The sequence below is a fragment of the Nostoc sp. genome (assembly GCF_036917235.1).
Taxonomy (GTDB): domain Bacteria; phylum Cyanobacteriota; class Cyanobacteriia; order Cyanobacteriales; family Nostocaceae; genus Nostoc.
Genome location: NZ_JBALDU010000096.1, coordinates 1 through 57671 on the forward strand (window position 1 = coordinate 1; position 57671 = coordinate 57671).

The 57671-nt window shown below is 42.1% G+C and carries 58 protein-coding genes; 24 read left to right on the forward strand and 34 right to left on the reverse strand.

Annotated features, from left to right (window positions below):
* Nucleotides 1–291 precede the first annotated feature (291 nt).
* The 5 genes from V7K44_RS26980 (at nucleotide 292) to V7K44_RS27000 (ending at nucleotide 5170) form a co-directional block, all read left to right on the forward strand.
* Nucleotides 292–1128, forward strand: a complete 837-nt coding sequence (locus V7K44_RS26980) for an SDR family oxidoreductase (RefSeq protein WP_334936144.1) — start codon at nucleotides 292–294, stop codon at nucleotides 1126–1128.
* Nucleotides 1129–1131: 3 nt separating this feature from the next.
* The gene (locus V7K44_RS26985; protein ID WP_334936146.1) at nucleotides 1132–2400 is read left to right on the forward strand and encodes a lactate racemase domain-containing protein; all 1269 of its coding nucleotides are present in this window, start codon (nucleotides 1132–1134) and stop codon (nucleotides 2398–2400) included.
* A 195-nt stretch (nucleotides 2401–2595) separates the two neighbouring features.
* Nucleotides 2596–3231: a dTMP kinase gene (gene tmk / locus V7K44_RS26990; RefSeq protein WP_334936148.1), complete on the forward strand. Its 636-nt coding sequence runs from the start codon at nucleotides 2596–2598 to the stop codon at nucleotides 3229–3231.
* Between the two features lie 91 nt (nucleotides 3232–3322).
* Nucleotides 3323–3862: a hypothetical protein gene (locus V7K44_RS26995; RefSeq protein WP_334936150.1), complete on the forward strand. Its 540-nt coding sequence runs from the start codon at nucleotides 3323–3325 to the stop codon at nucleotides 3860–3862.
* A 444-nt stretch (nucleotides 3863–4306) separates the two neighbouring features.
* Nucleotides 4307–5170, forward strand: coding sequence for a class I SAM-dependent methyltransferase (locus tag V7K44_RS27000; RefSeq protein ID WP_334936152.1), 864 nt, complete (start codon nucleotides 4307–4309; stop codon nucleotides 5168–5170).
* Nucleotides 5171–5477: 307 nt separating this feature from the next.
* On the opposite strand, the gene V7K44_RS27005 is transcribed toward V7K44_RS27000, so the two are convergent.
* On the reverse strand, nucleotides 5478–7490 hold the full coding sequence (locus tag V7K44_RS27005; protein ID WP_334936153.1) for a protein phosphatase 2C domain-containing protein: 2013 nt from the start codon (nucleotides 7488–7490) through the stop codon (nucleotides 5478–5480).
* Between the two features lie 238 nt (nucleotides 7491–7728).
* Between V7K44_RS27005 and V7K44_RS27010 the strand changes: the two genes are divergently transcribed.
* The 4 genes from V7K44_RS27010 to V7K44_RS27025 all read left to right on the forward strand — a co-directional run bounded on the left by V7K44_RS27010 (nucleotide 7729) and on the right by V7K44_RS27025 (nucleotide 14065).
* Nucleotides 7729–8163, forward strand: a complete 435-nt coding sequence (locus tag V7K44_RS27010; RefSeq protein WP_334936155.1) for an NfeD family protein — start codon at nucleotides 7729–7731, stop codon at nucleotides 8161–8163.
* 182 nt (nucleotides 8164–8345) lie between these two features.
* Nucleotides 8346–9353, forward strand: a complete 1008-nt coding sequence (locus tag V7K44_RS27015; RefSeq protein WP_334936157.1) for an SPFH domain-containing protein — start codon at nucleotides 8346–8348, stop codon at nucleotides 9351–9353.
* Nucleotides 9354–9430: 77 nt separating this feature from the next.
* Nucleotides 9431–13888 carry an NACHT domain-containing protein gene (locus V7K44_RS27020; protein WP_334936159.1) on the forward strand — a complete coding sequence of 1486 codons (4458 nt, stop codon included), beginning with the start codon at nucleotides 9431–9433 and terminating at the stop codon, nucleotides 13886–13888.
* A gap of 54 nt (nucleotides 13889–13942) precedes the next feature.
* Nucleotides 13943–14065 (forward strand): hypothetical protein, encoded by a 123-nt coding sequence (locus V7K44_RS27025; protein ID WP_334936161.1) that lies wholly within the window; start codon nucleotides 13943–13945, stop codon nucleotides 14063–14065.
* On the opposite strand, the gene V7K44_RS27030 is transcribed toward V7K44_RS27025, so the two are convergent.
* Both V7K44_RS27030 and V7K44_RS27035 read right to left on the reverse strand, forming a co-directional pair.
* The gene (locus V7K44_RS27030) at nucleotides 14054–14476 is read right to left on the reverse strand and encodes a type II toxin-antitoxin system VapC family toxin (protein WP_334936163.1); all 423 of its coding nucleotides are present in this window, start codon (nucleotides 14474–14476) and stop codon (nucleotides 14054–14056) included. The two genes, V7K44_RS27025 and V7K44_RS27030, sit on opposite strands and share 12 nt — an antisense overlap.
* Nucleotides 14473–14709 (reverse strand): type II toxin-antitoxin system Phd/YefM family antitoxin, encoded by a 237-nt coding sequence (locus V7K44_RS27035; protein WP_334936165.1) that lies wholly within the window; start codon nucleotides 14707–14709, stop codon nucleotides 14473–14475. Before V7K44_RS27035 ends, V7K44_RS27030 begins: the two co-directional genes overlap by 4 nt.
* A 283-nt stretch (nucleotides 14710–14992) precedes the next feature.
* Here V7K44_RS27035 and V7K44_RS27040 point away from each other — a divergent pair, with 283 nt between their 5' ends.
* The gene (locus V7K44_RS27040) at nucleotides 14993–15562 is read left to right on the forward strand and encodes a Uma2 family endonuclease (protein WP_334936167.1); all 570 of its coding nucleotides are present in this window, start codon (nucleotides 14993–14995) and stop codon (nucleotides 15560–15562) included.
* 78 nt (nucleotides 15563–15640) lie between these two features.
* On the opposite strand, the gene V7K44_RS27045 is transcribed toward V7K44_RS27040, so the two are convergent.
* Nucleotides 15641–16042, reverse strand: coding sequence for a Fur family transcriptional regulator (locus V7K44_RS27045; RefSeq protein WP_334936169.1), 402 nt, complete (start codon nucleotides 16040–16042; stop codon nucleotides 15641–15643).
* A 145-nt stretch (nucleotides 16043–16187) separates the two neighbouring features.
* Between V7K44_RS27045 and purS the strand changes: the two genes are divergently transcribed.
* The 4 genes from purS (at nucleotide 16188) to V7K44_RS27065 (ending at nucleotide 18666) form a co-directional block, all read left to right on the forward strand.
* Nucleotides 16188–16466 carry a phosphoribosylformylglycinamidine synthase subunit PurS gene (gene purS, locus V7K44_RS27050; RefSeq protein ID WP_322667807.1) on the forward strand — a complete coding sequence of 93 codons (279 nt, stop codon included), beginning with the start codon at nucleotides 16188–16190 and terminating at the stop codon, nucleotides 16464–16466.
* 143 nt (nucleotides 16467–16609) lie between these two features.
* A complete protein-coding gene (gene purQ / locus V7K44_RS27055; RefSeq protein ID WP_334936172.1) occupies nucleotides 16610–17281 on the forward strand; it encodes a phosphoribosylformylglycinamidine synthase subunit PurQ in 672 nt (223 codons plus the stop codon).
* A gap of 188 nt (nucleotides 17282–17469) precedes the next feature.
* On the forward strand, nucleotides 17470–17994 hold the full coding sequence (locus V7K44_RS27060) for a DUF937 domain-containing protein (RefSeq protein ID WP_334936174.1): 525 nt from the start codon (nucleotides 17470–17472) through the stop codon (nucleotides 17992–17994).
* A 117-nt stretch (nucleotides 17995–18111) separates the two neighbouring features.
* Nucleotides 18112–18666: a pyridoxamine 5'-phosphate oxidase family protein gene (locus V7K44_RS27065; protein ID WP_334936176.1), complete on the forward strand. Its 555-nt coding sequence runs from the start codon at nucleotides 18112–18114 to the stop codon at nucleotides 18664–18666.
* Between the two features lie 261 nt (nucleotides 18667–18927).
* Here V7K44_RS27065 and cls read toward each other — a convergent pair whose 3' ends face one another.
* The 4 genes from cls to V7K44_RS27085 form a co-directional block, all read right to left on the reverse strand.
* Entirely contained in the window at nucleotides 18928–20370 is a 1443-nt protein-coding gene (cls, locus tag V7K44_RS27070; RefSeq protein WP_334936178.1) for a cardiolipin synthase, read from the reverse strand.
* 1 nt (nucleotide 20371) lies between these two features.
* Nucleotides 20372–21274 (reverse strand): endonuclease/exonuclease/phosphatase family protein, encoded by a 903-nt coding sequence (locus V7K44_RS27075; RefSeq protein ID WP_334936180.1) that lies wholly within the window; start codon nucleotides 21272–21274, stop codon nucleotides 20372–20374.
* A 371-nt stretch (nucleotides 21275–21645) separates the two neighbouring features.
* Entirely contained in the window at nucleotides 21646–22302 is a 657-nt protein-coding gene (locus V7K44_RS27080) for a glutathione S-transferase family protein (protein ID WP_334936182.1), read from the reverse strand.
* Between the two features lie 4 nt (nucleotides 22303–22306).
* Nucleotides 22307–22591: a hypothetical protein gene (locus V7K44_RS27085; RefSeq protein ID WP_334936184.1), complete on the reverse strand. Its 285-nt coding sequence runs from the start codon at nucleotides 22589–22591 to the stop codon at nucleotides 22307–22309.
* Nucleotides 22592–22768: 177 nt separating this feature from the next.
* Here V7K44_RS27085 and V7K44_RS27090 point away from each other — a divergent pair, with 177 nt between their 5' ends.
* Nucleotides 22769–23662, forward strand: coding sequence for a LysR family transcriptional regulator (locus tag V7K44_RS27090; RefSeq protein WP_334936186.1), 894 nt, complete (start codon nucleotides 22769–22771; stop codon nucleotides 23660–23662).
* A gap of 18 nt (nucleotides 23663–23680) precedes the next feature.
* Here V7K44_RS27090 and V7K44_RS27095 read toward each other — a convergent pair whose 3' ends face one another.
* Together V7K44_RS27095 and rbsK are read right to left on the reverse strand one after the other, a co-directional pair.
* Nucleotides 23681–24322, reverse strand: coding sequence for a transaldolase family protein (locus V7K44_RS27095; protein WP_334936188.1), 642 nt, complete (start codon nucleotides 24320–24322; stop codon nucleotides 23681–23683).
* 151 nt (nucleotides 24323–24473) lie between these two features.
* Nucleotides 24474–25397 carry a ribokinase gene (rbsK, locus tag V7K44_RS27100; protein ID WP_334936190.1) on the reverse strand — a complete coding sequence of 308 codons (924 nt, stop codon included), beginning with the start codon at nucleotides 25395–25397 and terminating at the stop codon, nucleotides 24474–24476.
* A 212-nt stretch (nucleotides 25398–25609) separates the two neighbouring features.
* Between rbsK and V7K44_RS27105 the strand changes: the two genes are divergently transcribed.
* Together V7K44_RS27105 and V7K44_RS27110 are read left to right on the forward strand one after the other, a co-directional pair.
* Nucleotides 25610–25873: a helix-turn-helix domain-containing protein gene (locus tag V7K44_RS27105; RefSeq protein WP_334936192.1), complete on the forward strand. Its 264-nt coding sequence runs from the start codon at nucleotides 25610–25612 to the stop codon at nucleotides 25871–25873.
* A complete protein-coding gene (locus V7K44_RS27110) occupies nucleotides 25870–26787 on the forward strand; it encodes a hypothetical protein (protein ID WP_334936194.1) in 918 nt (305 codons plus the stop codon). The genes V7K44_RS27105 and V7K44_RS27110 overlap by 4 nt, the downstream gene beginning before the upstream one ends.
* On the opposite strand, the gene V7K44_RS27115 is transcribed toward V7K44_RS27110, so the two are convergent.
* On the reverse strand, nucleotides 26753–27841 hold the full coding sequence (locus V7K44_RS27115; protein WP_334936195.1) for a DNA methyltransferase: 1089 nt from the start codon (nucleotides 27839–27841) through the stop codon (nucleotides 26753–26755). The two genes, V7K44_RS27110 and V7K44_RS27115, sit on opposite strands and share 35 nt — an antisense overlap.
* 114 nt (nucleotides 27842–27955) lie before the next feature.
* Nucleotides 27956–29125, reverse strand: coding sequence for a cysteine desulfurase family protein (locus tag V7K44_RS27120; protein ID WP_334936197.1), 1170 nt, complete (start codon nucleotides 29123–29125; stop codon nucleotides 27956–27958).
* A 218-nt stretch (nucleotides 29126–29343) separates the two neighbouring features.
* Here V7K44_RS27120 and V7K44_RS27125 point away from each other — a divergent pair, with 218 nt between their 5' ends.
* Nucleotides 29344–30978, forward strand: a complete 1635-nt coding sequence (locus V7K44_RS27125; RefSeq protein ID WP_334936199.1) for a DUF655 domain-containing protein — start codon at nucleotides 29344–29346, stop codon at nucleotides 30976–30978.
* A 486-nt stretch (nucleotides 30979–31464) separates the two neighbouring features.
* On the opposite strand, the gene V7K44_RS27130 is transcribed toward V7K44_RS27125, so the two are convergent.
* On the reverse strand, nucleotides 31465–32541 hold the full coding sequence (locus V7K44_RS27130; RefSeq protein ID WP_334936201.1) for a glycosyltransferase family 4 protein: 1077 nt from the start codon (nucleotides 32539–32541) through the stop codon (nucleotides 31465–31467).
* 890 nt (nucleotides 32542–33431) lie between these two features.
* On the opposite strand from V7K44_RS27130, the gene V7K44_RS27135 reads away from it, so the two are divergent.
* From V7K44_RS27135 to V7K44_RS27150, 4 genes are all read left to right on the forward strand, one after another.
* Nucleotides 33432–34241, forward strand: a complete 810-nt coding sequence (locus V7K44_RS27135) for an ABC transporter permease (RefSeq protein ID WP_334936203.1) — start codon at nucleotides 33432–33434, stop codon at nucleotides 34239–34241.
* A 429-nt stretch (nucleotides 34242–34670) separates the two neighbouring features.
* Nucleotides 34671–36509: a bifunctional serine/threonine-protein kinase/formylglycine-generating enzyme family protein gene (locus V7K44_RS27140; RefSeq protein ID WP_334936205.1), complete on the forward strand. Its 1839-nt coding sequence runs from the start codon at nucleotides 34671–34673 to the stop codon at nucleotides 36507–36509.
* A 26-nt stretch (nucleotides 36510–36535) separates the two neighbouring features.
* Nucleotides 36536–36997: a hypothetical protein gene (locus V7K44_RS27145; RefSeq protein WP_334936207.1), complete on the forward strand. Its 462-nt coding sequence runs from the start codon at nucleotides 36536–36538 to the stop codon at nucleotides 36995–36997.
* Between the two features lie 435 nt (nucleotides 36998–37432).
* Complete coding sequence (locus V7K44_RS27150; RefSeq protein WP_334936209.1) at nucleotides 37433–38107, forward strand: hypothetical protein; 675 nt, start codon at nucleotides 37433–37435, stop codon at nucleotides 38105–38107.
* A gap of 184 nt (nucleotides 38108–38291) precedes the next feature.
* Here V7K44_RS27150 and V7K44_RS27155 read toward each other — a convergent pair whose 3' ends face one another.
* The 19 genes from V7K44_RS27155 to V7K44_RS27245 form a co-directional block, all read right to left on the reverse strand.
* Nucleotides 38292–38924 (reverse strand): O-methyltransferase, encoded by a 633-nt coding sequence (locus V7K44_RS27155; RefSeq protein ID WP_334936211.1) that lies wholly within the window; start codon nucleotides 38922–38924, stop codon nucleotides 38292–38294.
* A complete protein-coding gene (gene hpxZ, locus V7K44_RS27160; protein ID WP_334936212.1) occupies nucleotides 38902–39288 on the reverse strand; it encodes an oxalurate catabolism protein HpxZ in 387 nt (128 codons plus the stop codon). The genes V7K44_RS27155 and hpxZ overlap by 23 nt, the downstream gene beginning before the upstream one ends.
* 68 nt (nucleotides 39289–39356) lie before the next feature.
* Nucleotides 39357–39659, reverse strand: a complete 303-nt coding sequence (locus V7K44_RS27165; RefSeq protein ID WP_334936214.1) for an MFS transporter — start codon at nucleotides 39657–39659, stop codon at nucleotides 39357–39359.
* Between the two features lie 27 nt (nucleotides 39660–39686).
* The gene (locus tag V7K44_RS27170) at nucleotides 39687–40463 is read right to left on the reverse strand and encodes a sulfite exporter TauE/SafE family protein (protein ID WP_334936216.1); all 777 of its coding nucleotides are present in this window, start codon (nucleotides 40461–40463) and stop codon (nucleotides 39687–39689) included.
* Entirely contained in the window at nucleotides 40463–41116 is a 654-nt protein-coding gene (locus tag V7K44_RS27175) for an HAD family hydrolase (RefSeq protein WP_334936218.1), read from the reverse strand. Before V7K44_RS27175 ends, V7K44_RS27170 begins: the two co-directional genes overlap by 1 nt.
* 265 nt (nucleotides 41117–41381) lie before the next feature.
* Nucleotides 41382–42344: a DMT family transporter gene (locus tag V7K44_RS27180; RefSeq protein ID WP_334936220.1), complete on the reverse strand. Its 963-nt coding sequence runs from the start codon at nucleotides 42342–42344 to the stop codon at nucleotides 41382–41384.
* A gap of 147 nt (nucleotides 42345–42491) precedes the next feature.
* Nucleotides 42492–43871: an LLM class flavin-dependent oxidoreductase gene (locus V7K44_RS27185; RefSeq protein WP_334936222.1), complete on the reverse strand. Its 1380-nt coding sequence runs from the start codon at nucleotides 43869–43871 to the stop codon at nucleotides 42492–42494.
* A 328-nt stretch (nucleotides 43872–44199) separates the two neighbouring features.
* On the reverse strand, nucleotides 44200–44502 hold the full coding sequence (locus V7K44_RS27190; RefSeq protein WP_334936224.1) for a hypothetical protein: 303 nt from the start codon (nucleotides 44500–44502) through the stop codon (nucleotides 44200–44202).
* Nucleotides 44503–44544: 42 nt separating this feature from the next.
* The gene (locus tag V7K44_RS27195; protein ID WP_334936226.1) at nucleotides 44545–44670 is read right to left on the reverse strand and encodes a hypothetical protein; all 126 of its coding nucleotides are present in this window, start codon (nucleotides 44668–44670) and stop codon (nucleotides 44545–44547) included.
* 102 nt (nucleotides 44671–44772) lie between these two features.
* A complete protein-coding gene (locus V7K44_RS27200; protein WP_334936228.1) occupies nucleotides 44773–45687 on the reverse strand; it encodes a TauD/TfdA dioxygenase family protein in 915 nt (304 codons plus the stop codon).
* A gap of 75 nt (nucleotides 45688–45762) precedes the next feature.
* On the reverse strand, nucleotides 45763–46563 hold the full coding sequence (locus tag V7K44_RS27205) for an SDR family oxidoreductase (protein ID WP_334936230.1): 801 nt from the start codon (nucleotides 46561–46563) through the stop codon (nucleotides 45763–45765).
* Between the two features lie 29 nt (nucleotides 46564–46592).
* Entirely contained in the window at nucleotides 46593–46940 is a 348-nt protein-coding gene (locus V7K44_RS27210) for a hypothetical protein (RefSeq protein WP_334936232.1), read from the reverse strand.
* 15 nt (nucleotides 46941–46955) lie between these two features.
* Nucleotides 46956–47903, reverse strand: a complete 948-nt coding sequence (locus V7K44_RS27215; protein WP_334936234.1) for a zinc-binding dehydrogenase — start codon at nucleotides 47901–47903, stop codon at nucleotides 46956–46958.
* Between the two features lie 359 nt (nucleotides 47904–48262).
* Nucleotides 48263–48409, reverse strand: a complete 147-nt coding sequence (locus tag V7K44_RS27220) for a hypothetical protein (protein ID WP_334936236.1) — start codon at nucleotides 48407–48409, stop codon at nucleotides 48263–48265.
* Between the two features lie 68 nt (nucleotides 48410–48477).
* The gene (acsF, locus tag V7K44_RS27225) at nucleotides 48478–49533 is read right to left on the reverse strand and encodes a magnesium-protoporphyrin IX monomethyl ester (oxidative) cyclase (protein WP_334936238.1); all 1056 of its coding nucleotides are present in this window, start codon (nucleotides 49531–49533) and stop codon (nucleotides 48478–48480) included.
* A 143-nt stretch (nucleotides 49534–49676) separates the two neighbouring features.
* Complete coding sequence (locus V7K44_RS27230; protein WP_334936240.1) at nucleotides 49677–49808, reverse strand: hypothetical protein; 132 nt, start codon at nucleotides 49806–49808, stop codon at nucleotides 49677–49679.
* A 35-nt stretch (nucleotides 49809–49843) separates the two neighbouring features.
* Nucleotides 49844–51595, reverse strand: coding sequence for an ABC transporter ATP-binding protein (locus V7K44_RS27235; RefSeq protein WP_334936242.1), 1752 nt, complete (start codon nucleotides 51593–51595; stop codon nucleotides 49844–49846).
* Nucleotides 51596–51841: 246 nt separating this feature from the next.
* A complete protein-coding gene (locus V7K44_RS27240) occupies nucleotides 51842–52492 on the reverse strand; it encodes a hypothetical protein (protein ID WP_334936245.1) in 651 nt (216 codons plus the stop codon).
* A gap of 10 nt (nucleotides 52493–52502) precedes the next feature.
* Nucleotides 52503–52670, reverse strand: a complete 168-nt coding sequence (locus V7K44_RS27245; protein ID WP_334936247.1) for a hypothetical protein — start codon at nucleotides 52668–52670, stop codon at nucleotides 52503–52505.
* 225 nt (nucleotides 52671–52895) lie between these two features.
* Between V7K44_RS27245 and galE the strand changes: the two genes are divergently transcribed.
* Nucleotides 52896–53894 carry a UDP-glucose 4-epimerase GalE gene (galE, locus tag V7K44_RS27250; RefSeq protein ID WP_334936249.1) on the forward strand — a complete coding sequence of 333 codons (999 nt, stop codon included), beginning with the start codon at nucleotides 52896–52898 and terminating at the stop codon, nucleotides 53892–53894.
* A gap of 143 nt (nucleotides 53895–54037) precedes the next feature.
* Here galE and V7K44_RS27255 read toward each other — a convergent pair whose 3' ends face one another.
* Together V7K44_RS27255 and V7K44_RS27260 are read right to left on the reverse strand one after the other, a co-directional pair.
* Complete coding sequence (locus V7K44_RS27255; RefSeq protein WP_334936251.1) at nucleotides 54038–54736, reverse strand: hypothetical protein; 699 nt, start codon at nucleotides 54734–54736, stop codon at nucleotides 54038–54040.
* On the reverse strand, nucleotides 54711–55982 hold the full coding sequence (locus tag V7K44_RS27260) for an urease accessory protein UreH domain-containing protein (protein WP_334936252.1): 1272 nt from the start codon (nucleotides 55980–55982) through the stop codon (nucleotides 54711–54713). Before V7K44_RS27260 ends, V7K44_RS27255 begins: the two co-directional genes overlap by 26 nt.
* A gap of 313 nt (nucleotides 55983–56295) precedes the next feature.
* On the opposite strand from V7K44_RS27260, the gene V7K44_RS27265 reads away from it, so the two are divergent.
* Nucleotides 56296–57618: an ABC transporter substrate-binding protein gene (locus V7K44_RS27265; protein WP_334936254.1), complete on the forward strand. Its 1323-nt coding sequence runs from the start codon at nucleotides 56296–56298 to the stop codon at nucleotides 57616–57618.
* Nucleotides 57619–57671: the final 53 nt, after the last annotated feature.

Here is a 57671-nt window from a genome sequence, read left to right on the forward strand (position 1 = left end):
TCGAAATGGTTATCCTTCCATCACAATTGCTCAAAGATTTCTCTCTAATGATATTGACAAACTTCTTGCCCTTGTGGAATGAATCAGCCCTGCCTTAAAAAGGGGGGACTAAGAGTTTTTTAAAGTCCCCCTTCTTAAGGGGGATTTAGGGGGATCTAAAAACTTAGCAGGCTAAACGAGTAGTTTGAAAACACGCCCTAGTCCTAGCTACAGAGGAAATCTGCAAACCCAGATAAAATATTGACTTTTTTAATTACAAATTACGAATTTAAATGAGCGGGGGAATGGTTGATGCCAGATTTGATTTTAAGTAAACTTTTTAGTTTGAAGGAGCGGGTAGCTGTAGTTACTGGTGGTTCTGGTGTGCTTGGTGGGGCTATGGCAAGGGGTTTGGCTCTGGCTGGAGCGCGAGTGGTCGTTTTGGGTCGCAATGAAGTTAGGGCGGGGGCGGTGGTGGCTGAGATTACTGCTAACGGTGGAGAAAGTATCGCTGTGGTGGCAGATGTTAGCGATCGCTCCCAATTAGAAATCGCTAGGGATGTTATTATACAGCGTTGGGGTGAAATAGATATCTTGGTTAATATGGCTGGTGGTAATATTCCGGCTGCAACAATTACTCCTGATGCGACTATTTTTGATATGCCACATACAGCCTTTGAGGAAGTGGTTAGCCTCAATTTAGTTGGTACTCTACTACCTTGTCAGGTTTTTGGTCAAGCAATGGTGGAAAGAAGTCAGCCCCACGGTTGCATTGTGAATATTTCTTCTATGTCTGCTATTCGCGCGATCAGTCGGGTGGTTGGCTACTCAGCGGCGAAAGCGGGGATAGATAACTTTACTCGCTGGCTAGCTGTAGAACTCGCCCAAAAATATGGTGATGGAATGCGAGTAAATGCGATCGCACCAGGGTTTTTTATTGGGGAACAAAATCGAGATTTACTCCTAAATGCAGATGGTAGTTTGACCAAACGAGGGCAAAAAATTATTGACCATACCCCCGCCGGACGTTTCGGAAAACCAGATGAATTACTCAGCACCTTGATCTGGTTATGTAGTTCTGGTTCTAGTTTCGTCAACGGGGTAGTTGTGCCCGTAGATGGTGGATTTAGTATCTACAGTGGAGTTTAATCTATGTATTCACTAGCTGTAAATAACGGGACACTTTCAGATGAGCAAGTTTTCGGGCTAGTTCAGCAAGCTTTCGCAGACCCTAAGTTTGATGGACAGCGCATCTTGGTGTTAATTCCAGATAGTACCCGCACTGCTCCCATCCCGCAAATGTTTCGATTGCTTCATCAGGAGTTGGGTCAAAGGGTTGCATCTCTAGATTTTTTGATCGCTCTGGGTACACATAATCCCATGAGTGAAGAACAAATCAATCACTTGGTGGGAGTGACACAGAAGGAGCGAGAAACAACTTTTAAAAAAGTTCGCATCTTTAACCATCTTTGGAATGAGCCAGATACCTTTATTTCTTGTGGAATAATTTCGGCAGAAGAGATAGCAGAAATTAGTAATGGAATGCTGCATCAGTCAGTTGATGTGCGTATTAATAAGCTTGTAACAGAATACGATTTGATCGTGATTTGCGGCCCAGTTTTTCCCCACGAAGTTGTCGGTTTTTCTGGTGGCAATAAATATTTTTTCCCTGGTATTGGTGGTCAAGAAGTAATTAATCTCTCCCACTGGTTAGGTGCTTTAATTACTTGTTACGAAATTATTGGTACGCTGGGAATCACACCAGTCCGGCGTTTGATTAACCGAGCCGCTAACCTGATTTCTACCCCGAAACTTTGTTTAGCGATGGTAGTCGCACCCAAAACAAATCAGCTAGCTGGACTTTATATAGATCAACCAGAGTCAGCTTGGGAAGATGCTGCAAAATTATCAGCTAAACTGCATATTAAATATGTAGATCGGTCTTTTAAACAAGTGCTTTCAGTCATGCCCCAAATGTATGATGACATTTGGACAGCAGCCAAAGGAATGTACAAGCTAGAGCCAGTAGTGGCCGACGGAGGCGAAGTAATTATATATGCGCCTCATATTACCGAGTTTAGCTATACACACGGCGAAATTCTGTCCCAAGTTGGCTATCATGTGCGGGATTACTTTCTCAAACAGTGGCATAAATTTCAAGACTATCCTGCTGGAGTGCTAGCCCATAGTACTCACTTAAAAGGGATGGGTACTTTTGATCCGATAAAAGGAGAACAAGCGCGGATTCGCGTCACTTTAGCTACTGGCATTTCTGCTGAACGGTGTGCTGCTCATAACTTGAACTATCGTGACCCGGCGACCATTCAACCGACAGAATGGGCGAATCGAGAGGACGAAGGTATATTGCTTGTGCCCAAGGCTGGCGAGATACTGTACCGTCTCAGTTACGGCAATTTGTGAGACAACTAAATCATAGACGCGATAAATCGCCGTCTCTACAAGTGTTTTGGTCTTATCTGAACTGTATTGAATCATAAATTGCGATATCTACGATGGGCTACGCCTACGCGATCGCAGCTTAAGATTTTACACTTCGCGCTATTCTTGATCTGATGAAACGTCAGCGAATCAGTTTATAGCAGCAAACAAAAAAGCATGGGTGGGAAATTAATTGTATTTGAAGGGGTGGAAGGCTGTGGCAAAACCAGCCAAATGCAGCTTTGTTCTGAGTGGTTGGAAAGTCTCGGTGTTTCTGTGGTGGTAACTCGCGAACCTGGGGGAACAGAGTTAGGTTTACATCTTCGCCGCTTGCTATTAGAAAAGGCAGAGGACAAGCCAGTTGCAGAATTGACAGAACTTTTATTGTATGCTGCTGACCGATCCCAACACGTTGAACAAGAGCTTAAACCAAATCTCGCAGCTGGAAAATATATTTTATGCGATCGCTACACTGACTCTACCATTGCCTACCAAGGATATGGTCGCGGTCTGAACATGAGTTTAATCAATCAGCTGAATAATATTGCCACTGGTGGTTTAGAAAGCGATCTAACTATTTGGCTAGATGTCGATGTCGAAGTGGGACTTTCCCGCAAACGGGGAGATGGAGTCGGACTAGACCGCATTGAACAGGAGACAATCGCTTTTCATCGCCGCGTTCAACAAGGATACGCACATTTAGCAGTATCCTATCCCTCACGAATTGTTCGGGTTGATGGCAGCTTGAGTAAAGAAGCTGTACAACAGATAATTCAAGGAATTTTATGCGCACACTTGCACTTGGCAAGGTAGGGCAAACATAAACCTAAAAGTTTTTTATGAGAGTTTGGGCAAACTAGATATGGAAAAAGGTCTAGTTAATACAAGGCAGTAGTAAGAAATAATGGATTATAAGCGTCTGGATTATATCAAAAATGTCACAGACCAAGGTAATGAAACAGAGTGGGCGTATCCTGAATATCCTATTAAAGCTTACTTTCGGTTGAACTTTAAAAGACGTGAAAGTACAAGAGTAGTAGAATCTCACGCCCATAAATTACCAAAAGGATCTCTTATCATCCTTTCTCAAGTACCGCATGAGTGCAAAAACGATATCACAGGAGAGCAAAAAAAAATACCTGATGGGTGCAATAAGAGATACCTGACACACGTAGTTGAACTGGTTAATGAGGGAAGTGAGGATGAACCTCAATGGGTAAATGATACGTGGGGGATTTTTCGATGGGTTAAGGTTCATTGGATTGCTGATTTGAGGAATTGGGACAGTATTCCTGTTGATCAGCAGGTAATGCGAGCCAGATGGGGTTGCCATAACACTTGCGCTAAATCGTTGTCTGGTAACAAGTTAATGAAGGAGTGGTGTAATATCGATAATTTAAGAGAACACTTAATAGAAAAATTGAATTTGAAAGCCATAAAATAATTTGGAACCCTCAGAACCCAGTAGAACTGGGAATTTAAAAGCCATGCCACAGCGATTGTGAATGCGCTGTGTGGGCGAGACCCCAAACTTCACAACTCCACTATCCCTGCTTCTTGAGCTACGGTGTATACACAAGTCAAATTACCCCCCTTAATCCCCCCGATATATTGGGGGGAAACAGGAATCTAGTTCCCTCCCCAATACATACGGGGAGGGTTAATCATAGTCCCCTCTCGAAGAGCGGGGAGGGGGTTGGGGGTGGGGTTCTTGTACCTAACTCAACTGAGAACCGCTATATCAGACTTAAGTGGTTTTAAATTTTCTGGATTACCTTTAGGGTTAGGCATTGTTGAGAGATGTAAGACTTTTCTATATCCTATATACCCAAAGGGTTTGCTGTCGCTATTAACCCTTATGCTGAAGGGGACAATGAAAACAACAGCTATGAAATTTGCACAAAATCTCATCCCCCGCCAAGGCTTACTGAAAGCCCTGACTCTAGCTTTCCTCGTCTTGGCATCCGTAATGCCCCCCAATGTTCTAGCCAACGAGAGCGAAAAAGCGACATTCAACGGCACAACTACACTTCAAACTATACTCACCAGCAGTCATCGCTCAGAGCAGAATCGTCTTCGAGACAAGTACCGCCACCCAGCCCAGACCCTGGAATTCTTCGGTCTGCGCCCAAATATGACGGTGGTTGAATTGTGGCCAGGTACCGGCTGGTATACTGAGATATTAGCCCCATTTCTAGCGCCCAAGGGACAACTGATAGTTACTAACTTTGCTCCTAGCACAAGTAAACCTGCTTTGGCTTTGCAAGAGAAACTGGCAGCTAATTCAGAGGTTTTTGGTAAGGTCAAAGTAGCCCAAATCAATCCCCCAAATGAACTTACCCTAGCCCCAAAAAACTCTGTGGATATGGTTGTTACTTTCCGCAATATTCATAACTGGGTGAAAGCTGGCTATGCCGAGCAGGTTTACGCGGCGGCTTACAAAGCATTGAAGCCAGGGGGCATCTTAGGAGTGGAAGAACACCGCGCCCTTAGAGGGACTTCTTTACAAGAGAGTATTAAAACAGGCTATATGTCTGAAGATGGGGTAATTGCTGCTGTCGAGAAAGCTGGCTTCAAATTAGTGGGCAAATCAGAGATTAATGCTAACCCCAAAGATACCAAAGACTATCCGGGCGGAGTTTGGACACTACCTCCAACTTTGAGCCAAGGTGAAAAAGACAGGCAACGCTTCCTAACTATAGGGGAAAGCGATCGCATGACCCTCAAGTTCATCAAACCCAAAGCCTTGTAAGAGGGAGACGATTGAATGTGAAGACAACTTGCCTTCTGATAATCGCACAAATGGCAGCTTTCAAGCGATCGCTATTTTCTTCTCCGTCACTCTGAATGTACAAGTAGTTCTTGTCAAGATTGCAACATTTCTGCCAAACATTGCAATATTCCTCATTAACATTGCAATCTTTCTCCCAAATATTGCAATATTCCTCATCAACATTGCAATGTTTTTCCCAAATATTGCAATATTTCTCATCAACATTACAATATTCCTTATTAATACTGCCATCTTTCTCATCAACATTAAAATATTTCGGTATAATCTATTTCCCAGTCGGACACGCTGACTGCACTTTTTGGGGAAGTTGCCGACACATCTGTTGGAATCCTTGAGGATTAATTTGCCACCAAGCAAATAATCCCAGACTTGTACCCCCTACAAGCAACGCCAACACCCCTCCCAGTATTACCAAAGGTTTACCCAGCTTCGGTTTTGTAATTAAAGTTGGTGGAATTTCTGGGTTGAGAGGTGGTTCCTCTGAAAGATCCAAATCTAGATCCAAATCTAAATCTAAATCTAGCAAAGCTTGCGAACTTTCTGTAAAAGAAGTTGGTTCTTCTAGTTCCTCTAATTCTTCTAGTTCTTCTAGTTCCTCTAGTTCCTCTTCCTGTATTTCTGCTTCTATAATCTCTTCTGGCAACGCCGGAGTCACAGGTACTAAGTATTCTGGAGAGACACGACAATAAGTCATCACAACCGATGTATTATCACGCCCATTTTTTTCGTTTGCCAAGTTAATCCAGTTACGGACAGCATCTTCAACTGTCATTTGCCCCGTTAACACGGGTATTGCATAATCCTGCCAAGAATGTTCCACCCAGTTATTATCACTTAAACCATCAGAACACAGCAGCAAAATGCCATCTTCTTCCAGAATAAATCGCTGAAGCTTGAGACGCAAAGATTCTGAATCTCTTGTCCCCAATGCTTGAGTTAAGGCACTTGCATCTGGTCTAAAAAGTGCCTTTCGATACAAGCTTTTAGCAAGGCGTACTTCTCGCGTTGCCACATCATCATCTACTGTCAGTAGCTGGCAATAATTGCGAGTAATCCAATAGGCACGGCTATCGCCAACATTAGCCAAATAAAGCTCATGGGTATTATTTGATTGCCACCCAGTACTTGTCTGGATTCGTTGTGGAACTTGCAACGCCATGACAATAGTTGTAGCCATGCGTTCTTTGCCCTGGCGTTTTTGTTCGTTATTGCGGGCACAAATTACATTATTTACCACCCGTAAGCTTGCTTCTAATTGTTCCTGCAACAACTCAGGTGGAAAAAGTGCAGTTTGTTCTGTTACCTCAGTTAGTAAAGCGCGAATTTGCAACTTTACAGACTGCACTGCCAACTGACTCGCAACCTCACCGCCTTCATGCCCGCCAATGCCATCGCAAACAATCGACAAGTGGCGCAATAAAGGTTCATCTAAATCACTCAAACTATTGGGATAGCAAGCATCTTCATTTTGCGCCATCATTGGGCCAATATCTGTAGAACCTGCCACCTTTAAGACTAATGGCAATTCTGCCGCAGCCGCTAGTAGTAAATTATTGAGTTGAATATTAATTTCCTCTAACTCAATCTCAGTTTCACACATCTGCTGGACAATGTTCTGTAACGCTTTAGCTACTGATGCCTTTGCAGAAACTACCCAAAACTGCCAACACTCTCCCAGATTTTGTAAACTCAGCTTTTCATCAGCTGATGTTTGGTAGAGTTCCAACAGTTGCACACACCAACCTTCGACTCTCAAATTGTCTACTACTAGTAAACTGCGGCTAAGTCCTAATTCTGCTAGAGGTGTCCAAAGTTGGAGAATTTGCCACAGCCAATAAACTTGTCGTACTGCCGTTGCTTCCTCCCAAGCCTCAACAATAGTTGGATAGATATTTCCTGTTCTGTCTATCGGTGCATTTTCCAATAAGAGGATATCAGTTGTATCTTGCTCAAGATTACTAGCAAATCCATAAGCCTGGGGCAGATGCAACCGTTCTTGATATAACTGTAAATAAGGAATTACTTCCGTTGGCAATTCTTCAGGTACATCTGGCGGCAGTCCCGGTTGAGTATCCAGCCAAATCTGTTGTTTAATTACCTCATACCTATCTGCTACCTTTGTGCCTGGTGGGATGCAAGCAGACAATGAGCCAGTCGCCCAAAGATAGCGATGAACCAAAGGAGTTTGGCAACTAGCACAAACGTTATCTCCCATCGGATTAATGGGGCTATTACAGCGTGGATTTATACAAAAAATTATCAGTTGAGTAGAAATCATAAAACAGGAGTCAGGAGTCAGAATTCTTCTTTATACATAAACTTCGATTAACTTTAGCTGGCAATGAATTGAAGGCTAGAATAAACTGGACTTGTGTACTGCTAGCTACACCTTGTTACTGAAATTAATCAAAATTATTGGTAGAAATACCCAGTTTTGTTTTCTGTAAATAACTTATGTCTGGCTGTATCTAATCGTAGAAATGCATTTACGTCAATGTAGAGACTAGGATGGCGCTATGCCAAGTTTTACCTTAATCTGGCTTTTGGCAGGAGCAGTTTTGTGTTTAACAGAACTGTTTTTACCATCGGCGTTTGTCGCCTTCATGATGGGAATTAGCGCTTTTGTGGTGGCGCTGCTGTCTGGAGTGGGTATGGGAAGTGTATGGTTGCAAATTGTGGTTTGGCTCTTGCTTTCCACAATACTAATCGTGCTTTCTCGTCGGTTTTTGCAACCAAGACAACGCAAATCAAAAATTCGGGATGCAGTCATAGCTGAAACCTTAACAGAAATTCTGCCTGGAAAAACAGGGCGGGTGCGGTATGAGGGAAATTCTTGGCAAGCAAGATGTGACGATGACAAATTTACCATACCACCGCATCAAAGAGTTTATGTGGTTAGGAGGGAAGGTACTACTTTGATTGTTGTACCGGAAAATCTGTTGAATTCTTAGGAAGGAGGCAGGGGGCAGGGGGCAGGGGGCAGGGGGCAGGGGGCAGGGGGCAGGGGGCAGGGGGCAGGGGGCAGGGGGCAGGGGGCAGGGGGCAGTAGTTCCTCGTCTTCTTTTGCTACCTTATCCCTTACTCTCTTCTTCTTTTGAGTGACATTTAATACTTAAAAATTAGGAGATTCACAATGGAACAGTTTTTTTTACTAGTATTTTTAGCTCTTGGTGGTTCTGCTGTGGCAGGTTCTGTGAAAGTCATCAATCAGGGTAATCAAGCTTTGGTGGAAAGATTGGGTAGCTATAACAAAAAACTAGAACCAGGACTAAACTTTGTCGTTCCTTTCTTAGATAGAGTTGTCTACCGAGAAACTATCCGCGAAAAAGTCTTAGATATTCCTCCCCAACAGTGCATCACTCGTGACAACGTTGGCATTGAGGTAGATGCGGTGTTTTACTGGCGCATCGTGGATATGGAAAAAGCCTGGTACAAGGTAGAAAATCTCCAGTCGGCAATGGTAAATATGGTGTTGACTCAAATTCGCGCCGAAATGGGACAACTGGAGTTAGATCAAACCTTTACTGCTCGTTCTCACATCAGTGAGCTTTTATTACAGGATTTGGATGTTGCTACCGATCCTTGGGGTGTAAAAGTGACACGGGTAGAACTGAGAGATATTATTCCGTCTCAGGCAGTGCGAGAATCGATGGAATTGCAAATGTCGGCAGAACGACGCAAACGGGCAGCAATTTTAACTTCTGAGGGTGAACGCGAAGCTTCTGTCAATAGCGCCAGAGGTAAAGCTGAGGCGCAAATCTTGGATGCAGAAGCTCGTCAAAAATCGACAATTCTGCAAGCAGAAGCTGAACAAAAGTCGCTTGTTCTGAAGGCTCAAGCAGAACGTCAGCAACAAGTTTTGAAAGCCCAAGCGATCGCAGAATCAGCAGAAATTATAGCCCAAAAGCTCCAGACAAATCCCAATGCCAATAAAGCAGTGGAAGTACTGTTTGCCTTGGGTTATTTGGATATGGGCGCAACAATTGGTAGAAGCGATAGCAGCAAGGTACTATTTATAGATCCGCGTACTATTCCTGCTGCTTTCGAGGGTATGCGTTCCGTTATCTCAAATGGTCAAATTGACTCTAACGAGTTGTTTTCCAAGCAAATCCCAGGATTAGAAAATAATCGCCCTAGTTAGGAGTAAGAACTGGAGAGTGGAGACAAGGGAACAAGTTTCTTCCTTGTCTCTTTCTAAAAACTAATGACAAATGACTAATGATAATTAACCCAGAACAGGTTATCAACGCTATTATTGCGATCGCGAATCCTTTAATTAAGGAAAAAATTCAGCGCAATGAGACTGTAATTAAATTACTTCAGCAGTTTAATCTTTCTCCAGAGCATCCACCAGCAGATTTTAGTGGCGTTTATGCTTATGCACTGGTAGAGTACGGCGTTGGAAAACCCAAGCCTTGTTTAGAACTTTTTCGCCAAGAAGCAATAAAACAGGCTTTTCGCAAAGCATTTGACCATAATAACCCCTCAATTTTACTTTCTGAGGTTGATGCTTGGCTTAATGCATACTCGTTGGGTGATGACATTAGAAGTTTGGGAATTGACATTAGACGAGAAATTGCCGCATTTTATATTGTTTTTGCCGAAGTTGCTAAACGCACTCGCAACCCAGCAGACACACTAATGAGTCAACAAATTGGCTCTTTACAAAAACGCATTGCTAATATCCAAGAATTACTCGATAGGTTGCCGACGCTAGAAGGTATTCGTACAGAAATAGCGCGGTTGGCTGCATCAAGTTCTCCCACACTACCGGAAGCTGAAACATCTACCGAAAATCAATGTCGAGCCATAGCCCTAGCTCAACAAATGCGCGGCTGGTTTGAAACCTTGGGCTACCGCTTTGAAAAGTATGAAATTTGGGGCGATTCATATTTTGAGTGGATTATTAATGTTCCGACACGGCGTAACCGATATGACCGCATCCTAATCCGGGGAATTGAAGGGGAAGTTGGACTCAAGGATGTAGCTCTTTTGCGTTCTTCTGTGGAACAGCAGAGAACTGATGAAGGTTGGTTAGTAACAGCAAGACGGATTGCCCGCGCGGCGCGCAATGAAGTGGAAAAGGAGGAAAATCGCCACTTAGGTTGTTATACTTTTGACGAACTCATTGACCAAGATGCTGATTTTAGCGATTATCTCGATTGGTTAGAAGCGGAAATTATCCGGCGGCAAATCGATACAAAATATGTTCCTCTAGCTTGCACAAAAGAGGAAATTGACCCCGATACTAAACAGCGTATCGGCATCAGTCACTATAGCGATCGCGATGGTTGGATTGATGGTTATATTGATATGTGGTTGGACGATCCAGCCAAAGAGCATATTTCTATACTAGGAGAATTTGGTACGGGGAAAACTTGGTTTGCCTTCCATTATGCTTGGGTGGCATTGCAACGTTATCGAGATGCCCAAAAACGCGGTGTTGAACGTCCCCGCTTGCCTTTGGTAATTACGCTGCGGGATTTTGCCAAAGCGATAAATGTCGAGAACGTTTTAGCGGGGTTCTTTTTTACACAACATAATATTCGTTTAACTAGCGAAGTCTTTGACCAACTTAACCAGATGGGCAAATTGCTGCTAATTTTCGATGGTTTTGACGAAATGGCAGCAAAAGTTGACCGTCAGCAGATGATTAATAACTTTTGGGAACTGGCAAAAGTAGTGGTTCCGGGTGCCAAGGTTATTTTGACTTGTCGCACTGAACATTTTCCTGATGCAAAGGAAGGACGCGCTTTACTCAATGCCGAGTTGCAAGCTTCTACTAAGCAACTAACAGGGGAAACACCGCAGTTTGAAGTGCTGGAACTTGAGAAATTTAACGACGAGCAAATTCGGCTGGTGTTGTCGCATCAAACGGAAGCTGCAACAGTTGAACAAGTAATGGGAAATCCGCAATTATTGGATTTAGCCCGTCGTCCGGTGATGACAGAGTTAATTTTGGAAGCTTTGCCAGATATTGAGGCGGGTAAACCTGTGGATATGTCACGGGTTTACTTATACGCGGTGCGGCGGAAAATGGAACGGGATATTAAGAGCGATCGCACTTTTACTTCTTTGGCAGAAAAGTTATACTTTTTGTGCGAACTTTCTTGGGAAATGCTGTCTACAGACGAAATGAGCCTCAATTATCGGCTGTTCCCTGACAGAATTCGACGGTTATTTGGTTCGGTGGTGCAGGAAGAAAAAGATTTAGACCACTGGCATTACGACATGATGGGGCAAACAATGCTCATCCGCAATGCTGATGGCGACTATACTCCAGCACATCGCTCGCTGTTAGAGTTTTTTGTAGCGTATAAATTTGCAGCAGAATTGGGAGCATTATCTAGCGATTTTACTGAGTTAGCGCGAGTGCGCTTCCAGATAAATCATGATGCTGTACCTATTGATTATAATTGGTCTGCTTATTTCAGTCGTCAAGTAGACGCAGCTGGAGAGATTTTACCTGCTGCGGCACTGAAGGGATTTGTCAGTGAATCGTTGGAGAAATTGAGGGTGACTTTTGGTAAAGCACCTTTAACAAAAGCGGTGATGGATTTGCTGGTAGGGATGATTGATGTTGAGGCGAAGGAATCAGTAATTAAGATTATTGAGGAGACGCAGGGGAAAAGTGAAGATGAGGTTGGTTATGTTGGGGGAAACGCAGCAACAGTTGTGGTAAAGATTGACAAGTTTGCTTTGAATGGAAGAAATTTAAGCGGTGCTGTGCTTAAAGGTGCTGATTTTAGTGAGGCTAGCTTGCATCATGTTAATCTTGCACAAGCAAATTTGGTTGACAGTATTTTTACTAAAGTATTTGGTGCAATTTTCTCAGTTGCGTATAGTTTTGATAGTCAATTTGTAGCTACTGGTGATGGTGAAGGTATTGTTCGTATATGGAAAGTTGCTACTGGCGAAGAAATTTTGACTTGTAATGGACATACTAACGCAATACTTTCGGTTGACTTTAGTCACGATAGTAATAAAGTTGCTAGCAGTAGTCACGATAAAACTATAAGGTTATGGGATACACGCACTGGTAAATGCTTAACAATTTTACAAGGACACAATAATTCTGTAAATTCAGTTGCTTTCTGTTCTCAAGGTAAGATTCTTGCTAGTGGTAGTAATGACCAAACAGTAAGATTATGGGATATTAAAACTGGTAAATGCTTACAGATTTTGCTGGGGCATACTAATTTAGTACACTCAATTGTATTTAGTCCAGATGGTGAGATGCTTGCTAGTAGTAGTGCTGATTACACGATAAAATTATGGAATATTCAAACTAGCCAATGTTTAAAAACTTTAGAAGGACATAGAAACTCTGTAAAATCAGTTATTTTTAGTCCAGATGGTAAGATGCTTGCAAGTGGTAGTTATGATGAAACTATAAAATTATGGAATGTGAATACAGGCGAATGTAATTTAACCTTGCAAGGGCATGATATCTCATCATTAGTAGTTGCTTTTAGCCCTGATAGTAAAATAGTTGCTAGTAGCGGCGACGAAAATATCATATTTTGGGATGTAAAAACAGGTAAATGTCTAAAAACATTAAAGGGACACTTCAATTCAGTACGTTCAATTGCTTTTAGTCCAGATGGAGATACTCTTGTTAGCGGTAGCTATGACAAGACACTAAGATTTTGGAGTGTTACTACAGGTGAATGCCAAAAAGTTTTACAGGGACACAGCACTTGGATAAACTCTGTCGCTTTTAACTTAAATGGTGAGATGATTGTTAGTGCAGATGATGAGACAACAGTAAAATTATGGAATGTTGCCACTGGTAAATCTGTAAAAATTCTACAAGGTCACACCAATTGGGTGCAATCAGTTGCTCTTGATAAAGATGGTGAAATACTTGCTAGCGGTAGTGCTGATACAACAGTCAGATTATGGAATTTCCGCACAGGAGAATGCTTAAACATTTTGCGGGGACACAGTGATTGGGTGCAATCAATCGTTTTCTGCCCAAAAGCTCAGATAGTTGCTAGTGGTAGTGGTGACGGAAGTGTAAGATTATGGGATGTTAAACTGGGAGAATGCTGGAAAGTTTTTGAAGACAATCACTCAATACGCTCAGTTGCTTTCGGCCCCGATGGTGAAACATTAGCTATTAGCAATTATGGCGGAGAGATAAAGCTATGGAATATCTATACGAGTGAACTTCTTAAAACATTAGAAATTGGAAGGGGCCCTTGGACACGTTCAATAGCTTTTAGTGCAGATGGTAAACTTTTAGCTAGTGGTACTCTTAATGAAAGCGTTGGGTTATGGTGTCCATCCACGGGTAAATTATGGAAAACTTTACAAGGTCACACCAAATCAGTATCCGCAGTTGCTTTTAGTCCAGATGGTAAAACTCTAGCAAGTGGTGCAGACGACAAAACTGTAATACTTTGGGATATAAACAGTGGTAAATGCCTGAAAATTTTAGAATGTCATTCTCTTTGGATTCGTTCAGTTGCTTTTAGTCTGGATAGTAAAATGCTTGCTAGTTGTAGTTGTGATGGCACAATAATGCTTTGGAACACTAGCACAGGTAATTGTATACGAATCCTTAGACCAAAAAGACCTTACGAAGATATGAACATTACAGGCGTTACAGGTTTAACCGAATCTAAAAAAGCAACTCTCAAAGCATTAGGCGCTATGGAAGATGGAGCTTAATAATTTTAGCCTATTACACTTCTGGTAATTGTGGAATTAATAGAATTGTGAGAAATGGGGAATAAGTTTTTGGCGATACCTGACAGCAAATTCACACGATGTCTACGACGGGCTGTTCGGTATCGCGCTTGTGTAGGAAATGTGGCAGATGACGACTTAGTTGATTTACCGCAGTAACAAAACCTCAACTCCTAAAACTTCAGCACTTGTTCCTAAAGCTTCATCAGCCGTTACCAATCGGATATTATTTTGAAATGCGATCGCCAAATGTAGAGCATCCAGTGTAAGCAATGGTGTATCAAATCGACTAATCCACTCACGCGCTAAATTATAGTGAACCGCTTCCACCTTAATTTGAGTATAAAATCCACTATCTAAATCTGCTTGGAACCTCGCTACAATAGCTGTTGCATCCTGCTGAGATATTTCTCGCATTGTGACTCGACGCGATAGCGCAGAAACCAGTTCAACCTCAACCAATTGACTCAAACCAACTTCAGTTTCATTGATAAGTAACTGTTCAACTGCATCGCTTAAAGCTTCTGTCCAATATAAAGGAGCAATAATGCTTGTATCTAAATAAATCAACGACGTTTCTCTGTACGCGCATTTATGACGGTTGCACTCAAAGACTCACCCTCAATCGCCAGGGAATCTCGAAATTGTTTCATATTTGCTAACCGTTGTTCCTTTTGTAGCAGAGGAACTAAACGAGCTACAGCTTTATCTTGCTCCAGCAAAATTACTTCTTCTCCCCTAGCTACCTGTTCCAAGAAAGATTTTAAATTGATAGCTGCTTCTTCAATGCTAATTCGCAACACTTCATTACTCCTGTCGTTAAGCTTAAATATTAAATAAAATTTCCTGTTTACATTATTGTAATTGGATTTAGCCACTTTATATCTTATTCAGTAATATCTAAAAAATAGATATGGTGAAAGATAGTGAACACATTTTAGGTTCACCTCATATTTCATCTAAACTATTTGATAAAATTACAATTACTAGTAAGAAGAATCTGATGTCTACTACAGGCTACGCCTACGCAACGCTTGTCCCATACTTCTCATGATGAAATAATCAAATTTTGATAAGTTGTAAATTATGACATTATCTATTCAGCCAACCACAGGACTAAGTTTAGAAAAGTTCTTACAACTAGCAGAGACAAAACCAGCAAGCGAGTATTTCAACGGGCAAATATACCAAAAACCTATGCCACAAGGAAAACATAGCACTTTACAAATTGAATTAGCTTCTGCCATAAATCAAGTTGCAAAACCACAAAAATTAGCTTATGCCTTTACTGAACTACGCTGCACGTTTAGCGGATTTTCGATAGTACCAGATATTGCTGTGTTTGAATGGCCAAGAATTCCCCTTGATGCAAAAGGTAGTATTACCAATAAATTTGAGATTCCCCCAGATTGGATAATCGAAATTCTCTCACCAGAGCAATCAGCCAACCGAGTTATCCGCAAAATTACATTTTCTATTCAAAATGGAGCAAAGCTAGGTTGGTTGCTCGATTCTGCTGATGAGTCAATCATGATTTTTGAACCTAATAAATTACCAGAATTAAAAGAAAATCAAGATGTTTTGCCTGTTCTGAGTGTTTTGGAAAATTGGCAATTAACAGTTACAGACGTGTTTAGTTGGTTGAGTTTTGTTTGAATAAAGCATTGATTACAGAAAAATTCAGAATTCAAAAGTAAAACACGCTTTATTCCTGTCATAGAATTGGTATAACTATTAACCAATGTCAGTACCTTGATTTACCTGACATTGACTGCACAACCCAAAAAACTCTAGGGTGTGATAAAAAACTTTAAACTTATGGCTTGATTCTAATTGGTTTTCTAAGTCATGAACCGGGCATTGATTAATCGGAATTGAGACACCACATTGCAAGCAAGTAAGGTGGTGTTTATCTTGTTGTGCTAGGCTATAAAGGGCTTCACCGTTAGCCAAATTCCGCACTTGTACCATGCCTTCGAGTTTTAAGGCTTCTAGAGAACGGTAAACTGTTGCTAAACCCATACTCTGATTTGTATTACGTAGTTCTACGTAAATATCTTGGGCAGAAATGCCTTTTTTGATGGTTTTCAGCAGGTTGAAAATACGCTCTTGACTGCGGGTGCGTATGGCTCTCATAGACAATTATTTAAGTATGGCACTGTAGTTTGAAGCTGTTAAATGAGCTAATCGATCGATTAACTTTAACGGCTTCGTAATCTTATTTTCACTCAGTTGGAACAGAAAGTTATAGTATAGCGATCGCAGCATTCAGCAAAAGCCCGTGCAAACCAAGTATCTAGCCAAAATTTTCGTGACCCTTCGTCCTTCAGTCTTAGACCCCGCTGGTGTGGCTGTACAATCCGGTCTTAAGCAACTGGGATACGATAACGTTGACCAAGTGCGGATTGGCAAGTACATTGAACTCACCATCACCTCAACTGATGAGAAGAAAGCGCGTAAAGACCTTGATACCATTTGTGACCAAATGCTATCAAATCCCGTAATTGAAAATTACCGCTTTGAATTAATTGAGGTCGAAACTCAAACTGGGGTATTTTAGGGATTGGGCACAAGAGGCAGAGGGGCAGGGAGAAGGGTGCAGAGGAGAGGAATTTTTCCCCCGCTCCCTGCCCCCGCTCCCTGTCCCCCGCTCCCTGCTCCCCTGCTCCCTGCCTCCCTGCCTCCCCACTCCCCTAACTAATCATGAAATTCGGTGTTGTTGTTTTTCCCGGTTCTAATTGCGATCGCGATGTTGCTTATGTAACCAGAGATTTACTGGGGCAACCAACGCGCATGGTTTGGCATCAAGAAACAGATATTGCTGATTTGGATGTCGTTATTATACCTGGTGGCTTTAGTTACGGTGATTATCTGCGCTGTGGTGCGATCGCGCGTTTTTCACCCGTGATGCAACAGGTTGTAGAACACGCCCAAAAGGGTAAGTTTGTCCTCGGTATTTGCAACGGCTTTCAGGTATTAACTGAAGCTGGACTTTTGCCAGGGGTGTTAACCAGAAATCGGGATTTACATTTTATTTGCGATCGCGTCCCCTTGAAAGTTGAGCGTGCTAATCTATGGACGCAAGCTTATACAACTGGTGAAGTTATCACTTTGCCCATTGCCCACGGAGAGGGAAGATTCTACGCTGATGCAGCCACTCTCGCAGAAATTGAAGATAACGGGCAAGTCATATTTCGCTATGAAGGGGAGAATCCCAACGGTTCACTGAACAACATTGCCGGGATTTGCGATCGCCGGGGTAATGTATTGGGGATGATGCCGCATCCAGAAAGGGCATCAGACGCAACGCTAGGGGGTAGTGATGGCTTGAGGTTGTTTCAAGGCTTGCTAGAGAAGATAGCGGCATTAGCGTAGAGCAAATATTGGGCGATCGGTTGAGCGTTTTGCGATCGCTCAATCGATTTCTCATTTTTAAGCTAGTAGTTGTTAAAATTTAGAGCTAGCGTGTTCTAATCTTTTAGTAGACTTACAAAAGTCTGTGTACACAAAAAACTTTAAGCCAGTTTTGGCAAGTTTTTGAGAACAAAGAGAGAAACAAACTTATGGGACTTTTCGATCAAATTCTTGGTGCAGTCGCTAATCCCAATCAACAGGGCAGCTTAGGTCAAATAGGAAATATTGTTAATACTGTACAGCAGTTGAGCGATCGCACAGGCGCAGATCCTTCTACCATCCAATCAGTTTTGTCAATTGTGGGTGGTCAAGTGCGTTCTGCTTTACAAGACAAACAAGCCACAGATGGTAATGAAGCCACACAAAATTTAGTCAATCAATATGCTGGTACTTCTGCCAACCCTCAAGCCGTCAATTCCTTATTTTCTCCTCAGATACAACAGCAAGTAGCTGAAGTTGCTGCCCAGCGCACTGGGTTGGATGCTGGTATCGTTCAACAATTGCTACCTTTGGCAGTACCTTTGGTGCTAAAGTTTTTGCAATCAGGTGCCAATGCTCAAAATCCCCAAGCTGGTGGAAATCCTGTACTAAATTCCTTCTTGGATGCTGATGGTGATGGTGATGTCGATATCGCTGATGCCATCCAAATGGCTAGTAGATACATGAGACAATAACACTTTTCTCCACTCCCCTTCGAGAAGTCAGAGATTCAGTAATTATACCTTGCTAGATTTTTAGCTAAGACATAGGCTGAGAATATAAGAAATTTGCAAATATAAATCAGACAGTCTATGTCTAAATTTTTTGACTATATTACTGAAGAACTGCAAGACTTTATTGCAGCCCAACACCTTTTCTTTGTTGGCTCTGCACCTTTGAGTGCTACGGGTCATGTTAATCTGTCTCCTAAAGGTCAGGACTGCTTTCGTATCCTGTCTCCCAACCGAGTAGGTTATGTAGACCTCACAGGTAGTGGTAATGAAACATCAGCGCACTTGCAAGAAAATGGGCGGATAACCTTCATGTTTTGTGCTTTTGAAGAACCCCCGTATATCTTGCGTCTTTACGGTCAAGGAAGCACAATTTTACCGAGTTCTCCAGACTGGGAATCCCTCTATTCTCTGTTTTTGCCGATACCTGGAACTCGTCAAATTATCGTCGCTGACATTGAAAAAATCCAGACCTCCTGTGGTTTTGGCGTACCACTCTATGAATATCAAGGTCAGCGCCAGACTCTAGTAAACTGGGCTAGTAAAAAAGGTGAAGAGGGAGTTCGAGAATATCAACAGCGGAAAAATCTCGTCAGCATTGACGGTTTAGCAACACCACTGAGTAAATTACCTTAACTTTGCCCGATGGATTATCATATTCATCTATTCACCCAAAAAGATGAGCATTTGCTAAAGAAAATGCTTTACGAATAATCAAACTATGTTATGAAAGATACAATTAATTAAATTGGCTCATATTAATTCGCGTAGCGTCTCCTAGAGAAAGAAGTCCCCTCCTCGCTTGCTCTTAGGGTGTTGGGGGTGGGGAACTTGAGTACCTCACTCAACCGAGAACCGCCATAAGTAATCAACTGGATAATATTAGATAATTAATGATTAAAGTAAAGGGGTCAGCAATCGAGAGACTCTTACAGCTAACTTGAACCAAAAAGGTTTTTTATCGTACTCATTAAGATTAACAGCAACACAGACAGCTAAATCATCTTCTAACATCTTTTTCACACCTTGGACAAACCCAGGCTCGGTAACAAAACCCATAACTTCAAAATTTAGAGAAAAAGAGCGATTATCTAAATTAACAGTTCCTACCCCTGCTAGATTCTCATCAATTACTATAATTTTCTGGTGCATAAACCCATTTTTATAACGATACAACTTGATCCCAATTCTTTCCATTTCAGTGTAGTAAGAAAAGGAACATAAATAAACAAACAAGTGATCCGGTCGGTTTGGTAAGAGAATTCGCACATCTACACCTCGCATTGCTGCCAATTTTAAGGCTGACAATGTTGCTTCATCCGGCACAAAGTATGGACTAGCAATCCAAAGATGAGTTTGAGCTTGATTAATTAGTTCGATGAAAAAAAGCTTACAAGCTGGTAGTTGATCTGCGGGGCCTGTAGGAAGTATGAATACAGTTTGATTCGTTTCCTGATTAATTTTTACCTGCCAGTTAACTTCGATAAGTTTTCGAGTAGCCCAATACCAATCTCGCACAAAGGAGTTTTGTAGGCATTGTACAGTTGGGCCTTCGAGCATCATGTGGGTGTCACGCCAGGGACTCAAGCGAGGGTTTTTTCCTAAATATTCGTCACCAATATTCAGTCCACCTACAAATGCTATTTCTCCATCCACCACCAGAATTTTCCGATGATTGCGAAAATTAAATTGGAACCGATTACCCTGACCTTTGGTGGTGTTAAATGCACTCACTGCAATTCCATGCTGTTCTAGAGACTCGATATAAGAGCGAGATAGTTTCTTTGAACCAATTTCATCGTAGAGAAAGTAAATGCTTATTCCTTGCTTGGCTTTAGCAATCAAAGCTTCTTTAAACTCATTACCTGATTGGTCATCGTTAACAGTATAGAATTGGAATAAAATATAATTTTTCGCCGATGCAATCTTTTTCAGCATTGCTTCATAGGTTTGCTGACCATTAATCAGTAATTCGGCGGCATTGCCTGATGTGAAAGAAATTTCTGTAAAAGCCTCAGCTAATGGTTGCAACTCGGCTAGATTATCTGGTGGCGCAACCTGAAATTTAATAACTTCACTATAAGTTTCATGAACAAGCTTGTAGTGTTGTGCATAGACTGAGCGCAGTGTTTCAGCATATCCATGAAATTTAGTTCTTCCTAAAATCCAATACAACGGAATAGCTAGCCAGGGAAAGGTAATTAAAGAAATGCTCCAGGCAATTGCCCCTTGGGAAGAACGCACATTCATCACTGCATGGGCTGCATGTGCAACTCCCACCACATGAACAACAACTGTAGCTGTGCTAAAAATAGCTAGAACACCAGCATCTACAAGCATTTTAATTTTTTTGAGTATTGGTATAAGTAAATTCTGCCAGCAATGGCTTGTGATCGGATGAACAAATTTGATCTAGCACTTTAGCACTAGCTTTTTTCACACTGATATCTCGATAAAAGATATGATCTAAAGGGGGCGATAACAGGAAGCGTTTAATTTTCTCCTTCTCATCAGGTGCGAAAATTACAGGTGTTAATCCCAATTGAGTTGTTACTTGATTGAGAATAACTGCTCTTTTTCGACTCCAAGTATTGAAATCTCCTGAAAATATTAGCGGCCCGCGATGTATAGATAACGCTTGCTCTAATTCATTTAGTTGGATTTTAAATTTATTTATATCTACAAAATTTATCAGATGAGTATTGATTGTCATGAGAGTTATATTTTGCTCAGATAGCAGATACTCAGTAATTAAAGAAATTTTAGGAGTTTTAACAATCGGTTCATAATGTTTAGTGGTTATCACTTTTTTGGTAATTGGACTGATTGTCGATGCTGTAAATATTCCTGAATAAGTTTGATGATGAATATCTACGAAGTTAGGAGCAAAACTCCAATTCATTTTCAGCCATTTTGCCCATTCTTCTGCCTCTAACTTTAAAGAAAACTCTTGTAAAAATATAAGGTTTGGTTGATAAGTTGCAATGATTTTGGAAAAATCTTCTACCCAAGCATTATTATAGTTTTGTTTAGCAATATTCCAACTGATAACTTTAATTGATTGACTATTAATTTCTGTTTGAATTGAATGATTTTTGTCAATTGTGAGTTCTTGTAAACGAAAAAATCTATAACCCGGAACCAATTTCGTAACTAGAGTGTTTACGTGTTCTTGAATATTAGGCATTACTAATATTAAAATGGATTTAGAGACCATTATAAAGTAAATCTTTAGGTAGCTCAACTGTTCCTCTTTAGATTTATTTTATAAATGGTCTCTTATAATTGATTATAGTTTAAACAGAGATACAAAGGTTGCGATCGCTCTTTAAAAAGAATAAGCATTTCTGCCTCTTGGGCGGCAACCTTTTACCTGAATGGGTAGGACAAATTACTTTTAAGTCTCAAAAATAAGCTGACTATCTTTGAAAACATCCTTTCTTAATTTTACTAAAGATAAAAGGTCGCCCTAAATACTCTCCTAACCTAGTTTTGCAAGCAGGTAGTCCTAATTTGGCGCAAGCGTAGCATGAGTGCTTGACCAACCGGGTGCTTTTATTTGCATCTCGAATTAAAATATTTCTATCCTTTGTCTTCTCGCTATTTGCTATTTCACTAAAACTCATATTGGGGAATAACTTCTGTCTCATTTTTTGCTGCATTTATCCACTCTTGCATTGCTGTAAGTGCTAAAACTGACTCAACATAATCTCTAGAAACAGTATCTAACTGCACATCATAAGCTACAAACCGCAAAACAACCGGAGCAAAAAACGCATCAGCAATTGTGAAATTACCAAACAACAAATTGCCATCAGCCCCAAACTTTTGACGTGATTCTTGCCAGATATTAGTAATGCGGTCAATGTCTTGTTGTACGCCGGGTTTTAAACCTTTACCAGGATATTTAGTACGGCAGTTCATTGGCATATTCTGACGCAAGTTTTGAAAACCTGAGTGCATTTCCGCACTGACAGAACGGGCTAACGCCCTTGCAGCCTTATCCTCTGGCCACCATTGCAGATTCGGAAAAGTTTCTGCTATATATTCACAAATAGCGAGAGAATCCCACACTGTTTGCGTATCGTGCAATAACACAGGTACTTTTCCTGATGACGAGTATTGCCGAATTTTCGATGAACAATCTGGGTCGTTATAGAGAGGAATCCGAATTTCATTGAATTCTAAACCGAATTGCTTCATCGCTAACCAAGGACGAAGCGACCAAGATGAATAATTTTTATTGCCGATTACCAAAGTAAGTTGTGTCATATTTTTAATACCTATAAAGCTGTTCAATCCACATACAGACATCAGTTTCCGAACCAGAAGAAAAAGATTTTCCGCTTGCTGGGTCGTAAGCTTGCCAATAGATATTACCGTAGCGGTCAACCTTTTGCCAAACTTGTAATTCATTCGGATCTGCTAGGAGTTTTTTGACAAAATTTTCCAAAATCAGATGCAGAGATTTCCAGAAGTTGGAGTTGATTTTTTTCTGGAATGACGGACTACAATTTATTTCTATATCTTCTTTTTGTAAATACTTAATGTTATTGTTCATAAAATTATTCCTGAAAGTTGCTCAGTAAATAAAACAGTAACAACATCTCAGTTAGGAATCAAATCATGGCTTGCATAGGTTCTATAAATAGGATTTATAGATATGAAAAATCACTAATACAACCTTTTTGCCACAATAAAGTCAGGATGTGTATACCCTTGTTCTCATCAATTGCCTATGAAACTCTCCCAACTCCGAGCCATAGTTGCAGTCGCAGATCGTGGTAACTTTAGTGAAGCAGCCTTAGAATTGCAGCTTTCGCAGCCTGCAATTAGTCATGCGATCGCCACCCTAGAAGAAGAATTGGGTGTGCCATTATTTGCGAGAGGTCGTCACGGTGCTGTGCTGACACCTGCTGGAGAGCGCATTTTACATCATGCGCGTCAAGCAATGGAGCATCTAAAGATGATGCAACACGAAGCAAATCTGCATAAAGGTTTACATGGTGGTCATGTGCGAATTGCGGCTTTTCGGAGTGTCGCCACGCATCTGTTACCAAAAGCGATCGCACAATTTCACAATCAATTCCCAGAAATTGCTGTCACAATCATAGAGTGTGCTGCTTTTACGGATGTAGAGCAGTGTTTGCATGATGGACGTGCCGATATTGGTATTACCTGTCTCCCAACTGGTGAAGAATTTGAAACCTGGGAAATTTTTCGGGATGAGTATGTAGCTTTACTACCACCAGATACCAAAATTAGCAGTCCGCAAATAACTTGGGAAGATATCGCAGCCTATCCACCGGTTTTGCTTCCTTGTACACCTTGCGGACGCATTCTTCACAACCACCTGAAGACTTTAGCAATTCCAATCAATACTGCTACCGACATTCAAGAAGATTCCACAGTCGTTAGTATGGTGAATCAAGGATTGAGAGCAGCTATTATGCCTCGTCTAGCAGCTGTACCCATTCCCCCAAAGGTGCAGGTATACAGTTTACCTGCACCGCTCGAAAGAGTCATTGCAACTGCAACTTTATCTAATGCCCTGCAAGTACCTGCGGTATTCACCTTTTTGGAGATGTTGAGTAAATTTGATTTTTATAGTTTAGCTAAATTCACTTATTGAACACATCCGAATTACGAATTAGTAATTAGTTAAACCAATGCCTCCTTTAGCGAATTCTTCAACAGTTTTTTGTGAGAATTCATGAGTTGCGATCGCCTGCAACATTGCCAATGGTAAAGTTAAATGATCCGCTCCGGCTTGCAACGATGCGGCTGCTTCTTCAGGAGATTTGATACTAGCTGCCAAGATTTCCGTATCACTGCCTTTGAGTACGCTAGCCATATCCCGCACTAAGGCAATACCGTCACCTAACAATCGAGTAGCTCGATTTACATAAGCTATGGCAATTTTAGCTCCTGCTTCTCGTGCTACTGCTGCCTGTGCTGCACTATAAATCGCTGTCACCGAACAGGTAATCTCTGGCGATAGACTCGCCACCACTTCAAACCCTAACGGTGTTGCGGGAATCTTCAAAATTGTTTGTGAACCAATAATCTCGAAAGCTTTTCTACCTTCAGCTAGCATCCCAGGTTTATTGGATGCCATAAGTTGATAGTATAACGGGCCATTTGTCAAGGCAACTAATTTTTTGAGCGTGGTTTCTGGTGGAGTATCGCTTTGAGATAACAGCGTAGGATTTGTTGTAATACCTTTTACCCATCCCCAAAGCTTAACAACTTCAGCTTCCGATGCGATCGCTGAGTCTAGATATAGTGCCATACTTAATTCCTCACTTTTACTGTCTGCATTTCTCCTGCTACACACCCTGGATTGTCCAGAAGTTCCGCACTGATATTTCTGCTAACCCTATCAGATAAGCATTTTACCTGCTTATCTATGCCTTTTTTAAATACCTACCTTGAAAGCCACTTTACATTCCCCTTTCCCTAAGAAATGCATCAAATGTCAACCTATCGGGTAGCGAAGTTTGTGCGCCTGGTTTTGTCGCTGTCAAAGCACCTGCTGCTGCACCCCAAACAACTGCTTGATGTAAGGAAAGTCCTTCAAAAAGTGCCGCCGCTAAACCACCATTAAAAGCATCGCCTGCGGCTACTGTGTCAACTGCATGAACTGAAAACGCGGGTACAAAAAACTGTTCTTCAGCAGTGGCACAAAAAACACCCTTAGCACCCAATTTGACGATCGCACATTTCACACCCCGTTGCAATAAAACCGCAGCTGCTTTAGCTGCTTGTTCTTCTCCATTCACAGGAAAACCAACCAACTGCGCTGCTTCAACTTCATTCGGTGTAATAATATCAACCAATGGATACAATTCATCTGGTAAATTAGATTGTGCGGGTGCGGGGTCACAAATGACTTTTATGTTTGCAGCTTTTGCAGCTTTAGCAGCAGTAACCACGGCAGTAATCGGAATTTCTAGTTGTAAAAGTAGTGCTGTAGCTTCTGGTAATAAGTGGGATAATCGCTCTACATCTTCTTGATTGACGCGCCCATTTGCAGCAGGAATGACGACGATTTGATTTTCACCAGTATGACTCACGGTGATAATTGCGACTCCAGAACTAACAGTTTCATCCACAAAAATGTTATCAGTTTGCACACCAGATGCTTGCAAATTGTTAACAAGTTCCGTACCAAAATCGTCTGCGCCTACACGCCCCACTATCTGGGTAGGAATGCCCAATTTTGCCAATGCTACGGCTTGATTGGCTCCTTTACCTCCCGAAACTTTAAAAAAATCTTCTCCTAGCAACGTTTCTCCTGCAATTGGCAACCGGGGTGTTGTTGCTACCAAATCTATATTTATGCTGCCGAAGACGATAATACTCATGATGCTGATTTTTATTGATAATATTACAGAATGCGATCGCATTCTGCATAAATATTCGCACTTACTTAGGAACTTGAACAAGAACTGCGATGTCTACGACAGGCTGTTAGGTGACGCACTAGGCTAGGACATCTAAAAATATCCTATTTTGGGATTATCCGAAATTGGGTTTATTGTGTTCAACGTATACATAGTGCTAAAGCCAAGGCACAATGAAATTTGTTTTCAGCCAAGACTATGAAATATTCCGTCGCTGTATGATTGCGGCTCGTAAGGAAGCAAAACTAACTCAACAGACGCTTGCTAAATCGTTGAAAAAGCCACAATCTTTTGTAGCCAAATACGAAAATGGTGAACGGCGGTTAGATGTAATTGAGTTTCTATTAGTCACTCGCGTAATCGGTGTAAATCCTTGTGATATTCTCAGAAAAGTTGAACAAGGAATATCTGAAGCATCTTGTGAGGAAGAGGTATGAAGACACAGGATGTAATCAGGCTGGCATCTCAGTATCTAGATAATTTATCGGGCCATATTTTTGACGTTTTAGATATATCTAAGCCTGTAACTGTAGATGCAGCACTAAACTTGGCTAAAGTTATTTCAAAGCTTTCACCCTTACTCGGAAATTTAATCGAATTTAACACAGTTGAATTTTTGAATAAACAAAATGAATTTTCTGACTTTGGAAACTGGCAGAGGCAAGATCCAGGTTTTCCAGATACTATTTTTGTAGGAAAAGTTCAACCGACACCAGGATTAGAAATTAAAGCATGGTTTCCATTAGCAACAGAGATAACAGCACGCTTTAAAGACAGTCAAAATCACTTTAAGTACGATCAGACCTATGTTGCTATGCTGGCATGGTTGCCTGAGAAAATTATCTATGGCAAGCCTCGTATTCTTGATGTATGTGTTGTCTCTGGTTTGTCGGTAGCTTTAGCTAGAGATACTCATTATCATAATCCGCCAGATTATATTGTTTTGGAGCCAGAAGATACAAGTCAAAGAACAGCAAATTTACAGCAGACAAACACTAGCGGTTATAAATTTCAAGGATCTGTTGAAGAGTTATTAGAAGCTAAAAAAATAGTTGACTCATGGGGTGTTGAAGGAAAAATCTATAAACCAACTAGAGAATATCAGCACCTTCTACGTGAACTATTGATTCGGTATAAATACAGGCTGGATACTAATTTTGCAAAGATGGACAGAATTGTGCATCCAGGTATTGAAAAATTTAAGCAACGCGTCTATAATATTGAAGTTTCTAGTATTACAGTTGGTCAATGGAATAGGCTGCTATCAAGCCGTCGAGAAGACAGTATCAAGAAATCTCTACAAGATTATCTAGAGATTAGAGAAGCGAGCATTGACGAACTTCTTGATTAAATCTCTGCACTCCATAATAAAAATAATCTGGATCAATTTCGCAAGAGTAAGCTTTTCGTCTCAGTTTACGTGCTGCTAGAGATGCACTGAATAGTCCTCCAAAAGGTTCCCAGATAACATCGTTATCATCACTTGAAGCTTCAATAATAACACCCATCAAATCAAGAGGCTTTTGATTAAGATGTAGTGCTTTTCCAGAAGGAATTTTAACTCTTTCATTGCCCCGTAGAGCTTGCCGATCCCAAACATTTGTAAAACCATGAGGGCATCTGAATTTTGAGCGCATCTTACTCCATTGTTGTCCCGTTAAAGATTGGTTTTCATCTAAAGAAAAGTAAGGTCTTCCTTCTGGATTACCATGCTCATTTGCATAGTTCACTAACCTCTCAAACATCTCTGGAGGAGGGAAATACCATAAGTGTCCTTGATCGAAATACTTCCTAGTTGCAGCATTAGCTACACCACAAGCCTCGTTTGCCTGTCGTCGTCGTAATCCAGAACGTTTCCACTCTTTTAGCAACCATTCTTTCAACGTAAGTTCGTTGATTTTAACTTCTCTTACATATTGAACACACACTTCTGTAACTACAGGGAATCTACGAATCTTTTCTGTATTAACATTACCTGCTATATGACCTTTTCCTTTGTTCCAGATATTACAATTAACATAACGCCAACCGTGCTTTTCTAAAACTGGATGCACAACAGCCCAGCCAATTTCTGAATTCCAAAACCAGAGTGTTGTGCAAGATATGGCTGCTTTTGACCATGCTTCAATATGAGGTTCATACCAATTAGATAAATCAATATGATCTGAAGTGTCACCTTCAAAACCAAGAACACCGTAAGCTCCATCTGAAACGATGACTGTAGGCTGCTCCCAATTGTTGTAATGTTCGAGGCTATCACCCAGATATAGAGCAATGCTTTCATCATTCCACGCAGAAAAATTTAAGTTAGTGTTGAGGTTGACTACTTTTCCACGACCAACTGTGCTGGGAGCCTTGCGTTTTAAAGTCTTGAGAGAACTCGGTTCTGGGTTAGATAGACTCATTTATTAGTTTACTTGGGTCTGAAACTTGAGTACCTCTGATTTTATCCTGTTTTGGGATATTTACATCATAATATGGCCAGTATTCCCATAGGTATGCGATTTGTTACAGTTGTTTTAACGCTTCACTAGAGATAAATCCGGTGTTAGCCTTTGCAAAACTTGCTTCAATACTATCACCGTCCAATCTATATCAGCTTCAGTCGTCTCACGCCCCAATGTGATGCGAATTCCCCCCAAAGCCGCTTTTTCGGAATAACCCATTGCTAACAATATCGGGCTAGGACTAAGTTTTCCACTGTGACAAGCAGCACCAGCACTGATGCCAATCCCAGCAAGGTTTAGCTGTCGTACCAAGGTTTTACCGCTAAGTTTTTCGTCGTCAGCGTATTCTAAGCACATACTCACATGGTGAGGTAAACGATCGCAGCCATCCCCTGTAGCAATTAAACCAGGAATCTCAGCTAATTGGGCAAAAGCGCGATCGCGTAATTCAATTAATCGTGGTGTTTCTGTAGCTAATTCTTCGGCTGCTAATTCTGCTGCTACACCAAATCCGGCAATTATCGGTACTGCTTGCGTACCAGAACGCAGTCCCATTTCTTGTCCACCACCACCTAGTAAAGGCATCAATTCCACACCAGGACGCACATACAATGCCCCTACACCTTGCGGGCCATATATTTTATGACTGGAAAGACTAAGTAAGTCTACAGGTAATTGTTGCACATCTATCGGTAAACGTCCCGCAACTTGCACCGCATCTGTATGGAACAAAGCACCATGCGATTGCACAATTTTACCCAGTTCTGCGATCGGTTGCACTGTCCCAACTTCACTTTGACCGTAAATTATAGAAACTAAGGCTGTGTTATGTCGTAATGCCGCCTTTAAATCTAAGGGGTTGACTCTGCCTTTAACATCTACAGACAAGCGCGTAACTTCCCAACCCCACATTTCTAGCAACCGCACTGTTTCAGAAATTGCGGAATGCTCAACACTGGAGATAATTATATGTTGAGGTACAGCATACAACCGAGCCACACCCATAATCGCTAGATTATCTGCCTCAGTGCCACCAGAGGTAAAAACGATCGATTCAGGGGTAGCGGCGTTAATTAAACCAGCAACTTGGACTCTGGCTTGTTCTACAACCGTTGCCGCCCGTTGTCCCCACTCATGTAAACTGGAAGGATTGCCCCACTGCTGAGTGAGGACTGTTTGCATAACTGCGATCGCTTCTTTTCGAGTCGGAGTAGTGGCGCTGTAATCTAGATAAATTTGCATAAAACCGATAATAGTGAGAACACACGTTAGTGATAAGACTGCGGATTTGTCAGCATATACAGTTTTAGTGGACAAATCCTGAAAAAAATATCTGTAATTTTACATCTAATAGTGGATTTTTCCCTTTACTTGGAAACTTATTTCTCTACTTAATTCAGAACACAAAATTTTGGGAATGATAAATATATCCACTTCCAATCCACTTTTAACAGATTACAGTGCAACTTATCTCTAGACAAAGATATTTTTTATATATCTTTTTACTGATATTCTCTCTGGCTGGTTGTCAACGAGTCCAGTCCTACAATCAGCGTCCAGCACCCTTACCACAAGATCCGTTAATTCAAGTTTACTTTAATCATTCTGAGTCTTCAGAATACCAAGAAGCTTACCGTCAGCAAACTCGTCTGGGGGATGATTTAGAAAAACAGATTGTGGATGCTATTACGAATGCTAAATCTACAGTAGATGTAGCGGTGCAAGAATTACGTTTACCCAAAGTTGCCCAAGCACTGGTTGATAGACAAAAAGCTGGGGTAAAAGTCAGGATAATTTTAGAAAATCTCTATAGCCGACCTTGGAGTAGCCTAACATCTGCTGAAGTAGGTAAGTTAGATAAAAGAGAACAAGAACGCTACAACGAATTTCGCCAATTTATTGATATTAACCACGATAATCAACTCAGTCCAACCGAAATCAATCAAAGAGATGCTTTGATGATTTTGCAGAATGCCAAAATTCCCTGGCTAGACGATCGAGCGGATGGTTCAGCGGGTAGCAGCTTGATGCATCATAAATTTGTGATTGTGGACAATCGCCTCGTAATTATCACTTCGGCTAATTTTACATTAAGTGATACTTCGGGTGATTTTACAAATCTTAGTAGTTTAGGCAATGCCAATAACTTATTGCAGATTGACAGCCCAGAATTAGCCTCTTTATTTACAGAAGAATTTAACATTATGTGGGGTGACGGGCCGGGAGGTCAGCCGGATAGTCGATTTGGTTTGCAAAAGCCGATACGTTTACCTAAACAAATAACTTTAGGTAATACCAAAATTACTGTACACTTTTCGCCTACTTCTCCAACTCAACCTTGGAATAATAGTAGTAATGGTTTAATTGGTAAAACTTTAGGTTCAGCAACCAAGTCTATTGACATGGCGTTATTTGTCTTTTCCGAACAGCCTCTTGCCAATATTTTAGAAAAACGCCATCAACAAAGTGTCCAAATTCGCGCTTTAATTGAACCACAATTTGCCTACCGTCCTTATAGCGAAGCTTTAGATATGATGGGGGTTGCTCTTAGTAACAAATGTAAATATGAAGTTGACAATCATCCTTGGCAAAATCCAATTACTACTGTAGGTGTACCTGTATTACCCAAAGGCGATTTATTGCATCACAAATTTGGTGTTATTGATAGTCAAACAGTAATTACAGGTTCTCATAATTGGTCAGATGCGGCCAATAATGGTAACGATGAGACGCTTGTAGTGATGGAAAACCCGATAGTTGCTGCCCATTATGTGCGAGAATTCGCTCGTCTTTATACCAAAGTTAAACCCGGTTTACCACCAGCAATTCAAGAAAAAATTAAATTAGAACAAACACGTTGTCCTCATATAAAAACTTCTTCATCAACTGAGTTACAAGCAATTCCAAAAGTCAATATCAACACTGCAAGTTTAGAAGAATTAGCAACTCTCCCTGGCGTGGGTAAGAAGTTAGCACAACGGATAATTATTAGCCGTCAACAGCAAAAATTTACATCTTTACAAGACTTAGAACGAGTGCCAGGAGTGAGTGCTAGAACTTTAGAAAAATGGAGCGTAGGCGATAGCCCGTCGTAGACATCGCGTGAGTTGTTAAATATCACAGTTTTGTATTGGTGTCAACCTAACGCCAAACCCGCTGTTTTGCCCTCACTCCCAGCCCCTCTGCCATCCGTGCTACGGTGTATACACAAGTCTGAAATAGCTGATTAACCAAGGTTTTACCCCACCCTAACCCTCCCCTTATAAAGGGGAGGGAACCAAATTTATGATTTTCCCCCAATATATCGGGGGGATTAAGGGGGGTAATTTGAGTTGTGTATACACTGTAGCCCATCCGTGAGAGGGGAGCTAGACATTCAATTCCCCTTCTCCTTTGAGAGAAGGGGTTAGGGGATGAGGGCGTGAGGGATTTGCAAAACGCTTGTCCGATATAGTTTTCGGCTTCAGTTGACACCAATGACAGTTGTGCTACCCGACGATCGCGTGTATTCTACTTAGTTAAAAAGATGTAAAATTACATAAATTCGATATTTAAAAGCGATATTTAAATGCGATCGCTAGCTAGCTAGCTAAATCAACTAAACTGCGGAAATGCCCATTCTGAGAAAATCTTTCTGCTATTATTTGTTGATAAACTGCTTCATAGCCATCAGTCATGCGCTTAACGCTGAAAAGATTTTCGACATACTGACGACAAGCATAACGGTCTAATTCAATGACGCGATCGATGGCACTAATACACTCTTGAATATTATTGCAGAGGAAACCCGTCTTGCCGTGGGAAATTACCTCTTCAGTAGACCCCAATTTCATTGCAATCACTGGCGTACCCGAAGCCATTGACTCAATCATTACCAATCCAAAGGGTTCCCGCCAAGTGATAGGGAATAGAGTTGCGACTGAACCACCCATCAGGGCATTTTTTTGAGCATGGTTGGCTTCACCCAGATACTCAATTTGCTCCCCATCAATGTGCGGTTTGATTTCCTTCTCAAAGTATTCTACATCAACGGTATCTATCTTACCTGCAATTTTTAAATGCCAACCGGCAAGTTTGGCAATTTCTATAGCTAAGTGCGCTCCCTTCTCTGGAGACATCCGACCTAAAAACGCTAAGTAAGGAGGATCTTCTGGTTGGGAGTGAAACTCATAACTGCTAACATCAATTCCGTTGTAAACCGTTGCTATAGAGTTTAAACCTAACCTTGGTTCTCGTTGTGCATTGGAAATATTGACGTAAGGTTGTTTTTTACCAAAACTAAACATCTTTTCGTTGTCAGGGGTAAAAGTACCGTGCAACGTGTGAACCGTAGGAGTTTTTACTAGATTTCCATAAGGCAGTGCCCCATACCCGATATGGGAGTGAATAATATCAAACTCTTCTGCGCGTTCATACACCGCAGCTAGATTTAGCATTTCGTAAATGCCGTAATCTTTGATATTAGGATCGAGTCTGAGAGCGCGGGGATGAACTGAAGTTAGTTTTGCTAGACTAATAGAATCTCCCGATGCAAATAAAGTTACTTCATGTCCACGTCGGACTAATTCATCGGTCAGTAACCCCACTACTAACTCTACGCCACCATAAGCTGGAGGCGGAACTCTCTCCCACAATGGAGCTAATTGAGCAATTTTCATCACAAACCTCCTAAAAAATAAAACTTGAATTAGAAGTTTTTTATTTCTGTTGTTTTAGTGCTTGTAACTTGTAAATTTATCCACTTTGGCATCAGAAAGTAACTTCACATACTAAAGTTATTAACAATTTACTTTAAAGCTTACGCTGTACCTTCTATATTTTTTGTCTATCTTAGTACGGAAATTACCCACTCCTAAAGAGGTAACTGTATTCTGATTTATTAATTGGTATGTGATTTATGGCAGTTTTCAATAGAAGTTTTTTATAAATAGGAACTTTCTATAATCGTCAAAAAATGTCATCAAAAGATAGTTTTGACTGAAAAATCTCTATTTTTGACCGTCAATTATCCAACTTTAAAATGTTAATTAAAGAATAAAATCTGTAGACACTTTTTGGGCGGCTTTCCGTACTATAAAGGAGCATCTCTAGCCGATTAAAAGGTAAATTTACGTAAAGTAGGTACTTTGAAATCAGAAGTAGCAGTTTTTCTGATAACTTATATCCAAGTTCTTAAAAGTAAAATTAACATGACTTTTAACGTTGTATGGAAAAGCCTACAAAAAACCTAACCCCTAACCGTTCTGATCGTTGTGTTATGTTAAAATTTGCCTAATTTTATTGCTTGATTTTGGGGGTTATTTTTCGTCTTTTTTCGACTCCCTGAACGCTTACATAAATTTAGGGGCTTGTATCCCTTTTTGAATTTTGAATTTTGAATTCTAGCGATCGCGCCGCGTCTCGTAGAGAAGCGAGAGTCAGATTGAGATGACTCATAAAATCTCTGCGTTCTCTGTGCCTCTGCGGTTCGATAAATAAATTTTAAACCATTATTGACTTAGTGCATAAAATATGCTATTTTGTGTTGCTATCAATAATATATATAAACGTGAATATCTCTCCATCTCTCAAAAAACCGCGTGTCTCATGGCAGGCGGTTTTCTCACTGTTGATATTTGTGTTCATGTACCTGCCCATACTGGTACTTGGCTTTTATAGCTTCAATCAGTCGCCCTACAGCGCAACTTGGCAAGGATTCACTCTCGATTGGTATCGCAAGTTGTTCAGTGACGATCGCATATTATCGGCTTTGCAAAACAGTATGATAGTTGCAGGTTGTGCCGTGGCAATTTCCGCAGTGCTGGGAACCTTGATGGCGGTTGGGTTGGCGCGTTACGAATTTCCTGGTAAGAAATTGTATCGCGGTATTGCTTACCTACCATTGATTATTCCCGATATTGCGATCGCAGTGGCTACCCTAGTATGTCTAGCAGCCTTTGCAATACCTTTGAGTTTGTGGACGATAGTTGCAGCCCATGTGGTGTTTTGTCTGGCATACGTTGGGCTTGTAGTTGCTTCCCGACTGACTAATTTAGATCCTCACTTAGAAGAAGCAGCACTAGATTTAGGTGCGACACCAACCCAAGCTTTCATCAAAGTATTGTTACCTCAATTAATGCCTGGGATTGTCGCTGGTTGCCTCTTGGCTTTTGTCCTCAGCTTAGATGACTTTCTCATTGCCAGTTTTACTGCTGGTAGCGGTTCGAACACCCTGCCAATGGAAATTTTTAGCCGCATTAGAAGCGGAGTTAAACCTGATATTAATGCTCTCAGTGTAATGCTGATTTCAGTATCTGCGATCGTTGCCCTTGTAGCGGAATTAATTCGCGCTTCTGGAGAGAATAAAACTTTTAAATAATAGTCGCAATTCGCAATAAAAGTTATGGGTAAGTGATTTCGTTCTTCGTGAACTTTTTTAGATAGTAAACAACAGTTATATTAAAATTTAGGGTGCATTACGGCAAGCCCAACGCCCAAACATTATGGCAATGTGCCATACTTTCTGCTAACACAACGTCATACTATAGATAAGTAATACCAATTGTAAAAAAGAATGCGACAAATACACTATTTGTAGAGACGCGATGAATCGCGTCTTAACCCAAGTATGTGTTGCAATCATTAATTTAATTGGTATAAATAAATATAATTTATTCATTCTTATGCCCTCGTGTGAAAGATAGTTTTAAGCACATGAATAAACTTCCGTGTTCGCTTCTCTACATAACTGTTTTCAATTAGATAATATTGGGGCTAACTTTGGAGAAGATGCTATTTCCCCCTCATTATGCAAATCTGCCAAAATCCCAATTGCTCAAATCCATTCAACTCTGATAGCAATAGATTTTGCGTGAGTTGCGGACAAAGCAACTTTGGCAAACTTCTCAGAAACCGTTATCGCGTATTAAGACTCTTAGGTGAAGGTGGATTTAGTAGAACCTATGCTACAGAAGATGTAGACAGACTAAACGCCCCTTGCGTCATCAAGCAATTTTTCCCCCAGTTTCAGGGAACAGGACAACGCACTAAAGCCGCCGAATTTTTCAAAGAAGAGGCTTTTCGGTTGTATGAACTGGGAGAAAATCATACGCAAATTCCCAGATTACTAGCTTATTTTGAACAAGGTACTAGCTTGTATCTTGTACAAGAATTTATTCAAGGAAAAACTCTCTTACAAGAAGTTCAGCAACAAATTTATGGCGAACAACAAATTTGGGAACTTTTAGCTGATTTATTGCCAGTTCTGCAATTCATTCATACCCATAACGTCATTCATCGAGATATTAAACCAGAAAATATCATCCGCCGTGCAAGTGATGAAAAACCCGTATTAATTGACTTTGGTGGTGCGAAACAGGTAACACAAACCAGTATAGGAAGACAAGCTACAGTAATTTATACCCTTGGCTATGCCCCAACAGAACAAATGGCTGGATTTGCTTGTCACGGCAGTGATTTGTATGCTTTGGGTGTCACTTGTGTGCGTCTTTTAACTCAATGTTTGCCTTTGCAGGATGCTTCTGGACAGATTAATGACCCTATTTATGATGCCATGAGCGCTAAATGGTTGTGGCGCGAACGTTTACAAAAAAAAGGTATTACTATCAGCGACGAATTAGGAAAAATTTTAGATAAATTACTCAAACATCTACCGAGTGAAAGGTATCAAACAGCAGTAGAAGTCATCAATGATTTGAAGTTTGCCACATCGAACATTGAACCTGTTGCCTTAAAAATTGTTTCGATGCCTCAACCTATATTACAGCCGCTACCACAAAAAGTAATCGTCCCATTACCCCCATTAGAAACCTTTGAATTTGACGTAGTGACAGTAGACACAGGTGGTAGAGAAGTAAACCGCATGAACTGTAATGCAAATTTATTTGCTGAAAAATTAGGTAAGTCTGTCACATTAGAAATGGTATCGATTCCTGGTGGGACTTACATGATGGGTTCACCCGAATTTGAAGGCGATGCTGACGAACGTCCTCGACATCAAGTTACCGTCGAACCATTTTTTATGGGGAAATTTCCTGTAACTCAAGCACAGTGGAGAGTAGTAGCAGCTTTACCCAAAGTCAAACAAGCTTTAAATCCCCATCCATCGAAATTCAAAGGTTTAGATAGACCAGTAGAAAATGTATCTTGGTATGAGGCTGTAGAATTCTGTCTCAGGCTATCAGAAAAAACTGGACGCGACTATCGTTTACCAAGTGAAGCGGAATGGGAATATGCGTGTCGGGCTGGAACTACAACCTCATTCCACTTTGGCGAAACCATTACCTCTGAGTTAGTCAGCTGCACTATGGAACCAAAAAGCAAATTCCGTAAAGAAACAACAAACGTCGGTAGTTTTGAAGTTGCCAACGCCTTTGGATTGTACGATATGCACGGGTTAGTTTGGGAATGGTGTGCTGATTCGTGGCATAACAATTACAATGACGCACCCTTAGATGGAACAGCTTGGGAAGTTGGCGGTGACATAAATCGTCGGGTGCTACGCGGTGGTTCTTGGAGTTTCAGTGCAGAACTGTGTCGCAGCGCTAGCCGTAGCTGGAATGAGTCAGACGGTGGACTGAGGGTTTGTGGCTTTAGAGTAGTATTTTCTGTAGAGGAGATTATTTAGTAATTTAATACTAGGCTCTATAAATTATGAACAACAAAATTGAGAAAGGTGACATAGTAGTTATAAATACAAATGGAAAATATTATCAGCAAGTGGGTGAAGTTAGTGAGGTAGATTACAATATTTTCTTTGTTAAAATAGTCTTAGTAAAGTTAGGTGGTCAAGAAGAATCCTTTGAAGAGAAAGATTTACAATTACAAACTAAAAAGCCGAGTCTGCAAGAAGTTATTACATCAATAGACAAAATTTTAGAACAAGTAGATCGGATTTACCAGTTGCCGACACAAGAGCAAGTGGAGTTACCCAACCGTTTGAAATATCTGAAATTAGACATTCCTAAACTAGATAAGCAATTGATTCAAAAAAACTTCGACAGTATAGATAAAATACTTGCAGCAACAAGAGAAGTAGACTCTTCAGCCAGTTTTTGGCAGGAAATAGATCCTAATTTGGAGAAAATAAGCTGGTGGATTAGAACAAGTCTGTAAACTAAGAAGTAAATCGGCGAGAATAAATCAGCTTTCTCTAGTTCTCAGCTAGAGTCTGCGAATACCTAATTAGACTTCTTGGATGAATCAAAAGCTCTCACCCTAAATCCCTCTCCCAATCTTGGGAGAGGGATTTTGAAATTGGCTCCTAAATAATTGGCATTGGACATAATTAAACGTAACTATATTTTTTTCTCTTCTATCCTTAATGCCTTATACCTTATACTTTATGCTTTATTCTGATGATTGATTTTTATTCGTACCTATTTACTTCACTTTGTTTTTGCAACTGTCTGGCTTAAATTTTGTTATTAACTGTACGTTTACATAAACTTAACTTTTCTGAAGATTTTTTTAGAGTAAATTATGGCTTTATATATTAACAAAAGACATTTTATTATATAAAATACATTACGAAGATCATCAGAAATATATATGCGTTTTTTTCAGTTTGCAGGGATTCTTAGTTGTACTACAGCAGCTTTCATCTCAATAGCACCCATACAGGTAGAAGCTGCAACTTTTAAAGTGATATCTGGAGTCACCAGCATCGATCGCGATCACGAAGAGATTCTTAGTAGTATTGGGCTAAACTTGACAGGTACTAATCAGACAGTTGCACCAATTCCCAGCAATTATTTAGTTGGCTTCAACATCGACTCAGCCACCAACTTCACGTTCAGTGACCAGGGCGGTTTTACTCCACTCTCTGGTACAATCGAGGATACTGGTACTGTTACATTCAACAATCAAATTACTGTTGGTGACTTTTCAATCGGTTTTGCTCCAGGACGTACTGTTACAGGTGCCAGCGGACTTGTTTTAAGAGATACATTTTCTTTAAATACAATTTTGTTTGATTTGAGCGCTCCGGGACTTGTGGCATTTGATGGCCAAAATTTAACCATCCCTGATGTGAAATTGTTGATTTCTCCAGAGTTTGCTGATATATTAGGCGACTCTAAATTGACCGGTTTGTTTGCTGGAACTGCACGAATTGATGCTCAAGTTGCTGCCGTACCTGAACCTGATAGTGTACTAGCAACTTTAGTAGCAGGTGCAGCTCTTTTAGCAGCTAGGTTTTATACTCAAAAAATTAAATGCACCTGATATTTTGAAGCATAGCCAACCAAAAGTTCGCTCCACAACCAACCCTTAATCTTTTTCAAATCTCGTTCCTAGTCTCCGCTGGAACGAGACAACCCAATTATCAAAAATGCCTCGTTTGACTGTCCAGTTTATCTTTGCCTAGTATGTAGTAAGCTCTATTTGTCTGCTTTTTCCAGTAATCATTTCATTGAATGCGTGTTGCTAAAATCACTGAACTTTTTGCTGCCACGCGGATTTCTGTGGCAGCAATCCGAGGATCTTTGAGCCAAAATTCCCTGATTGGATCTGTTCGTCCGTGCCATTCTGGTGGCCAGTATTCTTCGGGTGTGAGATCGTCTAGTAAGATGAAGCCTCCAGGTTTGAGAGCAGTTATCAATGTCTGAGGTTCTGTGAGTTTTGCCTTTCCGCCATCGGCAAATAACAAATCAAATGGAGCGTAGGTGAGCAAGTCGCGCCAGTCGCCTTGAAGTGCGCGGACATTAGACTTATCTGCAAATAGCTGTTGCACAAGTTTGGCACGATCGCGATCGCTCTCGATCGTAATCAATGTACTATCTGGATGTAATGCACTCACAATCCACGCTGCACCAACCCCACACCCGCTACCAATCTCGCCAATTTGACCCTGTGTGATGTGGCTGGTAAGGACGTGCAACAGACGACCAACTTCTGGGAGTGAGGATTGGGCAAACTCAAGTTGTGTAGCTAAGGATTCGGCCTGCTGCACTAATGATGGACTAGAAGTGATGGGATCGGTTGTCATGTCTACTCCTTGAGCAAAACTTCTCGCACCATCACACTGGCAATAATGAAACATGGGCTGAAACCACCTTCCAGCCTTCGGTAAACCTATACCAAGTCTGGCTTTGTCGCCCGAAGCGCTCTACACCATTGATGATTCGGCGAAATTCTAAAGTCACGGTTGCGGCATCTTTCCCAAAGGTTACAACCTTGAGATTTAAGATTTCTCGCTCTATTTTCGGGTTTGGTCGATTCTGGCGAAAGTTACGAACTTCATCGCCGCCATAGAGGTTTTCTGTGATGCCAAAGCGCACTACTTCGGGCGCATCCCAAAACAAGCTATCCATCACATCCAAATTGTTATTACAAAGAGCTTCTTCATACTTGAGGTACAAATCAGTTACTTCAGTTACAACAGTAGGGTCATTTATATTAGTCATTATTGTTACCAATTTTTGGTGTTATGGCTGATTATGCACTCTTTCAAATAGCCAGAGCTATTTTTCTTTTAAGCTCCTTCAGTGCGTAGATTCAGACGAATCAGATTGCGGAAGGTGGAGATTTGATGACGATTCCAGCGATCGGCAATGATTCCACCCAGAGGAATCAACACAAGTGTGGGAATTTGGCTGGCAAAGCCCACTAAACCTAGTAACCAAGCGGAATCGGTGAGGCGATATACTAACCAACTAGTAGCCACTTGAGTCATTGACGTACCAATCAAAGAAATTGCCTGACCTGTGTAGTACAGGCGAAAATTTCTAGAACTAAAAGCACGGAGCATGACTTGTGATTTATTTGATGCTTCCATACATCACCTCTGAGTACTTCCCAGTTCTTAACCATGAATAAAAAAATAGGCAGTCATAGTAAAGGCAACAATCATGACAAATTTCCGAATTAAGTGCGGTTCAAGTTTACGAGCATAATGGGCGCTTAAGTAACCACCAAGAGAGCCACCGACTGCCATCAAAATAGCTTGATGCCAAGCAATTACACCTGCAAAAATAAATGGAACGATCGCAATACCATTGATACAACTCCCTAAAAATGTCTTGAAAGCATTCATTTTGTGAATACTTTTGATACCTAAAAACGTTAGAGCTGCCAGCATTAAAATCCCTATACCTGCGCCGAAGAAACCGCCATATATTGCGATCGCTAGTTGAGCCAGTACCAAATTAAACAACGGTACAGATTCCGGTGATGTATTCTGGTTTCGACGCTGCAACCATTTTTTGAACGGTTCGCCAAAGGTAAACACAACTGTTGCTAGCAGCAATAGATAGGGAATCAGCTTTTTAAAAATATCTGGCGATGTATACAACAAAGCTATGGAGCCAATCATGCCACCAACTAAACTGACGCCACATAAAAGTAAAAAATCTCGCCGCTCGATGCCCAAATCTTGACGATATGCTCCAGCACTGGCTAGAGCCGCCACCCAAATTGCAGTATTATTGGTGGCATTAGCTGCGATCGGGGGTACACCTGTAAAGATGAGAGTTGGAAACGTGATAAAGCTTCCACCACCAGCTACAGCATTTAAGCCACCTGCAATAAAAGCAGTACTAAAGAGAAGTAAGCTATGGAAAAGTGTTAAAGATGGTAGCATTATTTACGAATTATTAATTTGGGAATATCACTTGGAGAATGGGCAATCAAGTCAGCACCATGAGCTTTCAATTCCTCCTCAGTTCCATAGCCATAGGTGACACCAATTGAGGCGATTTGATGGCGCTTGGCTCCAATGATGTCATGTGAGCGATCGCCTACCATCACCACAGTAGATGGTAAAAGTTTTTCTGTTAATAAAATATGGTGAATTAAGTCACCTTTTATACTTCGAGTTCCATCAAGTTCACTACCATAAACACCGTCGAAAAGCAATGATAAGCCAAAATATTCAATAATTTGCGTAGCATAAATATATGGTTTAGAAGTCGCAACAAAAGTTTTATAACCATTAAAACGAATTGCTTTTAAAACTTCTGAAATTTGGGGATAAAGGGAGTTTTCAAATAATCCAATTGTGCCAAAGCGACGACGATACAGTGAAATCGCCTGTTCAATTATTGTGCCATCTAAAGTATTGAGTAACTGCGAAAAGCTATCTTTGAGTGGTGGGCCAATACACCAATGTAATTCATCAGCATTCGGTGGTTTGTAACCGAGTTCAGAGAGCGCATACTGAATGCAACCAGTGATGCCAGGTTTAGGATCTGTTAAAGTCCCGTCTAAATCAAAAAGGATAGCGGAGAAAGGCATATTTGATATTAATTCGTAATTCGCAATTTAGAAAGTCAATTTTTATCTATGTTGATAGGTCTGTATTTGTAGTTTTATTTGGGATAATTGGTATTACATAAAACGGTTATCGTTTGTATGCAATGCATTTTGACCTCTCTCCTACAAGGAGAGAGGCTTTGAATCTTGCTCCCCTTCCCTTGTAGGGAAGGGGCTGGGGGTTAGGTCTGTATTCGACTCAACCCAAAAGCGCTATAAAGTATTCTAAAATTACCCAATTCCCAATTCAACCCCTAATTTTGAGCGATTTCATAAAGCCTTCTGCACTAAGTAACGCGATCCCCAATGTGACAACACCAATCCCCACACTCTGAATCAGATTTAAAGTTTCGTTAATGGTTATCCATACAACTAACGCCGTCAATGCTGGACTGCTAGAGCCGATTATGGAGGCGGTAGATGCGCCAACCATCCGAATTCCCACATTGTTTAAAGTGTGTCCGAGAAAGCTGACAAGACCGGAAAATATGCTACCAATCCATAAGGGTGTCCAGTCAAGTTGAGCGCTTTTACCTGGCCAGAACACTAAGCTAATACCAGAAAGCAGTAGAGTGCAGGCAAAACTGATCCAGGTAAAGGGAATTGGATGGAATTTTTCTAAACATTTTTGAGCAATGATGCAATAAAAAGCGTAAACGATCCCAGCGCCAAAACTAGCGAAAATGCCGATCGCAATAGTATGACTGCTGTAGGTGGCAGAAGATTGGGGAATAGTGAGAGCGCTTCCTACCAGAATAATAGCCATTACTAGCCAACGGAACAATGTGGGGCGATCGCCAAAAAACCTCCAAGATAGCAGCGCTGTAAATACGGGATAGGTGAAGAAAAGGGTCAAAGCAATGCCTGTGGGAATCAAGCCAATAGCAATGTAGAGTGAGGCAATATACACAAACATCAGCACCCCACAGCCAAGAGCTTGGATTAGAACATCCCTGCGCTTGCGAGTTAACAAGTCTTGGAGTTCTGTCCAAGCAGATGGATATAGCTTAAATGATAGAGATGCCATGAGTGGAACCACCAGCAGCATTCGCATGAACATCAGCAAGAAGGAATTCTGCAAATCCGGTTTAACGTATCCACCGAGTAAAAATAAACCTAGTACGAGATGTTCTGAAAACAAAACTCGGACTGTAACGTTGTGAAACGTCAAAACAAAGGAGGATAGAAGAACCGTCAGGATGCCCAACACGATAAAAAGTTTCCTTAGAGACGACTTGATTGTATTGTTAAAACCATTGGAATAACAAACCAGATGAAGTTTGAGAAAATCAAAGCCGTCGCTTCAAAAGACGCGATAAATCGCCGTCTCTACAAGGAATTTATCTATCAATTATTACTATGCCAAGGAACCGGCGCTCACAGGTTCAGGAGCAGTTTTTGTGGTGAACTGGTTCACCGGACGGGGCAAACCAAGATTTTCGCGCAAAGTACTACCTTCATACTCAGTACGAAATATTCCTCGGCGTTGCAGTTCGGGAATTACCAAGTCTACGAATTCCTCTAAACCCCCCGGTAGCCAGGGCGGCATAATGTTAAATCCATCAGCCCCACCATTAACAAACCAATCTTCTAACTGATCGGCAATATGTTCTGGTGTTCCGAGAATCGTTCGATGTCCCCGCGCTCCTGCAATCCACAAATACAGTTGCCGGATTGTTAAATTCTCTCTGCGGGCAAGATCGGTGATGAGCTGCAAGCGGCTTTTGCCACCGTTGGTATCTGGCAGATCCGGCAGGGGCCCATCTAGGGGATATTTGGACAAATCATGGCCACCCACTAGCCCAGAAAGCAGCCCTAATCCTACCAGTGGATGGATCAACTCCTGAAGTTGCTCATATTTATCCTTAGCTTCCTGCTCAGTTTTACCAATTACCGGGAATACTCCTGGCATAATTTTGAGATGGTCAGGGGAACGTCCGTATTTAGCTAATCTCCCCTTGACGCTGGTGTAGAAGGCTTGAGCTTCTGCCAATGTCTGTTGTGCAGTGAAAATCGCCTCTGCCGTTTGGGCAGCTAAATCCTGTCCAGCCTCGGAAGATCCAGCTTGTACGATTACTGGATATCCCTGCGGTGGACGCGCCACATTGAGCGGGCCGCGTACCGAGAAATATTTGCCCTTGTGGTGCGGAACATGCAGCTTTTCTGCATCGAAGTAAATACCTGACTCCTTATTGTGGAGAAAAGCATCATCTTCCCAACTGTCCCAAAGTTTGGTGACAACATCCACAAATTCCCTCGCCCGTTCATAGCGTAGCGAGTGTTCAAGGTGGTTTTCTTGGCTGAAATTCTGCGCTGCGGCTTCAGCAGCAGAGGTTACAAGATTCCATCCGGCACGACCACCACTGAGATAATCTAGTGATGCAAACTTGCGGGCGAGATGATAAGGTTCATCATAAGTCGTTGATGATGTCGCCACCAACCCGATATTTTCTGTCACCGCAGACAGAGCCGACAATAAAGTTAAAGGTTCAAAGTGGACACTGAATTGTCCCGAACGGCTAAAAGCCTCAGCCCCTTGTCCTCTATCCCAGACAGCTAAACCATCTGCGAGGAAAAGCATATCAAATTTACCCCGTTCAGCCGTTTGTGCCAGCTGCTTATAATGTTGGAAGTTCAGACCTCCATCAGCCGGGGTGTTGGGATGCCGCCATGCTGCAACATGATGACCGCTACCGGGTAAAAATGCTCCGAGTTTAAGTTGTTTTTTTGTACTCATGTTTGTATTTGCGAGAGCGTATTTATGCTTTTTTCGTTCTCTTGTTTGGAACAAGAAAATGTTAGTTATTAAGACTCTGGTTTTGTTGCTTGGATGGAGGATGTTTAGAGAATTCATCGTACCAATTAGCAAGTTTTGGATATTTTTGCCGCCATTGCAGATCGGGAAGACGGATCTTCTAATCCAAGTGCAGAGGCGAGGGTTATATGAGCAAGTTTTGGAGTTTGGTCGAGTTTATCTGATATCTTCTCGAAGTAGTCCAAAATTCTTAATGCTCACTCACGCTCAAACTTAATTGCCCCAGGAGACTGTTTACTGTGGGGAAGCCTTAACTCCCGCACCCAGACAGCAATGTTATTGCATCGGCTAACAATGGCATTGCATCAGCTAACAATGGCATTGCATCAGCTAACAATGGCATTGCATCGGCTAACAATGGCATTGCATCGGCTAACAATGGCATTGCATCGGCTAACAATGTCATTGCATCAGCTAACAATGGCATTGCATCGGCTAACAATGGCATTGCATCGGCTAACAATGTCATTGCATCAGCTAACAATGGCATTGCATCGGCTAACAATGTCATTGCATCGGCTAACAATGTCATTGCATCAGCTAACAATGGCATTGCATCGGCTTGTAAAAATTAACCTTACGTTACCTAGCAACTCTAAAATTTACCACTGGCAGTAATGCCTGTCACCGCTACTTGCAGAACACGAGAAGGCAGAGCCTCAGCACGCTCGATTAAAGTATCCGCTATTGTTTCCAAAACAGTAGCGCGTGTATCACCCATGCATCGCTCGTCTGCCCAAGTATGGAACTTGCTTTACTACCAATGAAACTTCTACTTCACAGAGATTGTCTAGCTGGTATTTTATTTTTACGCGAGTCCCTATTACGCAGTCACCGCCTCACGTCGGTTGTACTCAGAAGCATCTCCTTTAATAGCCTCACTTTGTTTACCATCGATGCCCACTGGGAGATCACCGACAATTGTGACTCGTTGAACGTGGCGGGGCTGGTCGCCGTAATCTGCGATCGCATAATGTTGAGTAGCCCGATTATCCCAAAAGGCTACGTCACCAACTTGCCAACGCCACCGGACTGTGTTTTCAGGACGTGTGATGTATGCTTGCAGCAGCCGCAGAATGTCATCTGATTCAGTTGTTGATAAGCCACGGAACTGGCGCACAAATCCGCCGATGAATAGCCCACGCTCCCCAGATTCGGGATGGATGCGTACAACTGGGTGCAGAGTCTCGTATACAGTCGAGGTGAAGACAGCCCGGTAAGCCTTGGCATCTTCAGGTAGATCAAATGCAGTGGCATAGTCGTATTTGTTGCTATGTACGGCCCAAAGTTGGTCTGCAAGATTACGCAAATAGATAGGTAAATCTTGGTACGCAGTGACTGAGTTTGCCCAGATTGTATCGCCACCAGTTGGGGGAATGTCAAGCGCTCGTAAGATAGAACCAAGAGGAGGACGGTCTACAAATGTCACATCGGTATGCCAGCTATTGGCGCGGGAAGTGGTGCGCCCATAATTCAGGTCTAAGACTTCTGGGTTTTCTGGCAGCGATGGTACGGTTGGGTGGGCTGTAGTGACTTCACCAAAACGACGAGCGAACGCTACTTGTCCATCAGCATCAAGCTTTTGCTGACCACGGAAAAAGATCACTTTGTATTTGACTAGAGTCTTGCGAATATCACTGATAATGTCATCGCTGAGGTTAGAACTCAGATTAACACCAATGATTTCAGCACCGATACGTCCTGCAACTGGTTTGATATCAAAGTATTGAGAACCCATGTTTTTATCTCCAAGAAGTTTATGTTTTTACAAAATGTAGAGACGCGATGAATCGCGTCTGATTCGTCGCGTCTGTTAAACACCAGGGGTAGATCCGCCATCAACAATAATCTCTGTTCCTGTAATTGATGCAGCAAGATCGGACACCAAAAATAGCGCCAGCGCGGCAATTTCTTCTGGCTGGGCGATTCTTTTTAAAGGAATACTTTGGATGTTTTGTGCCTTCACTTGCTCAACGGTGATGCCTTGCGCTTGGGCATTTTGCCGCGCTAAAGTCTCAGCACGCTCGGTAGCTGTAGCACCAGGGGAGATAGCGTTAATGCGAATCTTATACTCGGCTAGCTCTTTAGAAATGCCCTTTGTGAAGTTCAGCAAAGCTGCATTGCTTGTACCACCAGCTAGGAAGTTAGGGCGAGGTGTACGTCCTGCACCGCCGACTATATTGACAATCCGCCCATCACCGCGACTTTTTTGATGGGGAACGACGGCTCTAACTAAGCGAATATAGCCCAATAATTTTAAGTTCCAAGCATCCAAAAATAAATCATCAGTGGATTCTAGGAAAGACCCAGCACGGGCTGATCCGGCATTGTTAATCAAGATATCAATCTGATTAAACTGGGCTAATGTAGTTGAGACAACTTTCTCAATATCTTCTGCTTTCGTTAAATCAGCGCTGATGGCAATAACTTTAGCGCCTGGGGTAGGTAGGGACTGGATGGCAGCTACTGCATTTTCTAGTCTTTCTTGATTGCGGGCTGCGATCGCCACATTCACACCCTCACTATAAAGTGCTTTGGCGGTAGCTAATCCAATTCCCGCACTTCCTCCAGTAACGATCGCTGTTTTACCTGATAGTTTTAGTTCTAAACTCATACAAACTTACCCTCAAAAATGTAAGTAATTTAATTGCGGACCAATAAAATTGCTGATTGAGAGCCTGTATTGTGGATATTGAAAATGGCTTGATTTTCCTCAGAAGTACAGCCCAGAAGTATTTTGATTTCTGTATCCCGTTTTTCCAAGTCAACACTACAAATGATGGCGGTAACTTTTTTGCTAGACAAACTACCTATCCAGACATCAATATCGGCTCCATCTCCAGAGCGAGTGTTTTCCAAATATCCATAGTCCAACGGATAAACAAAGGATGGATAACGTGGATGTGATGTCCCTTTTGGGCGATCTATCTTGACATTACTAGCGGTTACAAGCCGATCTAGTTTGAACCAGAATTCAGTACTATCCCTCATAGCATCTGCGATCGCTCAATTGGAAATGTGCAACACAGCTTTGCCAGGAAAACGCCTATCCAGTAGTTGTTGGGCCACGTCAGCTATTTCTGTCCAAGAAGCTTCTAAATCAATGTGAGGATGTAACTCACCTGCTTCTACTAGACTCAAAAGCCGTTTTAAACCGACTGATGCTGATTCAAATCTCAATTCATCAAACAGACGTAAACCATACAGGCTGACGCTACCAGTCCCAAAAAATTGAGCCGCGTTGAATGTCACTTCAGATCCCCCAGATACTCCATACAGCACAGTTTTTCCATCCTGCGCCAGTAAGCCAAGAGCTACCCCCAAAGTCTTGCCACCTACTGACTCTACAATTAGATCGTAGGGGCCATACTCGCTGGCGGGTGAGAGGTCTTCGCCAATCACTACCGATTGCGCCCCTGCTTCTCTAACTAGAGTTTCATAGCCAGCTTGACGAATATGTGCCACAACTTGCGCTCCTGACAGTTGCGCCAATTGGATAGCGAAGTAACCAACGCCCCCTGATGCGCCTGTAACCAGAACTGTCCGACCCAAAAGCGAACCACCTTTTAACACCGCATGGTATGCAGTTAAACCCGCTACAGGCAGTGTGGCAGCTTGAGCAAAAGATACCGATGGCGGCACTACTGCTAAGGCGTCAGTAGGAACAGACACGAGTTCTGCCCAAGCACCGGCACGACGCAAGCCAACTACACGCGCCCCTTGGGGAGGCCCCGAACCATCGGCGGCGGGGATTTCCACTACACCTGCTAAGTCCCAACCAGGCTGCCAACCAGCTTCAGCAGTGGTTGAACGTTTTATCTCTCCCCGATTCAGGGAAATTGCCGCTACCCGCACTAGAGCTTCATCTGGGGCGGGCTTTGGTGCAGTCACTTCACTCAGTGCTAAACGCCCCGGCACATTGGGATCGACAATCACAGCACGTATTTTGCTCATAAGGTTGCCCTGGCTTAGAGATTAATTTCTAGTTCGTTGGTTCGCAATGTTATACCTGCAATAAATAATCTCGATAGATTAGCTATTTATTCTTAACTTCAAATCCTTGCAACTAGGTTAACGAAAATAAAAAAACAACGGTATCTTGATAAACTTAAAGTATTTTAGGGTTTGTAAAAAGAAAACTATCACAGACAGCCAGAAGAATCAAGCACCTTGTGAATAAATTCGCCATTGATACTTCTTGCACTGTAGTCAAACCAAGTGGCTTCCGTATCGTTCGGCGAATTTCTCCATGTCAGTCCAAACAGTGCAAACACGAAGATTATTAGCAGGTCTGCGTTATGGTGTTTTCGCCTCTATTTTTGAGTTTGAACCTCTACCTTTGCAGCCGATTCATCTCCACTTTGAGAAACTTTTTCTGGGCCGCACTGTACCGGAGTTACTCCTGTACCTTGAGTGAGTCCGTGTTTCGTGGTGGCGTCGTATGAGCGTAGAATTGACATCTGGTGAAATTAATTATGTATTATTCAGAACACATAATTAATTTCACCAGGAGATGTCTAATAAATATCTAACGAACCGTTCCCCGCAGGGCTTCAGTATCAATTGGTTTGATCAGATAAATTAACAGCAGATTCCAAACAATTGCTGCAATCAAAGGTAATTTGCGAATTAGCTTTACCAATTTCGGGTTATAACCGCCTTCAATCTCTGCAATTTTCAAGTTGTAACCTGCACAGCGTTGCAGACGTGGGAAAAACTTGGGATGTTCGGTATTCAACATCACAGGAAAAGCCCGTCCTGCGGTTTCATTGGTGTTGCGGACAACTTGGATATCAAATTCTGTGGCATCAAGTCCCAATGATTTGTAGAACCCAGAACGTTCATGAACTGTCAGGGTGTGAGTCGCAAATACTGATAGCAAGAAAAAGCGACTCCACAGCCTAGATTTCCAGGTGTTCCAAAGTTGCGGTTGAGAACGCAATAATGCCTTGAATATATCTCCGTGGCGGTTTTCGTCCTGACACCAGCTCTCAAAGTAGCGGAATATCGGGTAAAACTGGTTTTCCGGGTGCTTTTCTAGATGCCTGAAAATAATAATGTAACGCCAGTAGCCGATTTTTTCTGAGAGGTAGACGGTGTAAAGTACCCATTCAATCGGGAAAAATGTATAAGTGCGGGTTTTGGTAACAGTGCCTAAATCAAGAGAGAGTTTAAAATCGGCCATGGCTTTGTTGAGAAATCCAGCATGGCGGGCTTCATCACGTGCCATCATTTGAAATATTTCCGCTAGCACTGGACTGCGATTTTTTAGCTTACGGGATAATTCCTTGAATAGCAAGAAGCCGGAAAACTCAGAAATGCAAGAACGTTCCAAATACTCTATAAACGCCTGCCTTGCTTCACCGTCAATGTGTTCCCAAGACTGCTCAAACGCTTCATCGCGAACAAAATGGTGGCGGTTGTAGTCTGTCCGCATTTCTGTCAACATCGCCTGCAACTCCGTTTCCTGGGCAGACAAATCCAGTTTGGCTGCGGTTTCAAAATCTGTAGTGTAAAACCGGGGGGTGAGTACAGTTTCTTTGCTGGGGGTTTTGATTTCTGGCTTGGGTAGGGTGTTAACCATGAGTAATGAGGCGATCGAATCAATAGTTCTATAACTATAAAGTTATGACAAATGCAATTATTTTGCTAGACCTATTTACAATCCTTCAGTAAAGTCGGAATTTCTGAATTTTTCTTCAACGGGTCGCGCCCAGGATTCCCCAATTAGCAAAGCTTGAAGGTGAGTAATGGTCGCTCTGGGACTGGATATTGGGTACTGGGGAAGAAATTTTTGAATTGGTTGGGGTCTGAATCCCGATTCCAATCTTCCCAATCCCCAGTCCCTAACTCAATCATAATTCTTTCCTCCTGCCCCCTGCCCCCTGCCTCTTTCACCGCAGTAATTCTTCAACTTGATGCTGGCTCCACAAAGTTCTGTATAAACCCTGTTGTGGTAAAAGTTCTAAATGATTTCCGACCTGAACAATTTTTCCCTTTTCCATGACAAAAATTCGGTCAGCTGCCGCTGCTGCTGATAATTGGTGCGTGATAAAAATTACTGTTTTTCGTTCAGTACCACTGGAGAGATTTTTGAGGATTTGCGTAGCTGTTTGATTATCCACGCTAGAGAGAGCGTCATCCAAAATTAACACTGGAGCATTGACCAACATTGCTCGAGCTAAAGTAGTACGTTGCCGTTGACCGCCAGAAAGATTAATACCGCGTTCGCCAACAATAGTTTCATATTGCTGGGGAAAATTCTGAATTTCTGATTCAATTTGGGCAAGTTTCGCGACAGATTCTACCTGCTGTTGTTCGCTAACTGGATCGCCGTAGCGAATATTATTTTTGATTGTAGTGCTAAATAGAAAGCTATCTTGAGGAACGTAGGCGATCGCACCTCGTAAATCTGTCAAAGCGATCTTAGTAATATCCAGCCCATCTAAAAACAATTGTCCTGATTCAATATCCAACAAACGCGGTAAAGCATTGGCCAAAGTAGATTTTCCCGAACCAATTGCCCCAACAATCGCTACAGTTTCTCCAGGAGCAATGGTAAAGTTAACATTTGCTAAAGCTGGAGTAGTGGAACCAGGGTAATTGTAGGTGAGATTTTTCGCTGTCAGTTCGCCTTTGAGTTCAGCCACAGGCAGATGTATGGCATCGGCTGCATCTTTAATTTTTGGTGTGACAGAGAGAATAGCTTCAAGCCTATCGATACTAACTTCACCGCGTTGGTAGGCAGTAATTGTAAATCCTAAAAGGGCAGTGGGGAAAACTAGACGCTCTACATAAATTAACAATGCTAAAAAATCGCCAACCTGAAGCGTCCCAGCAGACATCCGTGCTGACCCTAGCCAGATGATTACCAGCGAACTGATATTAGCTAGTCCACCAATTAGCGGAAACAGTGTATTGCGGATTTTTGCCAATTCTAGGTTAGCAGTCAATAGCTGCTGATTTTTCTTGGCAAAAGCTCGACGCTCGTTTGCTTCTTGAGCATAGATTTTAATTAAGGCAATGCCACTAATATCTTCCTGGATGAGTTCGCTGATGTCAGAGAGTTGCTCTTGGACTGCTGCTTGTTGTTTGCGTAAGCGATCGCTAAATAAACTCACCAACAAGAGCATAAAAGGATACACTGCTAGGGCGGCTAGGGTAAGATCCACACTAATCGCTAGCATTACTGGCAGTGTCAGGGCGTAGGCAAACACCGTATTTGCCAAACTCAAGACCGCAAAACCTAATAACCGCTTGATATTGTCCACATCACTAGTAGCCCGGCTAATCAAATCGCCAGCAGTATTACTAGCAAAATAACCAGGTTCCAGCTTCAATAAGTGTTCAAAAATCCGTTGTTTCAGGTCAAATTCCACCTGACGCCCCACCCCAAATAGCCAAATGCGTGATGCCATCCGCATTAGCCACATCGCCGAACTGAGCAAGACAATCACTACTACGTAATGTAGTATTTGGTTCCAGCTGAAGGTTGTCGAGAGTTTGTCAACACCAGCACGAATCAACCAAGGGATATAAACACCCAATGCATTGACAGACAACAAAGCGAGAATACCCAAGGAGGCTTCCCGCCAATGGGGTCGTAGATAAGCACTGAGTTTAGCGATTCGTCGAGATTTTGCCATTAAAGCAATTGTGCAACTTTATCATCTAGATTAACTGCTAGTCCCAGAAGGCAGCTATGCAGAGGGAATATCGCTTGTGATAAATTCAGCTTTTTTTACCTTTTTTAACTGGATAGTTATGGCCGTTTGGTACTAGTAGTCCACCACAGCAACTTTAATGAAGAAATAAGTTCGTAGTCAGGACTTTAGCCCTTAAATTAAGCGCTCAAGCGCTCACTACGAACTCAGTGAAGTTCTCTTGCCTGATTACCGCTGAACACGCATGAACCTGTAAACTTCAAGGAGATAACTTTCCCAAGTTCTTGTTGTCAATTGCAACGTTTGTGCATCCGGTACAAAGTCTTCAAGTCGTAAACCGCGTGTGCGAATATCTTGAGGATTTCCTTGTAACAGGTACGGAGGCACTCTCAAATTATAAGAAAGAATGCTATCCCCCCTTACATCTGAGATGTTCGCTGTGGTGGGTTGCCCTAATGCCACCAGTGTCCCAGATGTTGGTGTAGCAGTTGCGACAGATGTTTCACCCGTCATTGCTAGTGGCGCTCTGTAAAGGAAATAGGCGACTGCTGGTGTACTTGCCAACAGCAAAATCGTCAGTGCCCAACCGATTAAGTATCCTCCTGGTTTGTCTATTCCACCTCCTTTGATTTTCTGAGCGGCAAGAATCATCAGTAAAACAGAGGCTCCTAGTGGCTTGAGTGGAAAAGATAGCACCCTCCACAACGACGCCACAGCAGGTTCGTTGGGGTTAAGAAATGATAGGGCTACGATTATCAAGATAACGACTAAGATTAATCGCCCGACAAAAGTTCCAGAGGGATAAAATCGCTGGAACAGAGAATAAACGATAGTGCCAATCAGCAGCCACAGCAGTACCCGGCTTAACAATAGAAACATAGACTAACTCTCAAATTTTCTGGTGCAGTGAGCCAGTGTGGTGGTGTTCGCGTAGCGTCTCCGTCAGGAGAGGCAGTCCGTTTCGATTGGGGTTGCCCCCAGAAAAGACTGCCATGCCGGGAAACCATGCATGAAACAACTGGCGACTTCTTACTGATAGCGACGTTAGAAGCGTCACCCGTAAGGCTCAACCTAGAGGTTTCGGGAAATGGATTTATTTTATTGTCAAATTGTAATCGTACTGTTTGACTTAAAATTTCTCAAACCTCACACCCAATGACTACCGTCGTAGTGATTTTAGTGCAATTTTTTGACACTGCGTCTATTATTTATAATTTTCCAGAAGAGTAATCTGGTACCGGTAAACTAAATTAATTAAGTAATCGACTCAAAAGGAAAAACTATGTCGCCTGGAAAGCCTACTATTCTGGTAACAGGGGGAGCTGGATATATTGGTTCCCATACAGTGCTTGCTTTGAAGAAAGCGGGTTATGGCGTTGTCATACTTGATAATCTGGTCTATGGACATCGCGATCTAGTAGAAAAGGTTTTACAGGTAGAACTAATAATTGGGGACACAAGCGATCGCGCCTTGCTGGATCATGTATTTAAAACCCACGATATTGCTGCGGTGATGCATTTTTCTGCTTATGCCTACGTAGGAGAATCGGTAAGCGATCCGGCCAAATATTACCGCAATAACGTCCTTGGTACTTTGACCCTGTTAGAAGCGATGCTGACAGCATCTGTAAAGAAATTTGTCTTTTCTTCTACCTGTGCCACCTATGGTGTGCCAGAATTCGTGCCCATTCCAGAAACCCATCCCCAAAATCCGATTAATCCCTATGGCGCTACAAAGCTGATGGTAGAAAGGATTCTCTCTGATTTTGATGTCGCTTACGGTTTCCAATCAGTACGTTTTCGCTACTTCAATGCTGCTGGTGCTAATCCCGATGGCTTACTGGGCGAGGATCACAACCCAGAAACCCATTTGATTCCCTTAGTGCTAATGACAGCTTTAGGCAAACGAGAATCCATTTCAATTTTCGGCACTGATTACCCCACGCCCGATGGTACGTGTATTCGCGATTATATTCACGTTAACGACTTAGCAGATGCCCATATTTTGGGCTTGGAATATTTATTAAAAGGTGGCGATAGCGAAGTTTTTAATTTGAGCAATGGCAGCGGTTTCTCCGTCAGAGAAGTCATTACCGCAGTCGAAGAGGTGACAGGAATTAGCATACCAGTAGAAGAACGCGATCGCCGTCCTGGCGATCCCCCAGTTCTCATTGGCACCAGCGAGAAAGCCAGAACAATCTTAGGCTGGCAACCTCAGTATCCATCCATCAAAGATATCGTCGCTGACGCGTGGCAGTGGCATCAGAAGCGACATAAGTAAAAGTTGGGAGTTGGGAGTTAGTAAATTTTAGATTTTAGATTTTAGATTTTAGATTTTTTCTTCAATCCAAAATCCAAAATTCAAAATCTAAAATAGTTAAGTCTTGAATTCATAACTCATAACTCCTCACTCCTAACTCCTAACTACTCCCCACCCCTCCTCATACTTTGCATGACGACAACTAAGATGCCGATAAATCCGAGAATTGGCAGTGCGATCGCCCAAGTTGGTAATTGTTGAGATTGACCTTCTACTAAATCACCATTGACATTTCGTAGGTTTTGTGTATTTTGTGTAGACCCGCCTCCTGCAACAGTCACTTCAAATTTGAATTCAAAGGGTTTGAATCTTGCCCCAGAGACAGGTTTTCCATTTAGTTGTAATTCATAAAGACCTGGTTTGGGAAAGACAACTTCTGCACCTGGAATGCCTTGATAACGTTCGGCTGCCACAGGTTGTAACTGTGGTTCTAACAGCGGTGGCTCTCCGGCTGCATAAGGTTCGGCATAAACAGCCAACTGACAATTACACTGTGACAGAGGAATTACCTTTCCACCTCTGCGGGTAAGTGCAAACCAGGCTTGGCTTGCTTCTCCAGCACGGGGATTATCGTTTGGTTCAATGTGGAGAGTGCCGCCAACATCTGAGGCTACTTCTACCTTATGAGCAAAAGCAGGGTAAAGATTAGTTATTGATATAACTAAGCAACTCAGGAATAATAAATACTTTATCGTTCCTTGATTTTTCCAGAAAATGCCTTTGAGGGGATAACGTCTCTGTTTTTGACTCGTTGGAATGGAGCCAGAAAATGATGATTTACCGCGATTTGGTTGGGGGAACATAAAACTTTTCTACGGCTAACTTTGACCAGAAAAAGCGCGATCGCACTAGCAAAACACTGAGAGTAACAATTACCATCAGTACTGCCGCTAATTTATTTCCCCAAGTTGATTGCAAGGAACCCAGGTAATGGGAACCAATCAACACAGTATGAATGGCACTCAAGAGCAAGGCTGGCACACCCAATAGATGAATCTGTCGCCAACGCTTGCCCAAAGATTTTTGCAACGATTCCCAACTTGTAAAAGCGGCGGGGGACATTAATACCAATGCTACAGCACCCGCAGCCATCCCCCACTGAAATTCTGGTGGCAGAAACGAAAAGGCGGCAAAATTCCATTGCAATGAGTGTTCTATCATGTGGACGGTGTGAACCACAGAAAGCACAAAAGATCCCACACCCAAGCCGCGACGATAACGCAGTGGTGAAGCCCACAAGCCACTAATCGGACGCGCAATTAACGCCAAAATTAAGCAGATTAAGGCGGCGTGTCCGGTGTAATCTACCATTGTGTCACCAGTCCGCAGCAAGGTGATGACGCCAATGGTGAGTGTCACCCAACCGCCTAATTGAAATAACTGACTGCGCCTGTCTTTACTTACTAAAGATGTGGAAACGCCTACACCTAGCATCGTGGGTAAAGTTCCCAAGCCAAAAGCCAGCATAGTAGCTGTACTCATCCATAAATTGCCAGTTTCAGCGGCTTTAATTTGGGCAGCATACAGGAAACCACAGGGCATTAAACCCCAAGTCATCCCCAAAAGCATTGGCGTCCACCATTTGGTTTTTAAGGAAAGTTTAACCATTCCGCTGCTGAGGCGATCGTGTAAACTACCTTGCAATAACGGATGTAATACGGGAATGCGCGGTAGTAAATCGGGTTTTACTTGTCCTAAGCCAAACCAAATCAACATCACACCAGTTAGAATTGCCATCCAGCGCCGGAAGTCGCTGCCAATACCCGCTAGCTGTCCACCTTGCAGCAATACCGAACCTAGCGCCCCAATGCCAGCACCGACTAGAGCATAGCTCAACATCCGCCCCAGGTTTAGCAGGATATGAAATTTTAATTGCTGTTGCCAAGTGTCGGGCTTTTCTAAGGTTGATGTCCGTCCCAAAGAGGCTGTTTGTGGAATTTTCGGCTGATGAGACAGAGAAAATGCCACTGTTAGAGGGCCACACATCCCAAAGCAGTGTCCAAAACTCCCCAGGAACCCCAGGACTGCGATCAGCAACAAATCTACCATAAACAAAGTTCCGAGTTCTGAGTTATGAGTCCTGAGTGTCCGAATAAAGATTTTGAAGAAGTAATAAGAAATTTTTTCTTTTCTTCTTACTTAGTACTCAAAACTCCTCTAGTGCGAAACTGTAAGTGAAGTTGCGATCGCTGTCAAAAGACAAAGCGTCAAACTTGATGTTTTCTCTATTGAAGAAAAATTCTGTTCGATAAATTAATTTTACTTATAATAAACCGTAAAAAAATAATACGAAATAATCTTTTTTGAGAGGTTTTATGTTTTTCTTTCCTAAGGATTACCACTAGCGATCGCTACATTGATAATGTTGTACCGAAAGCCAATAAACAAGTTGCAAAAATTTATCCAAAAACAAAGTTATTTACATATAGAGGTTTTCTTGGCAACCCTCTTGAGCATTATATTGTTCAGTTGGGTAGCACTTTCGCAGCAACCAGTTACCCTCAATCTGTTAATGACTGCCCCTGATGCCGAACCGTGGAGGCAGGGTTTAATTAGAGACTTCGAGGCTGAGAACCCAGGTATTCGCATTAACTTAGTTGAAGGGCCGAATGCCACAAATTTGCTCGAAGACCTGTACACCTCATCTTTTATCTTGGGTGAATCCCCTTATGACCTGATCAATATGGATGTCATCTGGACATCCAAGTTTGCTGCTGCGGGATGGTTGCTACCTTTAGGCGATCGCATTTCTAAAAAAGAGTTGGCAGCATTTTCACCCCAGGATGTAGAAGGCGGACGTTATCAAAACCAGCTGTACCGCATTCCAGTGCGTTCCGATGTGGGAATGCTCTATTATCGAGAAGATTTAATCAAACAAGCGGGATTGAAACCGCCTGAAACGTTTGATGATTTGATCCGAATTTCCCAAGTCTTGCAGAAAAAAAACCAGGTGAAGTGGGGCTATGTTTGGCAGGGTCGCCAATATGAAGGACTTGTGGCGATGTTTGCGGAAATCCTTGATGGCTTTGGTGGCTTCTGGGTTAAACCCGACACCCTCGAAGTTGGACTAGATCGACCAGAAACATTACGAGCCATTGAGTTTCTGCGTAGTACTATCAGGGAAGGCGTTTCTCCTCCTGGAGTCACAACCTATCAAGAAGAAGACACCCGGCGCTTGTTCCAAAGTGGTCAAGTAGCGTTTTTACGCAGTTGGCCATACGCGTGGCCTTTAGCCCAAGCAGAAAATTCGCCAATCCGAGGCAAAATAGCGATTAAACCGATGGTTCATGCTCCTGGTAAGACGGGAGCGGCTTGTCTAGGAGGCTGGGGTTTAGGGATTGCGAAATCTTCTCAACATCCTGAAGAAGCTTGGAAAGCAATTCAGTATTTTACCAGTCGGGAAGCACAGCGCCGATTCATTTTCAGTGCAGGTTATGTGCCCAGTCGGCGGGAACTGTTTACAGACCCAGGGATTGTTGCTAAATACCCCCACTATCCGCAGTTATTGGAGGTCGTAGACAATGCAGTTTTACGTCCGCCGATCGCACAATATGCTCAGACATCAGATATTTTACAGCGTTATCTCAGCGCCGCATTATCCGGTCGAATGAGTTCGGAACGAGCAATGCAAGCTGCTGCTGCGGAAACGCGCCGATTGCTGGGGGCAGGGAGCAGGGGAAAGTAAGTCAAAAGCTAAAAGTAAAAAGAAAAGAATTAAGACTTCATCAGTTCTATGCT

Bases quoted from the DNA above. Each gene is read 5' to 3' on its own strand.
- V7K44_RS27260 (WP_334936252.1), bottom strand. From the start codon at position 55,982: ATGGTAGATTTGTTGCTGATCGCAGTCCTGGGGTTCCTGGGGAGTTTT.
- V7K44_RS27080 (WP_334936182.1), bottom strand. From the start codon at position 22,302: ATGACACAACTTACTTTGGTAATCGGCAATAAAAATTATTCATCTTGG.
- rbsK (WP_334936190.1), bottom strand. From the start codon at position 25,397: ATGAGTATTATCGTCTTCGGCAGCATAAATATAGATTTGGTAGCAACA.
- V7K44_RS27195 (WP_334936226.1), bottom strand. From the start codon at position 44,670: ATGGGTGATACACGCGCTACTGTTTTGGAAACAATAGCGGATACTTTA.
- V7K44_RS27010 (WP_334936155.1), top strand. From the start codon at position 7,729: ATGCCAAGTTTTACCTTAATCTGGCTTTTGGCAGGAGCAGTTTTGTGT.
- V7K44_RS27105 (WP_334936192.1), top strand. From the start codon at position 25,610: ATGAAATTTGTTTTCAGCCAAGACTATGAAATATTCCGTCGCTGTATG.
- V7K44_RS27235 (WP_334936242.1), bottom strand. From the start codon at position 51,595: ATGGCAAAATCTCGACGAATCGCTAAACTCAGTGCTTATCTACGACCC.
- V7K44_RS26980 (WP_334936144.1), top strand. From the start codon at position 292: ATGCCAGATTTGATTTTAAGTAAACTTTTTAGTTTGAAGGAGCGGGTA.
- galE (WP_334936249.1), top strand. From the start codon at position 52,896: ATGTCGCCTGGAAAGCCTACTATTCTGGTAACAGGGGGAGCTGGATAT.
- V7K44_RS27120 (WP_334936197.1), bottom strand. From the start codon at position 29,125: ATGCAAATTTATCTAGATTACAGCGCCACTACTCCGACTCGAAAAGAA.
- V7K44_RS27005 (WP_334936153.1), bottom strand. From the start codon at position 7,490: ATGATTTCTACTCAACTGATAATTTTTTGTATAAATCCACGCTGTAAT.
- V7K44_RS27060 (WP_334936174.1), top strand. From the start codon at position 17,470: ATGGGACTTTTCGATCAAATTCTTGGTGCAGTCGCTAATCCCAATCAA.
- V7K44_RS27130 (WP_334936201.1), bottom strand. From the start codon at position 32,541: ATGAAAATTGCTCAATTAGCTCCATTGTGGGAGAGAGTTCCGCCTCCA.
- cls (WP_334936178.1), bottom strand. From the start codon at position 20,370: ATGCTTGTAGATGCTGGTGTTCTAGCTATTTTTAGCACAGCTACAGTT.
- V7K44_RS27185 (WP_334936222.1), bottom strand. From the start codon at position 43,871: ATGAGTACAAAAAAACAACTTAAACTCGGAGCATTTTTACCCGGTAGC.
- V7K44_RS27215 (WP_334936234.1), bottom strand. From the start codon at position 47,903: ATGAGCAAAATACGTGCTGTGATTGTCGATCCCAATGTGCCGGGGCGT.
- V7K44_RS27015 (WP_334936157.1), top strand. From the start codon at position 8,346: ATGGAACAGTTTTTTTTACTAGTATTTTTAGCTCTTGGTGGTTCTGCT.
- V7K44_RS27200 (WP_334936228.1), bottom strand. From the start codon at position 45,687: ATGGGTTCTCAATACTTTGATATCAAACCAGTTGCAGGACGTATCGGT.
- V7K44_RS27145 (WP_334936207.1), top strand. From the start codon at position 36,536: ATGAACAACAAAATTGAGAAAGGTGACATAGTAGTTATAAATACAAAT.
- acsF (WP_334936238.1), bottom strand. From the start codon at position 49,533: ATGGTTAACACCCTACCCAAGCCAGAAATCAAAACCCCCAGCAAAGAA.
- V7K44_RS27110 (WP_334936194.1), top strand. From the start codon at position 25,870: ATGAAGACACAGGATGTAATCAGGCTGGCATCTCAGTATCTAGATAAT.
- V7K44_RS27230 (WP_334936240.1), bottom strand. From the start codon at position 49,808: ATGATTGAGTTAGGGACTGGGGATTGGGAAGATTGGAATCGGGATTCA.
- V7K44_RS27085 (WP_334936184.1), bottom strand. From the start codon at position 22,591: ATGAACAATAACATTAAGTATTTACAAAAAGAAGATATAGAAATAAAT.
- V7K44_RS26995 (WP_334936150.1), top strand. From the start codon at position 3,323: ATGGATTATAAGCGTCTGGATTATATCAAAAATGTCACAGACCAAGGT.
- V7K44_RS27155 (WP_334936211.1), bottom strand. From the start codon at position 38,924: ATGTTTCATTATTGCCAGTGTGATGGTGCGAGAAGTTTTGCTCAAGGA.
- V7K44_RS26985 (WP_334936146.1), top strand. From the start codon at position 1,132: ATGTATTCACTAGCTGTAAATAACGGGACACTTTCAGATGAGCAAGTT.
- hpxZ (WP_334936212.1), bottom strand. From the start codon at position 39,288: ATGACTAATATAAATGACCCTACTGTTGTAACTGAAGTAACTGATTTG.
- V7K44_RS27170 (WP_334936216.1), bottom strand. From the start codon at position 40,463: ATGCTACCATCTTTAACACTTTTCCATAGCTTACTTCTCTTTAGTACT.
- V7K44_RS27040 (WP_334936167.1), top strand. From the start codon at position 14,993: ATGACATTATCTATTCAGCCAACCACAGGACTAAGTTTAGAAAAGTTC.
- V7K44_RS27115 (WP_334936195.1), bottom strand. From the start codon at position 27,841: ATGAGTCTATCTAACCCAGAACCGAGTTCTCTCAAGACTTTAAAACGC.
- tmk (WP_334936148.1), top strand. From the start codon at position 2,596: ATGGGTGGGAAATTAATTGTATTTGAAGGGGTGGAAGGCTGTGGCAAA.
- V7K44_RS27255 (WP_334936251.1), bottom strand. From the start codon at position 54,736: ATGTTCCCCCAACCAAATCGCGGTAAATCATCATTTTCTGGCTCCATT.
- V7K44_RS27000 (WP_334936152.1), top strand. From the start codon at position 4,307: ATGAAATTTGCACAAAATCTCATCCCCCGCCAAGGCTTACTGAAAGCC.
- V7K44_RS27165 (WP_334936214.1), bottom strand. From the start codon at position 39,659: ATGGAAGCATCAAATAAATCACAAGTCATGCTCCGTGCTTTTAGTTCT.
- V7K44_RS27205 (WP_334936230.1), bottom strand. From the start codon at position 46,563: ATGAGTTTAGAACTAAAACTATCAGGTAAAACAGCGATCGTTACTGGA.
- V7K44_RS27020 (WP_334936159.1), top strand. From the start codon at position 9,431: ATGATAATTAACCCAGAACAGGTTATCAACGCTATTATTGCGATCGCG.
- V7K44_RS27240 (WP_334936245.1), bottom strand. From the start codon at position 52,492: ATGTTTCTATTGTTAAGCCGGGTACTGCTGTGGCTGCTGATTGGCACT.
- V7K44_RS27210 (WP_334936232.1), bottom strand. From the start codon at position 46,940: ATGAGGGATAGTACTGAATTCTGGTTCAAACTAGATCGGCTTGTAACC.
- V7K44_RS27025 (WP_334936161.1), top strand. From the start codon at position 13,943: ATGGGGAATAAGTTTTTGGCGATACCTGACAGCAAATTCACACGATGT.
- V7K44_RS27065 (WP_334936176.1), top strand. From the start codon at position 18,112: ATGTCTAAATTTTTTGACTATATTACTGAAGAACTGCAAGACTTTATT.
- purQ (WP_334936172.1), top strand. From the start codon at position 16,610: ATGAAATTCGGTGTTGTTGTTTTTCCCGGTTCTAATTGCGATCGCGAT.
- V7K44_RS27095 (WP_334936188.1), bottom strand. From the start codon at position 24,322: ATGGCACTATATCTAGACTCAGCGATCGCATCGGAAGCTGAAGTTGTT.
- V7K44_RS27175 (WP_334936218.1), bottom strand. From the start codon at position 41,116: ATGCCTTTCTCCGCTATCCTTTTTGATTTAGACGGGACTTTAACAGAT.
- V7K44_RS27220 (WP_334936236.1), bottom strand. From the start codon at position 48,409: ATGTCAATTCTACGCTCATACGACGCCACCACGAAACACGGACTCACT.
- V7K44_RS27190 (WP_334936224.1), bottom strand. From the start codon at position 44,502: ATGCCATTGTTAGCTGATGCAATGACATTGTTAGCCGATGCAATGACA.
- V7K44_RS27045 (WP_334936169.1), bottom strand. From the start codon at position 16,042: ATGAGAGCCATACGCACCCGCAGTCAAGAGCGTATTTTCAACCTGCTG.
- V7K44_RS27140 (WP_334936205.1), top strand. From the start codon at position 34,671: ATGCAAATCTGCCAAAATCCCAATTGCTCAAATCCATTCAACTCTGAT.
- V7K44_RS27265 (WP_334936254.1), top strand. From the start codon at position 56,296: ATGTTGTACCGAAAGCCAATAAACAAGTTGCAAAAATTTATCCAAAAA.
- V7K44_RS27150 (WP_334936209.1), top strand. From the start codon at position 37,433: ATGCGTTTTTTTCAGTTTGCAGGGATTCTTAGTTGTACTACAGCAGCT.
- V7K44_RS27090 (WP_334936186.1), top strand. From the start codon at position 22,769: ATGAAACTCTCCCAACTCCGAGCCATAGTTGCAGTCGCAGATCGTGGT.